Here is a 57,671-nt window from a genome sequence, read left to right as displayed (position 1 = left end):
AAAAGATTGAGGATCGCACTGAGACAGGACCAAAGGAACTTAAAATAAACGGCGCGGACGCAATTCAATACGAAGTAAGCGGGACGACGAAAAACGTCAAGGTGAGATTCTTGGACACGTATATTGAAACTACCACACGCTGGAACCAAGTTAATACGTGGACAACACCGTCGCATTGGGACGAGACCCAAGACGATTTCCGCGCGATTTATCAGAGTTTGACAGAGCAGCCGAAGTCACCCTGAGTCCTATTCCCCGGCATTGGCATTGACCCGCGCCGTCAGATCAGCCGGCATTTTTTGCGCAAGACCCATTCCACGAATAGGCAGAGCAGGACGAAGCCGAATAGGAGCGGGGCGTTGAAGATCGGTTGGCGGTCTTCGAGCACTCGGGCGATCCGTTTGATTTTGAATGCGTCGGGGATTTGGTCGATCTCGGAAAGGTCGAAGACCGCGCCGCCGGTTGCTTTGGCCAGGCCTTGCAGCACCGGCAGGTTCAGCGTCGGCTGGTCGTATTCGAGGTTTGGCAGCTCGACGGGGAATTCGAGCGTCGCGGCGCGGATCATTTGTTTCGCGTCGGGGTCGCCAGCCCAGACTTTGACGAAATGCGGTCCCGCCTTGCTCACTGGAAACGTGGCCTCGAAGGCGGTCGAATCGTTCTTGCGCGGCGAGAGCGTGATGGAGAGCGGCGGGGCGTCGGGCAATTCGACTTCGCCGTGCATCTGATCCAGCCCGGCGTCCTTGTCGTTCGGGTTCTCGAACCGCGCGGTCAGTGTTACCTGCGAGCCGGGGCGATAGCCGGCCCGATCGGTCGAGAGCGAATACGGATAGCGGCCACCGAGCTGCTTCGAGCGGCCGGCGCGATCGATCATCCGGGCCCAGAAGCCGTCGAACGTCTGCTCGTCGAGATAGCGCCAGCGATAGGTCGAATCGAAGCCGACGAAGAAGCTCCGCCCCGGCCCGACCAATTGCGTGGCCAAGAGCACGTGATTGCCGTATTCGTTCCGCATCCGCGGATCGGCGTGGCGGGCGAGCACGGTCGCTCCCGCTTTGGCCCTCGTCACCGGATAATGCCAGAACATGCCGGGCAAGGCCGAGAGGATGCGATCGTTTTCCTCCGGCTTTTCGGCGAATTGAAAGACCGGATCGGCATGACCTTCGGGACTGATCTCGAGCTTCCAGGCGTTCTTCGCGCTCAGCTTGGCGGTAACATCAGTGCGGAATAGTCCCGGCTCGGAGACCACCGGCAAGAGCGGCAGCCAAACGGAATTGGGATCGTCGGGCCGATCGAAGAAATCCTTGGTGAACCGCTCGCCGGCCACATAGATCAAGCCGCCTCCCGCCTTGCCGACGAAATCGACCAGCATCTGTGGGAACGCCTCCGGCCAGAGCGCCGGATCGGGATCGTAGAGGATCACGCAATCGAAGTCGTTTAACTCCTCGCTATTGATCGGCAGCCGCTTGATGCCGGGCGTGCCGGGCTGCGTGTAATCCTTCTCGGCCGTTTGCAGCCAGATGCCGGCGGAAAGGGCGTTGTCGCGGAGCAGCATGTTGCGGATGAACTCGAACTCCGGAAACGAATGCCCCGAGACGAACAGCACCTTGATCTTCTGCCGGATGACGCGGACCTCGGCAAGCTGGACGTTGTCGGCGGTGGTCAGCTCCGGACCGGCGTCTTGAATCGTCGCCCGCAGGACGAGCTTCGTCGGGCGGTCTTCCTTGAAATCGAAGGTGACGGTCTGCACCGTGCCCGATTCTTCGAGCACGACCGGCTTGCGGCCGATTTCTTCCCACGCGCCTCCCTCGGATTGCCGCTCGAACACGACATTGGCCGGCTGCCCGGCCATCCCGCGGGAATTAACGATCACATGGGCCTGATTCGTGTCGCGAACGAAGACGACCGGGCTGACGTCGATCTTCGTGATCGCGGCGTTGCGCGGCCCTTCGGGCGTGCCGACGGCGAGGGCCACTAGCGGAACGCCTTCGGCCGCGGCGGCTTCGGCGGCCTTGTTCACTGGCTCGCCCGTGTTCGATTGGCCGTCGGTGACGATCAGCATCCCGGCCAGCGGCTGACCGCGATAGGCGGCCAGCGCCTGCTTGACCGCGGTGCCGATGCCGGTGGTGCTGCGGTCGCGGGTGGACGCCGCCAAGGTTGATCTCGTTGACTCGGCGGCGGGTTGCGGATCGAAAAGCTGGCCGGAAAAATCGTGGCGCGTGACGACGCGATCGCCATTCTCCGCGAGCTTGGTCAGCAGTCCGCGCTCGAAGGCCCGCTCGGCGAGCTTGAGCCGGGTTTGCTCGCGCAGCGCGTCGACCGATTTGAGCTGGAGCGCATCGGCAATCCGCTTGGCTTGGCCGGCGTCGACGTAGGCATCCTTGAAATCCAGGCTCTCGGAGTCGTCCACCAGCACCAGAAGGCGCGAGGGGATCGTTTCGCGCTTGGTGAAGATGATCGCCGGCTCGAGCAGCATCGCGAGCACGCCGGCGAGCGTCAGGAATCGCAGGGCGGCGAGCGACAGCCGGGCAAATCGCGAGAGCATTCGGCCTTCGCGATGGTAGAGATAGAGAATCGCGGCCGCCGCGGCGACAATACCCAAGAGCAGCAACAGCGCGAAATCGTGCTGCGGCAGATTGAGCCAGCCCAGGCGCATCTCGCCCCCTTCGGTCCAAGGGGCCGGCTCGACATTCAGCAGATATCGCAACAAGCTTTCCGACATCGTTTTGTTTACCGCCAAGACGCCAAGAACGCCAAGAAGACAAAGCGACCGCAGATGGACGCCGACCCGCTGGCGCGGGTGCCCCGACACGGATTTGTTACTGATTCGACGGCGGCGCCGCCGCCGCGACATAACTTCAATCTGTGTTCATCTGCGTTCATCTGCGGTTCTCTTCGTTGAGTTCATCTGCGGTCGCCTATCGTTCTCTTCCCACCCAGACGGCGAAGACTGCTTCCAACCCTAGCAGCCCCAGCAGCATCGTGGCCAGCGGGCGCCAGATTTCGCGAGGCGGGGTGCTGAGGCTTGCGCCGCTCGTGTCGTAGCGCTGGATGGTCGGCTTGAGATTGCCGAGCAGCTCGGTCAGTTGAGGTTCCAAGAGCGGATCGAGATCGCTTTCGCTCGGCGGCGGATTGACGGCGAAGCGCAGCGAACGAGGGTTCGACCGCTCATCGCGCCACGAGAGCGTGTAAATCCCCGAGTGGTAAGTTTTGCCGTAGCGCAGCAAGCTCGAGTTCGGCGAGGGCTTCTCGATCTCGACCGAATCGGGCGCGGTCTTGCCCGGAATCGTCATCTTCGGATCGAGGGCCGCCTGGTTATTGTCGAGCGGCACGCGAATCGCCTCGCCGGCCGCGATCGCGCCGCCGGCTTCCTGGCTGCGGGCAATCGCCAGGGCCGCCGAGCGAACCGCGAGCAGATAGGTCGGATCGAGGGGCCAATCGGTCCATTTCTTGCCTGCCGTGCAGGTGAAGAGCAGCACGCGCCCCTTGCCGAACACCTTTTGCACCACGGCGGGCGGATTCTCGGAATTGTTCCAGCGTGCCAACACGCTCACGCCTTCCGGCGGCGGCGTACTGAATTGGACCGTCGTATACTGGTTGGCATGAATCCGGGCCAGCGACTCCGGAACCAGCTTGGCCAGCGGAGCCAAGGGAGACTGCGGATCCTTTTCGACGACGATCCCCGTGGCGGGCGTATCGACCGGTCGATCGAGCTTCGCCGGCAATGCGCCGCGGCCATCGCGATAGAGCCGTTGGTTGTACAGGTCCACGTCGACCAGATCGCCGCTGAAGATCATCAGTCCCATCCCGCGTTGCACGAGCCGCTCGACGGCCGCGGCCTGCTCGGCCGTCAACGATGCGACGTTCGCCAGCACCAACACGTCGGGCACATCGGCCGCGCCGGGAACCAACCGCCGCGGATCGAATTGGCTGATCCGCTCCACGCTCCACGGCCGAGCGCCAACCGAATAGGCCAGCGCCAAGAAATCGGTTTCCGACTCGAACTTTTGCGCCGACGGCGCACCGTCGATCAGCAGCACGGAGACGGTGGGGCGGACTTCGAGGCTCAGATACCGCACGTCGTCCTGCGGCAGTGCGTCTTTCCCCAACGCGAGCGAAATCGCGTGCGGTCCGGGCGAGTCGAGCGTCAGCGTGAGCGGCACATTCGTGCTCGCGCCCGAGGGCAGATCGGGGAGCAGCACTGGCCGGCTGTCGCGATCGACGCTGAGCGTGGCCTGCGCGCCGGCGATCGTGGCGGCCGTGTGGTTGCGGATTTCGGCCGCCAGATGGATCGGCTGATCGGGCAAGGGAATCGCATCTTCCAACTCGAACTTCATCAGCGCGACGTTATCCGTCCGGCGATCTCCGACGTCGAGAATCCGCAGCGGAATTCGCTCGGCTGCCAGGTCGTTGGCCACGCGGGTCACGTCTTTCGACCATCCGGAGCGCCGCAGGTCGGTGATTATCACGACCTCCTTATCGGAATAGATGGCGGTCGAGAGGGCCGCATTCACGCCGTCGAGCGTCACGGCCCAGTTGCTCGGCGTGTCGGTGAGCGAAAGCCCGGCGACAAGGTCGGAAAACTTCGCGGCATCTTGCAAGCTGCCGTCGCGCACAAGCGGCCGATCCGGCGCGGATGTTACCATGAGCGTCACGCTGTCCTGCGTACCGGCCAGTTTGAGCAAATCGGCGGCTGCATTTTGCGCGACCTGAAAGGCCGAGCGCCCGGCCGTCGTGTAGCCCATCGAGAGCGAATCGTCGATCACGATCAAGTGGCTCGTTCGACTGCGGCCGGGAAAGAGTGCGGCCAGCCCGTTTTGCGGGATCACTGGCCGGGCGATCGCCAGAATCAATAGGATCACCGCCAGGGTGCGCATGGCCAGCAGGATCATCTGCTCGATGCGGATGCGGCGGCGGTTCCGCTTGAGCGTGAGCTTGAGATATTTCATCGGCGGCCAATCGATGATCTGGAACCGTCGCCGATTCAGGATGTGGATGATGATCGGCACGGAGGCCAGCACCAGCCCGCCGAGCAGCGATCCGGCCATAAAAGTCATGCCTCGCCTCCGTGCGGCGGGGGGGCGGCATATTCGTGAGACGAGGACGTGATTTTGCCGATCCGCCGGCCTGCCATGCTCTGCCGCTGGTGCAGATAGCGGGCCATCCCTTGCCCCAAATCATCGGACGTCGTCAAGAGCGTGTAGTCGATCCCGGCCGCGCGGCAGCGGTTGCCGACGTCGTCGATGAAATCCTCCATTGCCCGCTTATATTCCTGGCGAAAGGCCCACGGCTCGGCGAAGATCTCCTCGCTCCCTTCGATATCGCGAAACAGCACCGAGTCGTTGAACGGCAATTCGATCTCTTCCTCGTCCAACACGTGAAAGATGAGAACGTCATGACCTTGATGCTGCACTCGGCCGAGACCTTGATATAGCGCGTCGAGGTCGCAAAGCAGATCGGAGATCACGATCACCAGCCCGCGGGCATTGATCTGAGCGGCCACTTTGTTGAGCACGAGTCCGAGATCGGTCGTGCGGTCGGGGCGGGCCGATTCGAGCGCATCGAGAATCTTGATCATCTGCGACTGGGCCGCCGAGGGGCGCAGCCACGAGCGCTCGGCGTTGTCGAACAGCGCGAGTCCAACTGCATCGCGCTGCTTGACGCAGAGCATGGCCAGCGAGGCGGCGAGCGTGGCGGCGTAGTCGAATTTGGTGAAGCCCCCTTCGCCCCGCGCGGCGGCCCGGCCATAACGCATCGACGCGGAGGCATCCAGCAACAGGGTCGCCCGGAAGTTCGTCTCTTCCTCGTACCGCTTTATATAATAGCGGTTCGAGCGAGCGTAGGCTCTCCAATCGAGGCGCTTGAGATCGTCGCCGGGCGTGTATTCGCGGTAGTCGGCGAACTCGACGCTCATCCCGTGCAGCGGCGAGCGGTGCAGCCCCGACATCGTCCCTTCGACGACGCGCTGCGCTCGCAACCCGAGCGGCACGATCCGGGCAAGGATTTCAGGCTTTAAGTACGTGACCGATTCGCTCATGGGCTTGCTCCGCGGCGCGGTCGAGCGGAATCGCATCGACGAGTTTTTGAATGACCGTTTCCGCCGTTTGCCCCTGGGCCTCGGCGTTGTAGTTGAGCACGATCCGATGCCGCAGCACCGCGGCGACCATCGCCTGAATATCGCTCACGTCCACCTCGGGGCGGCCATCGAGCGCGGCTCGAGCCTGCGCCGCCGCGATCAGCGATTGCCCGCCGCGCGGCCCGACTCCCCAAAGCACCCAGTCCTTGATGAACCGCGGGGCCTTGGGATCGCCGGCCCGAGTCGAGCGAACCAGATTCGCCACATAGTTGACGCAATAATCGCTCACCGGCACCTTGTGTACGATCCGTTGCAGCGCGAGCATCTCCTCGCCGCTGAGCACCTGTGTCGGCGCGACCGGATTGCCAGTCGAAGTGAGCCGATAGATGCTCCGCTCTTCGTGTTCGCTCGGATAGCGGACGAGCACCTTCATCAGGAACCGATCTAACTGGGCCTCGGGCAGCGGGTAGGTCCCTTCCTGCTCGATCGGATTCTGCGTGGCGAGCACGAAGAATGGATCGGGCAAATGATGCCGCTCGCCGCCGACGGAAACCTGCCGCTCGGCCATTCCTTCCAGGAGCGCGGCTTGCGTTTTCGGCGGCGTGCGGTTGATTTCGTCGGCCAAAAGCACGTTCGCGAAGATCGGTCCGCGGATGAATTTGAAAGTTCGGTCCCCCGAGCCGCGGTCCTCGTACATCACGTCCGTTCCCGTGATGTCGGAAGGCATCAGGTCGGGCGTGAATTGGATGCGATTGAAATCCAACGACATGCACTGAGCGAGCGTGCGGATCATCAACGTCTTGGCCAGCCCAGGCACCCCTTCGAGGATGCAGTGGCCGCGGGCGAAGAGGCAAACGAGCAATTGCTCGACCACATCTTCCTGACCGACGATGGTGCCGGCCATCTGCTGGCGAATCGAATCGCGTGCCGAGCGGAGCCGCTCGAGTCCGGCGAGGTCTTCTTCAGTTTCGATCTCGGTGGTCACGGAAACTCCTCTAGCGCTGATAAATGGGCAGATACTTGTAAGGAAGCTGCAAGATAATCAAGGCGATGCTCGTGCCGTAGGTCTGGCCGATGAAGTCGCCGGGCCAGGAACCGTCGCCGGACTGCAGTTTAATCAGTTGATCGCGGGCGCCGGGGAAGTAGCCGTCCCAGTATTTGTCGCCGGCCTGGTAGAAGCCCTGGGCGGCGTAGAGATGGGTGTAGTAGTTGTGCCCGCCCCCTTTGTCGAACGTGCCTTTGTGGACTTCGAACTGTTGGCTGACATACGCCAGACACGAGTCGGCCAGCTTCGAATCGTATTCACCGGCGTTGTACAGCGTGGCAATCGCGGCGGCGGAAATCGGCAGGCGCGGTCCACTGTTGAAGCCAAGCTGGTAGCAGATGCCTCCCTCCGGCGTCTTGCACATTTCCAAATAGTGAACGCCTCCTTCGATGGCCCCCTTGGGGACCGTGAAACCGGCGTTGCTCGCCGCGCGGAGGCCTTGGATCTGCGTCACGGTCACCGAGCCTTCGTCCCCGGTGCCGGGAGTATAAGACCAACCGCCGTTCGACGAGGAGCTGGCCGTCAAGTGAATGGCTTTGTTGATGACCTTTTTCATCCGGTCGCGCATCCGGTCGTTGGTCTCCATGCCGTAACAGGAAGCTAGAAATAGCAGCGCGAAGCCATGCCCGTGCATCGAGATGCCTTGCTCCTGTGAAGCACTGCTGATCAGTCCGCTCGGCTGGCCGTTGTTCGTCAGATATTCGACGATCTTGGCGACGTGGTCGGAGTAAGGACCGCGCGACGGGGTGTTGCCGTTGGCCAAGAAGGCCATGCCGGCGAGCGCCGTCATGGCCACGGGATAGGCCTGGCCGCCTGGGTCGCCGGAGAACGAGCCGTCTTCGCTGTGGGTTTTGGCCAGGAAATCGAGGCCCTTCTTGATGGCGGTTTGCGCTTGCGGCGTGATGTGTTTGGGAAGGATGTCTTGAGCCAGCGCGGACGATGCGCCGATATACAGGACGGAGATGGCCAGCAGAGTTCCGCAGATGGATTTCATGTTTACTCCTTTACTCTCCACAAAACTCATTTCGCGATCTCGAATTGCACGGTCAGATTGACCCGCAGCGTGACCTCTGCGGAGGAAACGCTCGTAAGCGCATTGTCGTCGCCGCCGGCTTGATTCATCGCCGAGTTGTAGTAAACAACCCTCTGCATGTTGCCTCCCGGTCCCTCTACCACGGATAAGATGCGCCCCAACTTGGTCGAAGATAGGTCGGCCAATTCTTGGGCCTTGGCTTTCGCATCCTCGATGGCGGCCTTGTACGCCTTCTTGCGCAAAATAGTGCTATCGGGGAGCTTGAACAAAAAAACCACCTGCCCCTCTTGCGCCCGGGCTTGCATCTCGTAATAGTCGTTCGTTGGCGGCAAGGTGAACTGGAAACCAGCGTCCTTGGCGACATCGAGAATCTTCAGCAGGCTCGCCAGCAATTCTTCCGGTTCGAGTTGGTCGGCATGGGCCAGCACAATGCGATTGGTCTCTGCGATCCGCACCTTCTGGTTCGTCGTTCCGGCCGAGATGCCGCGCATCGCCAACATCTGCTGGGAATTCGCATCGAGGCTAGCGGCGACGGTAACGCCGCCGGGAGTCACCGACAGATCGGAGTTTTTCAACGCGGCTAACGCCGCGAGGGCGCGTTTCTTGGCGTCGTGGAATTTGACGGCCGCGTCAGCGGCCAGTTCCGCATCGGCGGCAAGTTTCGCCGACATCTCGACCTGAGTCGGGCGGGCGGAGGCAGAGCCGGTACTTTGCACGACGATCCCTTCCACGCCCTGCGCGGCGCGAGCCTCCGACGCGACAGAAAGCGCCAAGAGCGTATTTGCGAGCAAGTACACGGCGCAATTGCGGGCGAGATTTCGAGAGCGCTTACTCATCTGCCCGTCCCTTCTTATTCAAGCATCAATTTGAATCTACTTTGCCATTTCGAATTGCACGGTCAAATTGACGTGCAGCGTAAGATCGCCGGAGGTCGAGTTGGAGAGCGACTTGTCCTCCGCCGCACCTTTGTTCCCCAGGGCGCCGTAAAAATACATGATCATCGGCGCCACGTCGGAATCGGATTTGCCCGATCCCTCCTCATGCACCGACAAGATCCGCCCCAGCTTGGCACGCGACAATTCGGCCAGCTTCTGGGCCTTGGTTCGCGAGTCGTCGATGGCCGCTTCGTAAGCCTTCTCGCGCAGGGCCGTGCTATCGGGCAGCTTGAACGACACCGTGGCGCCTCCCTCGCCCCCTTCCTGGGCGCGGAGCTGCATCTCTAAATAATTTGTCGCGGGAGCGGGACCGATTTGAAAGCCCGCGTCCTTGGCCACGTCGAGAATCTTGAGCAGTTTGTCGAGCAACTCATCCGGTTCGAGTTTATCGGCGTGGGCGAGGACGATGCGACTGGTTTCGGTGAGCCGAACTTTCTGGGTCGTGTTCGGCACCGCCATGCCGCGCATAATCATCATTTGGGTGTTGGCATCGGCGCCGCTACCCACCGAGACGCCTCCCGGAACGATCGAGAGGTCGGGATTCTTCAGGCCGGCGATCGCGGCCAGAGCCCGCTTCTTGGCATCGCGAAATTTCACGCTCGCATCGGCGGCCAACTCGGCCTCGGCGCTGAGCGTTGCCGACATCTCGATTTGCGTCGGCCGGCCCGTCGCCGAGCCGCTGCCGCGGACGACGATCCCCTCGTCGGCCAGCGCCGCGGAGACGATCGCTAGCGTCGTCACTGCGGCAATCGGCCTTGCCAGCCAGCGAGCGATTCGAGTGAGTTGCAGAATCTGTAGCTGCTTGTTCATAGGTCGCTCCTGGATCGCCAACACGATGACTCTATTTCGTCGCCTGCGAGTTCAGCTTGGTCGTCTTCTCGCGCCGGATCGGATAGGCCGTCACCGCCGTGTCGCTGATCCCGATCAGCTTGTCGCCGGCCAGCAATAACCGGCAGAGGCCCGACTCGCGATCCGCGCCGCGGAACACGCGGCGGATATCGCCATTGGCAGGATCGATATCGAAGATTCCGCGGGCCGTCGGCACGAAGACGTGCTCGGGGCATGCCAGCGGCTTGAGTGCGACGTTCTCGCCGGGAATCTTGGTGCTCCAAAGCAGCTTTCGCGATTTCAGATCGAGCGCCGACAACTCATGCCCCAGAAGATAGGCCGTTTGTCCATCGATCGCGGCAACCGATTCGTCGGCGGAAATCGGCCGTTTCCACTTAACGCTCGGTGCCGTAGGATCGAGCGCGTAGAGCAAACTCGCCGAGCCGTCCTTCAGATAAAACACTCCGTTGTCGTCGAGCAGCGTGCCCGGGGCTTCCACCGGAGTCACCATCATGCCGTTGAACCAGAATCGCTGGTTGTCCGTGGGAGGCTTAGTATCGTGCTTAAGCGCCCATTCCACCTGATGGCTGGCCAGGTCGATGGCCAGAAACGCGCCGTTGTTCGTCGCCACGTACAGCATTCCACCGACGGCGAGCATGCTCGGGCCGCCGAAGGTCAAGCCACCGCGCCAATTTCTGGTGTTTTGCGGAGTCCCGAGCTGCACCTGCCACTGCAATTGCCCCGTAGTCATGCTGATCGCAACCAAGTTCATGGTCGAATTGTTGGCCGCAATGGCGGCAGCATACGCGACGCCATCCACGACGTAAGGGACGGAGACAATCGTTTGCCCCAGTCCGCGAATGCTCCAAACCGTCTTGCCCGAAGCGGCATCCAAACATTCGAGGTGCAGATTGTTGTCTTGCCCCGATTGGCCGCCGAGCAGCTCACCGAGCAGGTTCTTCGATCCCTGACGCATGGCGAGCAGCTTGCTGCCGGCGGAAACCAAGTAGAAACTATCGAGCGACACTCCCTGCTGAAGATAATTGGTCACCTGTTGGGTCGCGTCGGTGAATTTGCCCGTGCGCCACAGCATCTTTCCCGTTTCCAAGTCGGCCGCGTAGATCGTTCCCAGCCAATTTCCGTAAAACCGCTTGTCGTCCACGGCACTGCCGGGAACGGTGCGAAGGTTCGACGAACTCATCGGCATTCCCGTTTGAGGATCGGTTATCCCAGTCAGGTTGGGGCCGACGACGCGAACCTGCCAGACGGGCTCGTCGGCGGCAGGCAACTGGATCACCTTGGCATCGGCAGACGGCTTCGCCTGGCTTTGCGATCCGCCGGAGAGAAGCGACTCGGCGAATTCCGCGGCGGCAACTTCCTGCCCGCCGATCGTCACCTTCTGATCGGCATACTGCTCACGCACCTGGGCCGCGACTGCGGTCAGCGCATCGCGGCGGCCGAGCTGCGAAAGAGCGGCGCAGCGCTTGACCTGCAGCTTGGCAATCGGCAATTGGCTATCGGGATAGGTTTCGACGACGAGCCGCCACATCTGTTCCGCGCCGGCGAAGTTGCCTTGCTCGAATAGCGCGTCCCCCAGCCGATCGGCCGCCAAGTCACCGACCCTCGTCAGGAAATAGACTTCAACGAGCTTGCGCAGCTTCTCCAGCTCGTCGGACGGCATCCGGACGCGAGTGTCTTGCACGCGGTCCCAAAGCTGCTTGGCGGCGGAGTCGTTGAACAGCCGATACGCTTCGCGCCCCTCGGGCGGAAGTAGGAGCAGACATTGTTTCACTCGGGCTCGGACGGGCACCAGAAAGCCGTCGCCGGCCGGGACCATGCCCCGGTTGTTGGCCTCGTCGATCGAGTTCAGGGCGCGAAAGGCAAGTTCCCACGATTTCTTACCGGCGTAGCGATTGAAGTCTTCAATCAATTCGACGATTTTGCTGTCGGCCCTGAGAACCGCAAACCCCTTGGATGCGTTGGCCTGATCGTCCGGCGTCGCCTCGGCGGTCGCCATGATGGCGACTTGGGCGTGCGCATGAATCGCCAGCCAGCAAACGATCGCGACGACGGCAACGATGGCGGCGGCGCGAAGCGATGCGCGGGCTGAGCGTTGGCACATCGTGCCCTGCTTTAGGTCCATAGCCGCCTCCGAATCAGAAGCTCGCCCGCGTGACCCGCCCGGCCCAACTCCTAAACTCCGACGAAGGACTTCGCCCCGCAATGCCGTTGAAGTCTCGCCGAGCGTAAGGCAGCGAACCCGCCGAGCGACCCGAGACTCAAGCGTCCCCGGCGCAAAGCGGCCTGAACGGCCGCCGGCAAGTCCTCAATCTCCGTTCGCGTCGTGACGGTTCTTCCGATGAACGCGCGCCATTCTAGTTGCCCGCGCGCAAGGTCGTCAACCAAATTCGGGGGCTGGGGGAAAAAGTGGGCCCCGACCTTGCAGGAGATCGCCGTTCTCTAAAAGTATTCTGTCCATTTCGAGGTGCTTGGCGCGCGAAACGTTCTGCATGGCGCGCGCGTATCTCGGCGTCGATCGGTCGTCAATCCACGGATAGTCCCAGTTCGTCGTGGTCCGCACAAACTCGGCAGCAAAGGCGGCACCCACCTCCAGGCATCCGGCCAACACCACATCGACATAGGATTGTGCGATGGGGCTATCCTTCGAGGGCCATCCAGGCTCGTTGGGAAGATAAATCCAAATCGGGTCTTCCACGACTTCCTGTCCGTTCCAGCCAACGACACGCGCGCGTTCCAATCTCGTCCGCGTATATCCTCGCTCTCGTCGATCGAACAGCGGCAAGTCGGCCGAGCGAACCGCTACGAGTGTCCCGTTCGTCACCGATTCGTCGCGACGCACGACGCCCAGCGCCGTCATTCCGGACTCTCGATCGACGAAGTTCCAAGCCCGTTGGACTCCCGTGACTCGGGCCGGAATCGCCACGCCCGACCCACCGGTTCTAGCTCGGCTCTCGGAGTTGATCAGGCTGCCATAAGCGAACACATAATGGATGGCCATTTACCTTCTTACCTCACGACCGGGCATTCTCGAGCTGCCACGCAAAGATGATCGCCGCGGATTGCCGCGCGGTCCGCGCACACCTACAATACCGCAATCGGCGATCACCACCAAGGCAACCGGCGATCTTGGAGGCGGCAATTTCGGTGGTCGCGACCTTCCGCGACTCGTTATATTATTGCCTTGAATCCTGGGCGGCATTGGATCGGGAGTCCATGCTCATCCGAGTCGGTTGCGAAGTTGCATTTACCTTTCCGCGTCCGGCGGCCGTCGTGCTGATGCTATACCTGCATCCGTCGCGCTCGCCGACCATTAGAAAGCCCGAGCGGCTTGAGTCAGAACCGTGGCTGCCGGTCACGGACTACACCGATTGTTACGGGAACCGGTGTGGCCGCGTCGTTGCCCCGGCCGGGCGAGTGCTGTTTCGCAACGATGCGATCGTCGACGACTGCGGCCTGCCCGACTTGCAAGTCCCGAATGCACCGCAGCAAGAAGTGCAAGATTTGCCACATGAAACGTTGCAGTTCCTGCTGGCCAGCCGTTATTGCGAGGTCGACAGCGAACTCAAGGACCTCAGTTGGAATCTGTTCGGCCGGTATCAACCCGGCTGGCAGCGCGTGCAAGCGATCTGCAGCTTCGTCCATCAGCACATTCGCTTCGATTACCAACAAGCGCGAGTCGATCGGACCGGGCTGGATGCATACCGCGAGCGCATCGGAGTTTGCCGCGACTACATGCACCTGGCGATCACATTTTGCCGGACGCTGAACATTCCCGCGCGGTACTGCACCGGCTATCTCGGTGACATTGGAGTGCCCGCCGCGCCTTATCCGATGGACATCAGCGCTTGGTTCGAGGCCTACTTGGGCGGACAGTGGTACGCCTTCGATGCGCGAAACAATACGCCGCGCATTGGCCGGGTGTTGATGGCGCGGGGCCGCGACGCCGCAGACGTCGCCCTCACGACAATCTTCGGCGCGAATCAGCTCCAGACTTTCAAGGTCTGGACCGACGAAGTCCCGCCTGGCACACTCACCGGATAAAAACTGTCGCCGAGGGTGCGCAGGTTTTGCGCGGGTCTCCTGACCCCGCACAGACCCCGACCGAAGGTCTCCCAATTCCCATATCCGAGATGCGGTCGCAGATGCGTCACGGTCGGGAGACCGCGCCGCAACAATGGTGGCCCGGATGCCAATCGACGTTCGCTCTTGGCTGGCAGGAGGATACAATGTGACGATGGCGTCAATAAGAGCCAGGCGCCGTTCCGCACGCCGACTTGAATCGTGGGAGCCTTGAACTATGGCAACGTCCGCACACTACCCGCATCTGACCCTGGGCGCCGATGGTACGGCTCGCATTGGCAAAACGCGGTACAAGGTGAGCCATTTGGCCGCCGAGCATTACCACCACGGCTGGACGGCGGAGGAGTTGCTGCGACAGCATCCCGACCTGCGGCCCGAGGAGGTCTACGCTGTGTTGACGTATTTCTACGACCATTACGAATCGATGGTCGCCGAGACGAAGGCGTCCGCCGCAGCCAACGACTCGACCCGACCCGCACAACCCGTTTCCAGGGAGGAATTACTGCGCCGTCGCACCGAGAAGGGAATCTGAGATGCCGTTCGGGCTGTACATGGACGTGCACGTGCCGCGGGCGATCACGGAAGGACTTCGCCGCCGCGCGGTTGATGTCGTGACCTCGCAAGAGGATGGAACCGGAGAGCATGACGACGACACTCTGTTGGCGCGAACCATGCAACTCGATCGGCTGCTGTTTACGCAAGACGAAGATCTTTTGGCAATCGCGGCCAAGTGGCATGCCGCTTAGCGCGATTTCATTGCAGTCATTTATTGCCACCAATTGGGCCCGGGCGTCGGTGAGGTCATCGAAGATTTGGAACTGATATCGTTTTGTGCGAGGCCCGACGAGGCGCGCAACAGCGTTTTCTATCTTCCGCTTCGATAGGGCATCCGAAAAAGCCGGCGCAAGCCGTCCGCAACGTCATCGATTCGATACTGAGTCACTCAACGAATCCGATCTCTATTGATTTGCTTCCGGATTGTCCCGCCGGTCACGCGTCCGTGCCTTAGAGCCTATCCGAGAACCGCCTGGGCAAAGGGGACAGTCCTAGGCGGTTCTCGGATAGGCTCTTAGCTCCGCCGCAAGTCGAGCGTCAGCGGGAATTCGCGGCTGTACTCTTCGCGCGGCGGGGGCATGGGGCCTGGGGTGTGGCCCATTTTGAAGAAGCGGGCGGCGCGGCGGCTTTCGGCTTCGTTGGCGTTGACGGGGAAATGCTCGTAATGCCGTCCGCCGGGATGCGATACATGCCAGGTGCAGCCGCCGAGCGAGCGATTGGACCAAGAATCGAAGATGTCGAACACCAGCGGCGTGTGAACGGGAATTCGCGGATGGAGGCAATTCGGCGGCTGCCAGGCCCGGTAGCGCACTCCGGCCACGAACTGTCCCGCCGTCCCCGTCGGGTGCAGCGGCACGCGGCGGCCGTTGCAAGTGACTAAGTGCCGCGAGTCGGTCATTCCGCTCACCTTCACTTGCAGCCGCTCGACCGACGAATCGACGTAGCGCGCCGTGGCGCCCCCCGCCGGTTCTTCTCCCAACACGTTCCACGGCTCGATCGCCGCGCGAAGCTCCAAGTTAAGCCCGGCGCAGGCAATCTGCCCATAAAGCGGGAGGCGGAATTCCAGATGCGGGGCGAACCATTCCGGCTCGAGCGGATAGCCGGCCTGCCGCAACTCGGCGATCACGTCGGCGAAATCCTCGGCGACGAAGTGCGGCAGCATGAACCGATCGTGCAGGATCGTCCCCCAGCGCACCAGTCGCCGACGATACGGCTCGCGCCAGAACCGGGCCACGAGCGCTCTCAGTAGCAACTGTTGCGTGAGGCTCATGCGGGAATGCGGCGGCATTTCGAATGCGCGGAATTCGACTAGCCCCAGCCGGCCCGACGACGAATCGGGCGAAAACAGCTTGTCGATGCAGAACTCGGCGCGATGCGTGTTGCCCGTTAGATCGGTGAGCAAGTTGCGGAAGACGCGATCGATCAGCCAGGGCGGAGAGGGCTGCCCTTCGGGAACTTGCTGAAAGGCGGTTTCGAGTTCATAGAGGCTATCGTGCCGAGCTTCGTCGATTCGCGGCGATTGGCTCGTTGGGCCGATGAATATGCCCGAGAAGAGATACGATAGCGACGGGTGATTGTTCCAATATGCCAAGAGCGAGCGGAGCAGGTCGGGCCGGCGGAGGAAAGGGCTGTCGGCCGCCGTCGGGCCACCGAGCACCACGTGATTGCCGCCACCCGTGCCGGTATGCCGCCCATCGAGCATGAATTTTTCGGTGCCGAGCCGCGACTGGCGTGCGTCGTGGTATAGACCGGTCGTGATCTTCACCAGCTCGTCCCAGTTGTGGCCCGGCTGAACGTTCACCTCGATCACGCCCGGATCGGGGGTCACCTTGAGGTTATTGATGCGATGGTCGTGCGGCGGCAGATAACCTTCGATCACCACCGGGAGCGACAGTTCGGCCGCCGTTTCCTCGATCGCCGCGGCGAGCGCCAGATAGTCCTCGAGATCGATCAGCGGCGGCATGAACACGTGCAGCCGTCCCTCGCGCGGCTCGACGCACAGTGCAGTGCGGACGACGTTGGGCGCCGATTCGCCGGTCGCTGGCAATGACGACGAGCGCGATTCGTGCATCGTCGCGGCCGAAGGGAACTGCCCGTTGTCTTCCGGATGGCCGTTCGTCTCCTGCGAGCCAGTCCCTTCGTCACCGACGGCTGCCTCTTGAAAAACATCGGCTTGGAGCGCGACGGTCTCGCCACTCGACGACAGTCGAACTGCCCGCGCCGGCTGCCGCTGGCGATGCGCGCTCGTCAATAGGAGAGTGCTTTGAACATGAGCCAGCTCGGGCCGCGGATACGCGTGAGGCCGCGCCGCCGCATCGCGCAGTTGCCGAGAAAGCTCGCTCGCCTTGGGCAATGGCCCGCGCGGAGCCAGCGGATCGAGGGCTTCAGCAAACTGCCGGTCCGCGGGCGCAGACCAAGGGAGCGAATCCAGCGGCAGACGGAATCCCATCGCCGAATCCCCGGGAATCAAGAACATGTGCTCGCGGCGGAGGAACCACGGGCCGCTCGTCCATCGCGGGCCCTCCGCAGTCGGGTCGCGGCGCAGCGGCAAGGCATAGCCCACGACGTGATCCAATCCCTGCTGAAAAATCTTGGCCAGCCGCGCTCGCTCGCCTGGATCGTCGAGCTTCGATTCCAGCGGATCGACATTGGTCGGCAGCCGCCGCTCCTTCCAAAGATAATGCCAGACATCTTCGTAAGCCGGGATCGCAAGATCGGCCGAAACGCCGAGCCGGGCAGCTAGCGCATCGACGAACACCTTCGCCTCGCCCTGGCCGTATCCGTAGTTGATCCGTTCGTCGGCAATCAAATCCGGATTCGACCAGATCGGCTCGCCGTCGCGCCGCCAATAGCAACTAAAGGCCCATCGCGGCAATGATTCGCCCGGATACCATTTTCCTTGTCCATAATGCAGCAGCCCGCCCGGGGCAAATCGCCGCCGCAAGCGCTTGATGAGGTCGCCGGCCAGCTTTCGCTTGTTCGGGCCGACGGCCGCGGTGTTCCATTCCGCGCCGTCCATGTCGTCGATCGAGACGAAGGTCGGCTCGCCACCCATCGTCAGTCGCACCGCCCCGGCCTCGAACTCCGCGTCGATGCGATGCCCGAGCGATTCGATCTCCTGCCATTGCGATTCGGTATAGGGCTTGGTCACCCGCGGGTCTTCGTGAATCCGCGCGACCGACATCGTGAAATGGAACTTGGACTCGCAGGCCTCCAAGCCGCCGCTCACAGGGGCGGCGCTCGCCGGTTCCGGAGTGCATGCCAGCGGAATGTGCCCTTCACCGGCAAATAGACCGGACGTGGGATCTAGTCCAATCCAACCCGCGCCAGGCAAATACACTTCCGTCCAAGCATGCAGATCGGTGAAGTCCTGTGCCGGCCCGACGGGGCCGTCCAGCGATTTCACGTCGGCGGTGAGCTGGATCAAATAGCCCGAGACGAAACGCGCCGCGAGCCCCAGATTTCGCAGAATCTGGACTAATAGCCAGGCCGAATCGCGGCACGACCCACTGCCGAGCGTGAGCGTCTCCTCCGGCTTCTGCACCCCCGGATCCATGCGGATCACATACTTGATCCGCTCGTGCAATTCTCGATTGAGCCGCACCAGAAAATCGACCGAGCGAACCTTCGCTCGATTCACGTCGGCCAAATAGTCGCTCAGCCTTGGCCCGACCGGCAGCGTCGTCAAGAACGGCTTCAATTCCTCCGCTAGCCACGATTCGTAGGTAAATGGAAACTCCTCGGCCGACGGCTCGAGGAAGAAGTCGAACGGATTGATGACCGTCATCTCGGCCACCAGATCGACTTCGACGGAATACTCGCGGGCCTTCTCGAGAAATACAAACCGCGCCAGAAAGTTGCCGTGCGGGTCCTGCTGCCAATTCACGAAATGGTTCTTCGGCAGGACCTTCAGCGAGTAGCTCAGGATCGGCGTGCGGCAATGCGGCGCGGGCCGCAGCCGGACGATCTGCGGAAACAGCGCGATCGAGCGATCGTACTCATAGTGCGTCTTGTGATTCAGCGCGACTCGGATCGACATAGTTGATTTCGCATTAACTTTGTGTTTGTATCTGCGCGCCGTTCGACCGCGATCTTCCGCGGCTGTCTCGCGCCGCGGGCACGGGGTGCATCCCGAAAAACGTCTCCGAAATCGCTTCGCCCGCCTGGTTCAGCCGCGTTTGGAAGCGGTCGATGAATTCATGAAGTCCGTCGCGGATGATATCGTCAATGTGGGCGTAGTCGAGTTCCGATCGCAAGCGGCCAAGCTGCTGCTCGGCAGTCGTGCGAAACGTGCCGCGCAAGCTGCCCGTAATCGCTAACAACGATTCCTCCGCCCTCAACAGGCAGAAGTGCATCGCCCGCGGAAACTCGCGGTCGAGCATCAGGAACTCGGCCACGTTGGTCGGCGTAATCCGGCCGTACCGCTTGCGATACATCTCGAGGGCGCTTGCCGACTCCAACAGGGCCGACCACTGGATCGTGTCGAGCGGCGTGCCAACCTCGGTGACGCTGGGCAGGAGCACAAAATACTTTACATCAAGAATTCGCGATGTCTTATCGGCTCGCTCCACGAGCCGTCCCATTCGGCCAAAATGCCACGGCTCGCCGTGCGACATGGTCGCGTCGGTGACGCCTTCCAGCAGATGGCTGGACAATTTAATCTGATTGAAGAAGTCATACGGTGCGTCCGTGGCCAGTCGTCCTGCCGCTTCCGAGCGAACCATCAAATAAAACTTGTTCAACTCCTCCCACATGGGCGAGGAGATCATTTCGCGCACCGTGCGGGCGTTTTCGCGGGCGATGCGCAGGCACGACAGAATCGAATTGGGATTCCGCTCGTCGAACGAAAGAAACTGAATGACGTTCTGCTGAGTCGGCTTGCCGAATCGCTCTTCGAAGCTGGCGTGATCTCCCGTGGTGAACACCAGCGGCGCCCATTGTTCGCCGCCATCCGCGCCGAGGTCGAGCGTGAGATTCAGATTCACATCGACAAACCGCGCGACGTTTTCCGCTCGCTCGATATAGCGGCTCATCCAGAAGATCGAATCGGCGACGCGACTAAGCACGAGAAAGGGACTGGGGGCTAGGGACTGGAGACAGGGAAACGAGGGACCGGCGTCCCTTGACGATTGACTCGCTTTCAACTGCTCGCGAATAATGCCGCCGGCTGAGATGAATAATGCTTATCGGCGCCGTTGCCATTCTTTAGAACCCAGGTGTCTTTACTGCCGCCTCCTTGCGAGGAGTTCACGACGAGTGAGCCTTTCTTGAGCGCGACGCGGGTCAGCCCCCCGGGCAGCACGTAAATCTCTTCGCCGTACAAGATATACGGCCGCAGATCGACGTGGCGCCCTTCCAGATGATCGTCGACGATCGTCGGCACGCGCGAGAGCGAGAGCATCGGCTGAGCGATATAGTTCCGCGGGTTCGCGCGAATCAAGTCGCGGTAGCGGTCCAATTCTTCCTGCGCCGCCCGTGGACCGAGCAAAATCCCGTACCCGCCGGATTCGTTGGCCGGCTTGATCACCAGCTTGTCGATGTTCAGCAGCACGTGCTGGCATTGATCCGCGTCACCGCAAACGAACGATGGAACGTTCGGCAGGATTTCATCCTCGTTCAGATAATACTTGATGATCTGAGGCACGAAGGCGTAGACGGCCTTGTCGTCGGCGATCCCCGTGCCCGGCGCATTTGCCAGCGCCACGCGCCCCTCGCGGTAGACGTCGATCAAACCCGGCACGCCAAGCACGGAATCCGGCCGAAACGCCAGCGGATCGATGAACTCGTCGTTCACTCGCCGATAAATCACGTCGACCCTCTCCAACCCCTGCGTCGTTCGCATCCACACGAAGCCATCCGCCACCGTGAGGTCGGCGCTCTGCACCAGCTCGATCCCCATTTGCTGGGCGAGGAAGCAATGCTCGAAATAGGCCGAGTTATAAATGCCGGGCGTCAATAGAACGACATTCGGCTCGCGCGGGCCACTCGGGGTGATGTATTGCAGCATCTCCAGAAGCCGTTCCGTGTAGTCTTCGACCGGCAGGATCGACTGCCCCTCGAAAAGCTGCGGGAAAGTGCGTTTCATCACCTCACGGTTTTCCAATACGTAGGAAACGCCAGAAGGGCAGCGGAGATTGTCTTCGAGCACGTAGATCTGACCGTCGCCGTTGCGGACCAGATCGGTCCCCGTGATGTGGCACCAGATGCCGCGCGGCGGTTTCAGCCCGGCGCACGGCTTGAGGAAGGCCATGCCCGAGCCGATGAGCCAATCGGGAATCCGCTTGTCGCGAATGATCTTCTGATCGTTGTAGAGATCGTCGATGAACAGATTCAGCGCGTGGATTCGCTGCTTCAGGCCGCGCTCGACGTAAGTCCATTCGTCGGCTTCAATGATCCGGGGAACGATGTCGAAGGGCCAGATTTTTTCCGTTCCCGCCTCGTGACCGTAGACGTTGAACGTGATTCCCATGTTGAGTAGCGCGAGGTCCGCCGCCTTCTGGCGGCGCTCGAGTTCGCCGGTTGAAAGCGAACGGAGCCGGCTAGCCAACTGCTCGCCACGCGGCCGAGGCTGGCCGCCGGCATCGTACATCTCGTCGTAAAAACCATCGGTGTCGTACCGATCAAAATCCATAACTATCCTCCGCCTTCCGCCCTATTCACTGCCTCCTGCCATCCGTCGGCAATCCGTAGTTGGACCACGGCCAGGCGCATCTGTAAAGCCACCAGCGCGCTCGGTTGAGGCACCATCGCAACGTATGCCCGGCAATTGGGCACCGCGCGGCGAGATCGTGGGCAGAAAGAGCAGCATTTCCGCCGTGTTTGACAATCCGGCGTTTTAGACGCAAACGCCGTGCCCCCTTTGGGACGGACGGCAATTGACGGTTCCCCTTTATTCGCCCGAATCGCGATCGAGCCGCCTCGCAAGTAGTCCCAGACCAATGAAACGGGTTCGAATCGCTTCAGACGGGATGCGCATGGCCGCCTATCGACATTGCGAACATTCCATTCCCTTGACGAGCGCGGCGCGGCATTTGCTAAACGAGTTTCGACTCCTGCCATCGCTACCGAGTCATCGATCCTCGGATTCATGAATCACGACTTATCGCACGCATTGGGCTTCGCTAGCGGCGCGGCGCTTGCCGATTTTGCCGAGCGGAAGAAGCGGCTTCGGCAATACATCAATTTGCAATTGATCGCGAGCGGATTGCCGGCGGCGGCTCTCGGCGACGTGTCGGAAATCTCTGCCGACGCGGAGAAGCTGCTGGCCAGCTATTGCGAGCGGCTGAAACTGGTCGAGGATGCGCGCTGCCCTGCCGACCGTCGGATCGAAGCGTTTCTGCGAGAGCACTTTGCGGACGTGGCCCCAGCCGGCGGACTCAGATTGCCGGAGCGAGCGCTGATGCTCGATCGGCATGGTGTCGCTCGCGAACTCTCGTTGCCGATCGACAGCGACACGTTCGGCAATGATCTGGTGCAATCTTATCGCGTCAAGAATGGGGTGTTGCACAATCCGCACAACGACCGCCGGACGACCGTGGGAACATTTCATGTCGTCGAAGGGGGACTTCCGATTCCGGCGGATAAGAAGGCGGTCCCCAAATGTGTCTTTGCCCTGTTGTTCCAGCACGCTTTTCATCCGCCGGACGATTTGCTCATCCTGCCGTTCACCGCGAACCAGCGCCAGCCGGCACGCACTTTCGTCTCCTTGCTGCTGCGGCCGATCGTTTGTCCGGTCGTTCCGGGAGTGGTGTCCGAAAAGCGAATGGAGATTCGTTTTTTCGCGCCGGGCGGCCTCGTCAGCAACCTCGATTTCGTCGAGTCGATTTTCGGCAACGCGGGGGATGCTTTTCTGCCGGAGAACGACGCGGGATTGGACGTCGAGCATTGGACGGGCCACACCGGCGCCGTCATCCTCGCGCCCCATTTGACGGCCGCGACAAAACGGGAACTCGGTTTGCCGCACGTTTCCGAAGCCACCGACCGGCAAAAGCGGGATGGCATGTGCTGGGAAGATGAGGCCGAGCGTTACAACGACGGGGTGCCGTTCAAGTTGACCTGCCGCACGGACGCGGGAGTGATCGTCACGCTCATCGCCGACAACTATTTCGGCTATTGCAAGAAGGAAGTGAAGACCCAAATCAGCTACGCGGCCAACCTCTATGGCAACGTCGAGGAAGAACATGCCGGCGGGGCGGTGGCCTTTCCCAGCTACAATTTGGGGGACGAATTCGAAGCGGACAGCCTCCGCTACAACGGCCGGACATTTGCCGATGTCGCCCGCGACTACGCCTCGTTCATCCGCGTCCGCGCCGAAGGATATGGGATCGACCGCAACCATCCGGACCTGATCTACATTCCGGAAGAAGCGCGGGCCAGCCTGCACGAGCAGCAGGTGACTTGGACGAAAGACGGCCGTCAGCATTCCATCCCGCTACTGCCCGGCAAAGTCTATATGACGCCGTCGGGCTATAAACTGCGCATGGAAAAACATCCCGAAACGCCGACCTGGCGACTGATCGGGACCGTCGGCGAGGGGACCTTCTGCCACAAGCCCTGCACGGTCAGCGGCGGCGGCAAAAGCGAGATCAGCAAGTCGTTGGTCGACTATATGTTGTACGGCCCGATTTTCGTCGCCAACCTGGAGCACGACCTGGAAGTGGTCGAAGAGATATTCGATAAGGACTATTCCACCCGCCATCATCCGGACCTGCCGCAGCGCCCCGCATACGCCGCACGGCCTAGCCGCAAAGTTCTCGATCCCAATCGCACCTTGGGGAGCGTCATCAAGCTGCTGACTCCCTCGCCGGATTACAACGAGGAATACAACGCCTGGTTGCACTCGATCCCCAGCTACATCTATGCCCTGGTGTTCATCATCAAACGGTTTCAGAAGCCCGAATGGAGCGACGATTGGCGCCGCCATTTCAGCGTCGACATCGTCAACGGCTCGCCGGGAAACGAGTTGAAATATCGCGACCGCAAGCTGGCGGGCACGTATCTCCGCGTGGGGCTCGACGCCTCGCTCGCCTGGCGCACTTTCAAGCTGCGGCAAGACTTCGCCGCCGCCGAGAAGATTCAAACCGAAGATGACATCTCGGCCTCGGTGGTGGTGCCGGCGCACGCATTGGCCCATCTCAATCCGCTCTATCAAGCCGTGAGTTACAAGTTTGTCGCGAATTGCGAATATCGGCTGTTTCAGCGGCCGGACGAGGCCGTCCATCGCGGATTGGATCGACAAACCGAAGCCGATCTGGCCCGGCCGGATAACTTCATCTCCAATTTCGAACCGATCTCCTGCGAACAGGTCGACGAAATGGCCCAATACGTCGTCGATTTGGAGAAGTTCACCGAGCCGATGAAACGGCTGCTGCGATCGGTGATTGACGATGGCAGCGGCTATGTGGCCTGCTCTTCAGCGCCGCGGTTGGTCGATGGAAAGCCGTCGCAGAATCCCCGCTATCTGCAAGACCGGCCCGACATGGTGAGGCCGATCAACCGTTACGTGGCCGAAATGGGGACTCGGCTGTTCCGAGCGATTCCGGCCGACAAGGCGGTCTTGCAGCCGGTCAACGCGGTTCTTCTCGGACGACGCAACAATCCGCCGGACCGAACCCGCGGCATCCGCAGCCTGGCCGTCTATAATCCGATCCACTACCAGGAGCTGCCCGAACTCTTCATGGATTTCATCTGCTCGCTGACCGGCAAGAGCCCCTCGACCACCGCCGCCGGCAGCGAAGGCGCATTGACCAAAGGCCCCTTCAACGCGCTCTTGCCGATCATCGATCTCAACAACGCCTTGGTCAGTATGATCCTTACGGGGCTGGCCGGGTTCTCGACGGCCGCCGGGCATATCGGCTCGCAGGTGCGCGTCGATCACGATCTGAGCCTGCTTGTCCCGGAAATCTGGTGCCGCCTGACTCCTTCCGAACGCGATCCAGCGCAACTGATTCGCGAGGGATTGCTCGAACCCCTCTCGGATTTCGACCACGGCGGGGAACGAGTGCTAGTCAGCCGGTTGGGATACCGGATCACGCAGCGCTTCGTGCACTTGTATTTCGGCCGCGTGTTCGACAATCCGGCGAAGGTGTTCGACGATGCGATCTTGCGGCCCGAAACGCAAGACCTCGACGCCTTTGCCGACGGAGTGAAGTACATCACGGAAGCCCACGAGCGCGTCGCCAAGCGATACTTCGACGACGGCTCGTTTGAAATGGCCTGTCCGCCTCTTCAGGCCTTGCTGAAAATCATGGCCGCCGGCGACGGCTCGGCGGGCGACATTCACGACGCGTCGTTACGGCGGATGTTCACCCGCGACTATCTGCTCCAGAGCGCCTGGTATCGCGAACGTCTGAAGACCAAGCAAGATCGCGACATCGCTCTGTGGAAACGGCACATCGACTATCTGGACCAATTCATCGCACAACATGGTTCTAGCCGGGTCTCCGGTTCGCTCGACTTGGCGCAGCGGCGGCAGCGGGCCGACGCCGAGCTGTCGCGAGTTCGCTCGTCTCGCTATTTGGACGAATTGCTTGGCGCGCTAGGCGCCGATCCCATGCAACTCTCGCCCGACGATGTGCCTCTAGCGACGCCAACTCGCCAATCGATCGCCACCGCCCGTCCGGCCATGTCCTCGCTCGACGCCGAACGAGTAACTGCCGGCCGCATTTAACTCAAGCGCGCTTTTTCGGGTGCGGGACGCGGGAACGTCCTTTGCGGCCCTTGGAGTCCTTGCCGTCGCCGCGCTGGCTGCGCCAATCGACTTCGCCGACCGTCTTTCCGATCGAATCACGAAGCTTGCTGATCTGATCGCGAATCGCCGCGGCGCGCTCGAAGTCGAGGTTCTCCGAAGCTTCATACATCTCGGCCTCTAGCTCGGAAAGATATTCTTCGGTGATGTACTGGGCGTCATCGGTCCGGCCGACGGCGGCATTGGCTCGGGCATGGGCCGCCGCTTCCGCTTCGATGCCGGCTCGAATGCTCTTGCGGATGGAGGTCGGCGTGATGCCATGCTTCTGATTGTATTCCTCTTGCAACGCGCGGCGGCGGCCCGTTTCCTCGATCGCCCGCTGCATGGATACGGTCACCGTGTCGGCATAAAGGACGACCTTGGCATTGATGTGCCGTGCTGCTCGGCCGATCGTTTGCATCAGCGAGGTCTCGCTCCTCAGAAAGCCCTCCTTGTCGGCATCGAGAATCGCCACCAGCGACACCTCGGGCAGGTCGAGACCCTCGCGCAAGAGATTCACTCCCACCAGCGCATCGAATCGCCCGGAACGCAAATCGCGGAGCAATTCGACGCGCTCGAAGGCATCCAAATCGCTGTGCAGCCACTTACACCGAATCCGCTGCTCGCCGAGGTAGAACGACAAATCTTCGGCCAGCCGCTTCGTCAGCGTGGTGACGAGCACCCGCTCGCCGGCTGCCGCCCGCTCTTTGATCTGCTCGAGCAAATGCGGGACCTGCCCGCGCGCCGGGCGAACTTCGATGACCGGATCGAGCAGCCCGGTCGGGCGGATCACCTGTTCGACGAATTCCCCGCCGGTCCGCTCCAGTTCATAAGGGCCCGGCGTGGCCGAGACGAAAACCACCTGGTTGATCTTCTGCTCCCATTCCTCGAACTTGAGCGGTCGATTGTCGAGCGCGCTCGGCAGCCGGAAGCCATGCTCGACGAGCGTCACCTTGCGATTGTGGTCGCCGTTGAACATCCCGCGGACCTGCGGACAGGTGACGTGCGATTCGTCCACGAAAAACAAGAAGTCCTCGGGGAAAAAGCTGTACAGCGTGTCGGGGCACGAACCAGGCGGGCGGCCGCTGAGCGGACGGCTGTAGTTTTCGATCCCTGGGCAATAGCCCACTTCCTGCATCATTTCGATGTCGAACCGCGTGCGGGCGCTGAGCCGTTGGGCTTCGAGCAGCTTGTTCTGATCGCGGAGTTGATTGAGCCGTTCGTCGAGTTCTTGCTTGATCGAGTCGATCGCGGCGGCGACGCGTTCCTCCGGCAGCACGAAGTGTTTGGCCGGATAAATAAACAGTTGCTCTTGCTTCTCGATCGTCTCGCCGCTCGTAGGGTTGATGATCGAAAGCTGCTCGACCTCGTCTCCCCAGAACTCGATCCGCAGCGCGTATTCCTCGTAAGAGGGCCAGAGTTCGACGCAATCGCCGCGCACCCGGAATTTGCCGCGCTGAAAATCGATATCGTTCCGTTCATATTGCACATCGACCAGCTTGCGGAGCATTTCGTCGCGGTCAATCTGCTGCCCGCGGCGCAGCCCGACCATCATCGCCCGGTAGTCCTCGGGCGATCCCAAGCCGTAGATGCAGGAGACGCTGGCCACGATGATCACATCGCGGCGGCTGACCAGCGCGCTCGTGGCCGCCAGCCGCAGGCGATCGATCTCTTGATTGATCGAGGCGTCTTTTTCGATATAGATGTCGCGCTGCGGGATGTACGCTTCGGGCTGATAATAGTCGTAATAACTGACGAAATAGTGAACGGCATTGTGCGGGAAGAATTCCTTGAACTCGCTATAGAGCTGGGCGGCGAGCGTTTTGTTGTGCGACAGCACCAACGTCGGCCGCTGGAATTGCTGGATCACGTTGGCCATCGTGAACGTCTTGCCCGAGCCGGTCACGCCCATCAAGACCTGCGCGCGGCGGCCCTCGCGAATCCCGGCCGCTAGGGCCGCGATCGCCTCGGGCTGGTCCCCGGCGGGCTGGAACGGACTGACGAGTTGGAATTCCATCATTCAAGCATAGTGAATGGGGCAAGCCCCTGACTACCGGGCGCGAAATCGCGACTCACCGCCGCTCATCGGCAATCGAGCGATCGGCCGCTGGCGGAGTTGGTCCGAGTGGACGCAGGAAGGGCCGAATTGCCTCAAATTTCTTGGGGCCAATCCCCTTGATGCGGTGCAAATCGCTCACATCCTTGAACGGCCCGTGTGCTTCGCGCCAGGCGACGATCTGCCGCGCGAGCGTTTCGCCGATTTCCGGCAACTGGGCCAACTCGGGCCAGTCCGCGGAATTCACGTCCACTCGAAACATCGGATCGCGCGGCGCGGCTTTATCGAGGTCGATCACCCGATGTGAGAGTACCGCCTGATTGAGCCAGTACCCACTGATGGTAACGAGGGCGATTAGCGTCAAGACGGCGATTCCCAGTTGATCCGCCCGCCGCAATAATGTGCGTGGTGGACGATCCGGATTCGATTCGCTCGTGGGCGTCTGGGACATGTTTTCGGCAGTCTGGGGTATCAGCACCAGATAGTATACCAAACCGGCAAACGAACAATGGCTAGAGATTTCCAACAAGTCGAATGGGACGCCGCGGCGGAGGCGGAGTGCCGGCGGCTCGTCCAATGGGCCGTTCAAGAAGACCTCGAACGGCAACATGATTGGACCACCGTGGCGCTCGTGCCTTCGGAGTCGATGGGTCGGGCGGCGATGGTCGCCCGGCAGACGGGCGTCGTGGCCGGCCTGCCCGCCGCGCGATTGGCGCTGGCGGAAACCGACTCGCGGGTTGATTTGGCCAACGACCGCGCCGATGGAACCGCGGTTTCTGCCGGCGCCCGGCTGGCCCTGCTCGCCGGTCCCGCTCGAAATCTATTGACCTGCGAACGGCTGGTGCTAAACATTGTCGGTCGTCTCTCCGGCATCGCTTCACTTACGCGACGTTACGTCGATGCGGTTGCCGGAACGAAAGCAAGGATCTATGACACGCGAAAGACGATGCCCGGCTGGCGACGGTTGGAAAAGTACGCAGTTCGCTGCGGAGGTGGCCGCAATCATCGGCTCGGTTTGTTCGAGGCGGTGCTCATCAAAGACAACCACCTGATGTTCGGCGCGGAAGCCCGAGGCGGGGAGCGCTTCACGCCCGCTGAGGCGGTGCGCCGCGCGAAGCAGTTTCTCGCCACCGCATTTCCCGATCGACCCGAGCCGATGATTGTGGAAGTCGAAGTGGATACGCTCGATCAACTAACCGAGTTGCTTTCCGAGGAACCAGATATCGTGCTGCTCGATAATATGTCGCTCGACGATCTTCGCGCCGCCGTTCGCTTGCGCGATGCAGCCGCGCCGCGCGTCGAGCTGGAAGCCTCTGGAGGAATTCAGTTGGAAACGGTCGGCCAGATCGCACGCACAGGCGTCGATCGGATCAGCGTCGGCGCGCTGACACATTCGGCCGCGTGGTTCGACGTCGGACTCGATTGGCTCTAAGCCAAGTACGAAGTACCAAGTACGAAAGAAATCTCCAACTGGCGCTTCGTTCTAGTTCTCAGGCTCTGCCTGGGAACTCACCGACTGCGAGGCTCTGCCTCGCGATTCCACGCTTCGTGACGATTGCACGGCGTTTGACAGTCGCGCTGAGTGACGTAGGTTTTCGAGTCGCCCGAAGCCCTCGGAAGCAGCGCGCCGATGACGCCTCACGTTCCTTCTGCCCCAGTCCTGGCCTCTGGCCCCTGGCCACTGGCCTCTAGCGGCCGCCGGGACGGCTTTACGTTCGTCGAGTCGATGGTCGCGGTCTCGATCACCGCGATGGCCGGCGCCGCGATCCTGCTCGGCGTCAGCGCGTCGCTGCAATCGACGACCAGCGCGCTGGAGCAGACCGTCGCCTTGGGTCTGGCGCAGCAGTTGATGGACGAGATGGCGGGCAAGCGATACGCCAAGGTTGCCACAAATCCGTACGATTCGCCGCTCGCGCCGACAACGGGCGAATCGGCCGGGCCGGGACGAAGCGAGTTTACGAATTTAGCGGCCTATAACGGCCTCTCCTCAATGCCGGCCCTTGACCCGTGGGGGATTCAACTTGGCACCGACGACGGCGCGGGAGGCCAGCGGGATCCGAGCTTGCAAGCTGCCGCGTATTTCGCCAATTGGCAACAGAGCGTCGAGGTCTACTACGTCGATTCGGCGAATCTATCGAACCGGTTAACCGCCGGCCAAACGAGCAATTATCGGGCGGTGGAGGTCCATATTTCGATCCAAGATCAATCGGGCGCCTTGCGGCCGGTTTTGACGTTGCGCCGGGTATTTGCGTATGTCCCAAATTCCTAAACGCGCCGGTTTGACGCTCATCGAGCTGACATTCGCCACGATCATCATGGCGATCGTCATGGGAGCGCTAGCCGCGGCGGCGCATTCCGTGCAACTGGCCAACGAATACGGCCAAGGTTATGGCACGGCAACGGAGCATGCTCGAACCAGTTTCGACCGCATCGATCGAGCTGTGAACGAGGCCTATGGCACGCTCATTTACCCCGGCGTATGGGTCGTCCCGGATACGGATGGAAGCTCGACATTTCCCGACACGGTCGTCATTTGGCATCCGAACGGCGCCCCGGCCAATCCGGCCGGCCCGCCGCTTGTGCAGGAGTTGACCGTCTTCTGCCCCGATTCGGCGGCGTTGAATAACTTCGTTCAAATGACGGCCCCCGGCGACACCCGTCAGTTACCGGCGACCGATCCCGTGGCCCTCAAGAGTTTGATCGACGGTCTGAAGACGAGCACGGCGACCAATAAAGTCGTGCTCACCGATCTTGTCCGCGTCGCGCTCATGCCGAGCGGCAGCGTTGGGCAGCGGGCGGCGGCGCGATTCGTCGTCACATTGACTCCGTCGGCCGCTGATTGGTCGAGATACACGGCGGGCACGGTCACGTGGAATAATCTCCCCTGGCCGGTCGGCATCTATGGTTCCAGCAAGGGGATGCGGCAAGTTTGGCTCCGCGGCGAAATTCAATTGATGCCGGGCGCGAGCTGGGTGATCGGCAATTCGGCCGGCGAAACGGCGATTCCGTTTCTCGGCTCGGCCGTTTTCTGTTACGGGATACCATGATGAGCATTGGCCAAACATCGGGCTCGACAAGCGCTTCGCTCGGTGCCACTGCTGGCTTGTCCAGCAGTGTCGGAGGCATGCCGAGATCAGAGCTTCACTGCTGGCAAGCCAGCAGTGGCACCCCCTTGCGCGGGCGGCGCGAACGAGATCGCCGTGGGATGGCGATCGTCGTCGTGATGGCCGTGATTGCGATTGCGTTGGCCACTGCTTATTCGCTGCTGCGTTCGCAGGCCACCGTGATTCAGATTCAGGCTAACACCAATCAGCGCACTCAAGCCCGCCAGGCAGCCGTTACGGGATTGCTAGTCGCGATGCAAAAGATGAGCGTGACCGGCTGGAGTGGGGTCAATACTACGATGGCCGGCCCGTTGAGCAATCAGGACAGCTACTCGGTGAACTTCACGGCCGGCGATCCGACGCTCGCGGCCAATGATCCCAATCAACCCTACCGCGTGACGCTCGTCTCGACCGGTTACTCGGCCAATGCGCTGCAATCCGGCCAGCAGGCGAGCTATCGCGTGCGCGCCGTGATGCACCTCGTCGCCAAACAGCTCGGCCCGCAGCCGGCCAACTGGAATACGATGTTGCAATACGTGGTCTATCAAAATGGGAGCGGGAAGCTCATCGTGAATCCGCCCTGCCAAATGCAAGGACCGCTTCTGGCGCAGGGGGGCGTGCAGCTCGGCCAGGATTACCTCTGGAGCGCCTCGGCGGAGCAGCGCTATTTGGGCGATCTCAACGCCATGCGGTTGGCGCAACTGCCGGACAATCGGCCGCTGGTCGGCAACATCTCCTTGCCCACGAGCGCCACCGACGCTGCAACGCTGGCTCTGCTGACGTCTCAATTGGGAGTGACGACGACCGACATTCAAATTGCTTCGAGTGCTCCAATTCCGCTGCCGAACCAATTGACCACATATCAGATTTATCCGGGGGGGCCGGTTTACAACGTCGGACAAGTCTCTTCGACGATTTCCGGCGCGAATTTCGCCCCCGATCCGGTGACCAATCCGCTCGGAATCTTCTTCAGCGGTTCCGACGTGACGATCGGCAACAACGTTACGATCAGCGGCACGCTGATCAGCGGCGGCGCCGTGAACATTGGCGGCGCCGGCATCAACTTCGTTCCGTTCAATTTGCCGGCGCTGGCCGGAAGTTCGGCGCCCGTCCGGCTGCCGGCGATTGTCGCCAATGGCAATTTTCATTGCGCGTCGGGCGTCGGCGCCAGCATTGCGGGAATCATCATCGCCGGGGGCGCGGCAACAATCGATTCAGGCTCTCAGTCGAATGGCGTCGCGCTGAGCGGCCATCTGATTGCCGGCGGCGATATCGCGATCCACGGCCGAAGTGAATGGCAACTGAGCGCGAGTATGTGGAACACCCTATATACGGCGTTCCAAGCTCAGCTATTGCTACCGACCCGCGTCCTCTACTTCCCAACGTATCTGTCGGCGTTCGGCCTGAATTCAAATCCGCTCTTGACCGTAAAGCCAGACCCGACTTTACTGCTCAACCAATGGCAGGACCTTTCGGGGCCGGTCTACGTCCCAGCCAGCGGGGACGGCGGCCTGCGCTGGGAATTGCTCTCGTGGACCGACAATATCTGACACGATTTCGGGAGTCGTAACCATGAAAACCGTCACAAGAGTCCGGTTCGGAATCCTCGTCGCGATCAACGTCCTGGGACTTTGTATGCTAGGTTTCTATCGGCCCACCACCGCCGCGCCTCCCGAGGATTCGCAGCCGTTCGCCAATTCGGTCGAACAGCGGGCCGAGATGATCGCCCAACTCAAAGAGATCGTCGCCGAATTGAAGGACCAGAACGCGCTATTGCGTTCGGGCAACCTCAAGGTGCTGATCTCGCTGGACAAGAAGCAATAGACGCCATGCCGCACCGACCACGATCTTCCACCGGTTTCACACTCGTCGAAGTCCTGATCGTGGTGGTGCTGATGAGCATCTTGGCGCTGGCCTTGATGCCCAATGCCACACCCAGCGTGCACGACCAATTGACTTCGGCCGCGCAAATCGTGGCCGCCGATCTGGCGTACGGCCGCAGTCTGGCGATGGTGAACAACGACCGCTATCAATTCCAGTTCGATCCGCAAAACAATCGGTACACGCTATCGTACAGCGGCAACAACGCATCGCTGACGACGCTGCCTCCTTCGCCATTTCAATCGTCGCAGGATTCGGCCAGCCAATACGTGGTCCGGCTGGCGAATCTGCCGCACATCGGAATACCGGTCGCACTTTACGACGTGCAGACGCTCGCGCCTCAGCCGGTCGAAACCACGTCGGTCGAATTCGGGCCGGTCGGGGCGACAACCCAAACGCAGCCGGCCGTGATCTGGTTGGCGGCTGCCGAAGGAAACGCGGAGCGGTATATCTCCATCTCTGTCAATCCGGTCACGGGTATCGCGAGTATCGGCAGTTTTCAAGGCGCCGCGCCGCCGATCGCGTCGGCGCCCACGTCGACTGGAAGTGCCGCGACGACTAGCACGAACAGCGTTTCGAGCACGGGCGTCAACTCGAGTCTCGGATCGGCGCTGGTCGGCGGCTCTTCGCCCAGCGACATCGGTTCGTCGCTCGGCGGCAACTCGACTAGCACGATTACCGCGCAAACCAACATCGGCGAAGCCTTGTCCGGAACGGTCAAGGCACTCGTCAGTGGCACTTCGAGCAACGATGATGGCAGCCAAAGTGCCGGGAACAAAGTGGCCGCTCAAACCAGCACCAGTGCCGATTTGTTGGGAGCCGCCATTGCGCCGGTCGATGGAACTTCGAGCAACGGCATCGCCAACGGAAGCTCGGGAAGTACGGCATCGGCTGAAGATGGCCTCGAAATCGGCTTGACGGTCTCCGCCGATGCGAAGGTCGATGGGAATTCAACGAGCGGCGGTTCAAATGGGAACTCAAGCGGCGGGCTAACCGCTCAAATCTCCGCCGACGTGGGATTGTCAGGAAACTCGACGTCGAGTACCAGCGGAACATCAAACGGAAGCGGCGGCAGCGCTAACGGCGCCGCGGCCAACGCGCAAGCCAATCAAATCACGGCCGGCGTGGGCCTGTCCGCAACGGTCAATTCGCAAACGAGCGGGACTTCGAGCACCGGCAGCATCAGCACCAGCTCCGGAACCACGCCGACCACCACCCAAGCCACTGCCACCAACACCGCCTCGACTGGAACCGCCACCGTGCCGGTCAGCGAGACTTCGAGCACTGGCAGCATCAGCACCGGCTCCGGAACGACGGCAATCGCCACCGCGCCGGTCAGTGGGACTTCGAGCAGTGGCAACACCACCACAACCTCCGGGACCGCGCTGACCGCTCAAGTCAGTGCCAGCGCCGACTTGACCGGAACGGCTGCCGCGACAGTCAGCGGGACTTTGAGTACCGGCAGCACTAGCACGAACTCGGGAACCACGGCGACCACTCAAACCGCAGTCAACAGCACCTCGACTGGAACCGCCACCGCGCCGGTTAGCGGGACCTCGAGCGCTGGCACGACGAGCATAAGCTCGGGAACCACGGCGACCACTCAACCCACTGCCAACAGCACCTCGACTGAAACCGCAACCGCGCCGGTTAGTGGGACTTCGAGCACTGGTAGCCCCAGTACAACCTCCGGAACGACCGGGCCCACTAAGACCACTGTCAACAGCACCTCGACTGAAACCGCAACCGCGCCGGTTAGTGGGACTTCGAGCACTGGTAGCTCCGGTACAACCTCCGGAACGACCGCGACCACTCAGGCCACCGTCAACAGCACCTCGACTGGCACCGCCACTGCGCCGGTAGGCGGCACTTCGAGCACCAGCACCAGTACCGGAAGCACGAACTCAAAATCCGGCAGCAATGGACTCGGCAAGGTCATAACCAGTGTCTTGCACTCCATCGGATTGTGAGAGTTCGTCATGAATCCGCCCGCGACGGCACTTGTTATGCAATTCTCTCCGAACACGCGGAACCACGGATTCGTTGGCATGATCCGCCGCCTGAAATCACGCCGCCCTGGGCCGATCGGTCTCGATATCGGCAGCCATTGCGTGAAGTTGATCCAGTTCAGTACGGATCGGAGCCGCGTGGTGGATGCCGTGCGCTGGGATTTGCCGGCGGCTGAAGAGGTGACGCCGGCGGTCCGCTGGCGGCAGGTCGTCGCGGCGATTCGACAGGCTCGCGAAGGGAGACATTTTCGCGGCCGTGACGTGGTCATCGGTCTCGGGGCGCCGGAATTGTTCGTGCAAAACGTGCGGGTGGCGAAAGTGCCCGCCGATGAAATGGAAAAGATCGTCCGCCACGAGGCGGCTGGGCGCGTGCCGTTTGCCATCGACGATGCGGAGGTGCGTTTTATCGAGGCCGCCGACGTTCGCCAGGGAGAGGTGAGCAAGCGCGAGGTGATCCTGCTCGCCTGTCACCGCGCGAGGCTGGGCGATGCGCTCGCGGCCGTCGAAGAGGCCGGACTGCGCGTGGCAGCCGTCGATGTCGAGCCGGCGGCCTTGCTTCGTTGCTATGCGAAACAATATCGACGCGACGAGGATCAACAGCAACGCGTGCTGTTGGCGCACCTGGGCGCGGCAAACACGGTCGTAGTGATCGCAAAAGGCACCGACGTGCTGTTCATCAAGTATGTCGATGTCGGCGGACGTCATTTGGATGAGGCAGTCTCGCGGCATCTGGACATGCCGCTCTCCGAGGCTGCCGCGCTACGGCGCCACAACGGCGATCGGCGCGTGGATCAGCAAGACCCGGAGATCGCGCGCAGCGTCGCCGAAGCCACTCGCCCCGTCGTCGAACGGCTGTCCAGCGAATTGTCGCTCTGCGCCCGCTACCACAGCGTCACATTCCGAGGACAGCCTCTATCGCGGATCGTGATCAGCGGCGGAGAAGCGACGCCGACTCTGGTGGACCTGATCTCCGCTCGCATGGACTTGAAGTGCGAACTTGGCGATCCGCTGCGAAGCTATGAGATCGCGCTCCAAACCGGCCGCAAAGGCCAATGGGACGTCGCCACCGGGCTGGCGCTGCGCGACATCGCCGAGGACTAAGAGGAGAAAAAGCGCGAGCCATGCCAGACATCGACTTCCTTCCGAATTCCTATCGCGAGCAGACGGTCCATCGCAAGGCGAACGTCTGGCGGCTTCTGATCGGCGGCGGATTCGCCGCGGCGCTCGTTTGCAGCTTCCTTTATCAGCAGGTTCTGTATCGGCAAACGGCCCGGCAACTCGACGAATTGAAACCCGAATATGAGCAAGCCGAGGCGCTTTCACTCAAGATGGCGGCGATGCAGTCGGAATTGAAATCCGCGACCAAACAAGCCGAGCTATTCACTTATCTGCGGCATCCATGGCCCCGGACCCAGCTACTGACTGCCGCCCTTTCTCGCCTGCCCGATTGCGTGACGCTCCGTGAAATCCACATTTTGCGCCGTTCGAATTCCACGAGCGATTCGCCCGCGGCGCGCTTGGGAGGCAAGAAGCAGGACGACGCGGAAGCCAAGAAGCTCGAACCGGCCGAGCGCGATCTGCGGCAGCTCCGCGACGAAACCATCTCGCGCGAAACGATTCTCGTGCTGTCCGGCATCACGAGCGACACCGCGGCGTTGCAGCGCTATCTCGTAACGCTCGGCGAAGCGAAGCTGTTCGCAAAAGTCGAGCTGACTTCGCTGGAAGCGAATCAAGAAGAGCGACAAAGAACTTGGCGATTCTCGGCGCAGCTCGGCGTGCGCCCCGGCTACGGTCAACCCGGCGGTCCGGAACCGGTGTCGAAAAAGGGGATAAGTCCAATTAAGTCGACGGCAACGCTGCCGGCGAATTCGGCGCCCCTTCATTCGCCGACTTAGTTGGACTTATCTCCTTTTTCCGATCTTTTCTCTCTGATCTATGCGAAAGAAATCTCAACCACGATACGGCAGTTGGACGGTGACCATTTCACTCGCCGCTGCCACAGTTCTATATTTGCTGGTTTCGTTCTTTCCGACCGCTCGAGCGATCAAGTCGCTGCGCGACGAGATTCGCAACGATGAAAGCTACATCACGCATGCCACGTCGCTCACAATCGCCCTCGCTCAAAATCAGTCAGAACTCGAACGCACCAGGGAGTATACGACCAGCTCGCGACAGCGCCTGCCGACGCATGGTACGTTCTCGGCGCTTCTCGGTCGAATCACGAAACAGGCCGACGTCGCCGGCGCTGGGACGACGCGGATCGAGCCACAACCCGAAGTGGAACTCGATACATTGCGCGTCGTTCCGGTCGTGTTCGCCGCGAAGGGGAGTTTCGTCGAAATCTGTCGGTTGCTAGCTGGATTGGAAGGATTGCCCGAGCGGATGTGGCTTGACGATGTGCGTTTCGAGGCGTTGCGCGAAACTGGGCAAAAGATGAAATGTGAAATGAGATTGGTGGTTTTTGCTGGTAAATCGGAGAATTCCGATTAGGTAAGACCGGTGTTGGGCCGATATTAGAGGGGCCGGATTGGGCAATGCATTGCCTGCTTCGACCGGAAAGGCGCGATTCCGTGAGTTCCCGCTTTGTATACAAGGTGCGTCGCGAGGTCGCGACGAACCCGAAAAAGGCCATCGTTCTGGCCATAGGGTCGGTCGTCGCGTTGTGGTTTTGGGCGCCGCTGGCGGCAAAATGGTTTGGCAAACCGGAACTGAATCCGAAAACTGCCAAGGCCCCGGCGACGGCCGCAATTAAATCGTCAGCCGCGCCAGCATCGGGCAACCAGCCCGCGGTCACGGCCGGCACGACAGTGTCGATCGGCAATGGCCAAAACCCCACGCGACCATGGCGACAGTTAGTTACCTGGATGGAGCAGGATCCTCGAATGGCCCCGGCCACCGAATTGGGGATTGGACGAGACCCGTTCGCTTCATCGAGGAACGAGTTGATCCGAGCCAACCCGCCGCGGGCCACACCCGGAGATGCCGAATTGAGCCCAGCCGACGCCGGCATCGTGTTGATAAGCACGATCGTCGGACTGGGAAAGAGGATGGCCCTAATCGGAAAAGAGGTCTTCGAGGAAGGAGATCTTATCCCCGCTTTGCATGGCGCTGGGAGCTTTCGACTTGTTGAGATTCGACCTCGCGAGATCGTTTTGGAGCGCAAAGGGAAGCAATACCGACTGGCTCTGCCGGGCGACGAACTGGCCTCGAATGGCGATCGGAAACCGAGCAGAGACGTGCGACTAAACGACGACAAATCGCGACGCGGCGGGAATTAGCAATGAGGAAGGTTGTCACGGAAGACACATGAGTAGATTTCCGCGGTTGCTCCTGTTAGGGATTTTTGCTGCCGCCGGAGTCGGCGCGGCGATCTGCGTCGCGCTTTCAGATCCGGCGCCGGGTGGCGCCCCGAAATCGCACACGGCTGCCGGCGCGACCGGCGAAACCGCCGTGCCGCTTCCAGCCGGAGCGCGCGACGAGGTTTTCGCGGGCGAACCGGCTCCTAACGGCCGCTATCTCGTCGCCCAGCCGGCGCCGCTTGTCGAGGTGCATTCGTTGCAGCCTGCCGATCGGTCCGATCTTCAACCGCCCGAATCGGCGTCGGCCACCAATGCAGACGGTCCATCGCTGGCCATGACGGAAGAACCATCGCCTGCGATCGAGCAACAGGTTCCGGCGCCAGGAAGCCCGGAGGCGCGGCAAAAGGTGCGCGAAGGTCTTGACGAGCTGCGCGATCTGCTCGAGCAGAACAGCAAGGACTCGCCAAACGCCGAGCCCGTCGAAAAACCAGCGGCAAGCGGTCGAAACCAGGATGCACCGGCACTCCAAAACGGCCCGGGGGCGCGACCCCTGTCGCCGGCTGGTCCGTCCGCAAAGGCCAAACCGAGAATCACGAAATCCGGCGAAGGGGACGACCATCTTTCGCTCGATTTTCAGGACGCCGATATCCGCGACGTCCTGGAACTCATCAGTCGCGAAGGCAATCTCAACATCCTGCCGAGCAACACCGTCAAGGGAAAAGTCTCCGCCTCGTTGCACGACGTCGATATTCAAACGGCATTGGCCGCGATCCTCAAATCGACTGGCTACGTCACGCGCCGGCACGGCACCATGATCTACGTCGGCACGGCCAAGGATTTTCAGGACCTCGAACAGTCGCTCGATAAAATCGGCACGCGGGTATACCAAACCAACTACGTCCGCGCGACCGACTTGGAAGCGCTCATCACGCCCCTCTTGACGCGAGACATCGGCACGATCAGCAAGACGCCTCCGGCGGAAACGGGCATCGCGGTCGATAACACGAAGGCCGGCGGCGACACGTTTGCCGGCGGCGAATCGGTGCTCGTGCGCGATTATGAATCGGTGCTGGCGCAAGTAGACCAGGTCGTCGCGGAGGTCGACAAGCGCCCGATGCAAGTCGCCATCGAAGCGATGATTCTGAGCGTCAAGCTGGACGACCAGAACTCCTTCGGCATCAATTTCCAGGCGCTGCGCGACAACGCCCATATCAAGCTCACCAGCGGCAATCCGCCGTCGAGCCTGGCGAACGTCGACGTGAGCAACGGCGGCTTGAACTTCGCCTTTCTGGATTCGAGCCTGAGCCTGTTTCTGCAAGCGCTCGAAACCGTCGGCGACACGAACGTCATCGCCACGCCGCGACTCACCTGCGTCAACAAGCACAAGGCCGAGATTCTGATTGGCTCCCAGTTGGGCTATATCAGCAGCACGGTGACGGAGACGAGCACGGCGCAGAATGTCAATTTCCTGGAAGTCGGCGCGCAGCTCCGCCTCCGCCCGTTCATCTCCTCCGACGGCTTGATCCGGATGGAGGTTCATCCCGAACTCTCCACCGGCCAGGTGAAGATCGAAAGCGGTTTCACGTTGCCGGAAAAGGACGTCACTCAGGTGACGACCAACGTTATGGTCCGCGACGGAGCGACAGTCATCATCGGAGGGCTGATGCGCGAAGACTTGGCGAGCAACGTCACCCAGATTCCGCTATTGGGAAGCCTGCCGGGAGTCGGATTCCTGTTTCGCCAAAAAACCGATCATACGCAGAAGAGCGAGATTCTCGTGCTGATCACGCCGCACATCATCTACGACGCCGAGGCCTGTGCCGAAGGGTCCAAGGGCGCCGCCGACTTCCATCGCCGCCAGGCCATTTATGCCGATCAGATGAGCCCGATCGGCAAACGATACCTCGGGCGGCAACACTACCGACTGGCCCAGCAAGCCTGGGCGGCCGGCGATCAGGCGACTGCACTGCGGTTCATCGATTTGTCGATCCATTACGATCCGCTAAGTCGAGCCGCCATCGAGCTGCGCAGCGACATCCTGACCGGCAATCATTTCGACGAGCACACGGCGGTTAAGTTTCCCGTCCCTGTCGGCGATGCGCGAGCGCTCGACGGCCAAACCACTCCGCCTTGGATTCTGAACGATCTGCAGCATCCCGCTGCCGAGCAACTCATCTCGCCACTGCTGCCGCAGCATCCAATGGATCCGGGTGTTCCCGGCAGCAGCACGAGCATCGAACGGCCGCATTACTTCGAGTCCCCATGAGCCGTCGTCTCTGTTCTCGCATCGCTCATAGCCGCAGCCTGATTCTGTCAGCTTTTCTGACGGCGATCGCCGGTTGCGCGACGGTCGATGCGAGCAAGACCTCGCCGAACGACCCCGCAAACAAGCCGGCCAGTGAAACATCGTCTGCTAAACCGGCTTCGCCAAGCGTGGCCGAGCAGCGCGAGCAGCGCCGAAAGATGGTCGCCGCCGAATTCGACCAACAACGGGATCGAGCCCAATATCAGGCCGGATTGAGCCGCTGGCAACAAGGAGATGCAACCGGCTGCCGCGAGGCGCTCACGTCGCTCCTGGCCCGGAATCCCGACCATCGCGAGGCCCAGTTACTGGCGGCTCAATTAGACCTATTCGACGACAAGCCAAAGCAGGCGCTCGATCGGGCTCGGCATGTCTTAGTCGCGCACGCCAACGACGCGCAAGCCCATTACGAAGCGGCCCTGGCGCTCGACGCATTGGGAGGAATGGCCGACGCCTTGCCCCATTACGAGAAGGCAGCGCAATTAGCCCCTCGGGAAGAAGCCTATCAGGCGAGCTATCAGGCGGCACTCAAGGCCACGCTGCCGCCCCCTGACGGTCACGTTGGAAGCATCAACACTCCCGATCGCCTTGACCGCGCCGTTTCTGACGGGAAGTCGGACTGTGCGGGAGGGGACGGTGAATCCGCCGATTCCGACTCGGCGGTTCGCAACCGGCTGGCCGCATTTTATCAGTCGGCCAATGCTCATCCGGATGACTCGCAGATTCCGCTGGACGCGACGGTCTATGCGTTGCGCGAGGATCGACCGGAAGCGGCCATCGAGATCGCGACCGCCGCGCTTCGAAACTTCCCCGATTCGTCAGCGCTCTACCGCGTGCTGGGAATGGCGCAGTACCGGCATGGAGATTTTACTGCGGCGCGGGTTTCTTTGGGCCGGGCCCTCGTGTTGGACAAGTCCAATGCCCTGGCCTACTTTTTAATGGGCTCGACCCTAGCCCGGCTGGGCGAAGCGGACGCCGCTCGTCGACATTTTGACGAGGCGGCCCGGCTCGACCCGCGCTACGGTAACCGGCCCGATTGACGCGCACCGAGCGCCGATAGAGACTCGCGCCCACAGCTCGTGCTGCGGGGTCGGCCAGGGCAGTCGACTCGGCGGGAGCTTCGCGCTCGTTGGCGAGATGCTGCGTAACCGAATCGATGCCGTGTTTCCCGACGTGCGCCAATGACAGACCACTCTCCTGAATCTCACAATCACATTGCCCAGCGCCCCGACACCAAGGGCAAGGCCCTCCTGTCGTTGGCGACCGCGGTGGTTGTCGCCTGGTTTGCGCTCTGGTTCGGGTGCCTGATTCTGCCGGGACAATCGCAGCTATCGATCCGCGAACGCGCCTTTGGGTTGGGATTCGTCTTTGCGGCCGGCTCGGCCTTTCTTTGGGGTCGTCATGTGACGCGCGCCCAGCGGAAGGCCCTCCAATACGTTGACCAACTCAGCCGCATGGACGCGCGCGAGCTGTCCCAGGCCGCGATGTCGGTCGAAGCTGCCTTGCCGCCGACAAATCCCTGGTTTGCGGTGACGCGGAATTCGGCCGAGCGGTTCGGCGCCCTCGCCGAACGGTTGCGCGAATCCGAGCAAGCGCGGTCAGCGCTCGAGATTCGGCTGCGACGCAACGCGGCCCGCCAAAAGCAGCTCGAAACGATGCTCGTCGATTTGCCGCAGCCGCTGCTGGCGATCAACGCGTTTGACGAGCTGATTCTGGCCAACGCCAGCGCCGAGAAGCTATTTCTAATCGAGGGAAAACCCTCGACGGGAAAGCCGTTGGCAAGCTTGCTCCGCTGCGAACGACTTGTGGATCTGCTGACTGAGACGCGACGGAGGAAGGCCCCTTCCCAGCGAACCGGCGAGGTTGAGTTGCTGGACGACGCCGGGAATTCACGGTGGTTTGCCATCGTCGCGCGAAGTCTCGCACTCGATGATCGCGGCGGCGCGTTCAGCAAGCCGTCACCGGGGGCCTTCGCCGTGCTCCGCGACATCAGCGAACTCAAATCGGGCCAGAAGCGCTATGCGGAGTTTGTCTCGGCTGTGAGCCATGAAATGAAGTCGCCGCTGTCGGGGATCAAGGCGTATGTGGAATTGCTGGCCGATTGCGATCCGGCGGATTCGGCGATCCGCGAGGACTTCCTCAGTGTGATCGACGGCCAGGCCAATCGCTTGCAACGGCTGATCGACAATCTACTCAACATAGCCCGCATCGAAGCGGGCGTCATCGACGTCTCGAAGAAGAGCATTTCGTTGAATGAACTGCTCGGCGAGGCGCTCGATATTGTCCGACCTTCGGCCGTTGCGAAGCAGATCCAGCTCGCCGCCGAATTCAGCCCAATGTATCTCGCCGTGCTCGCCGACCGAGACATGCTCATGCAGGCCGCGATCAATTTGCTTTCCAATGCGATCAAGTACACTCCCACGGGAGGCGCGGTCACGTTGCGCAGCCGGACAGTCGACGACCAGGTCGCGTTCGAGGTGAACGACACGGGGGTTGGGCTGAGCGAAGACGACAAAGTGAAGGTGTTCGAGAAGTTTTACCGCGTCAAGAAGGATCGAGGCATGGCTCAGGGAACCGGCCTCGGGCTGCCGCTGGCGAAGCACATCGTCGAAGACGTGCATGGCGGCCGAATCGCGGTCGAAAGCACGCCGGGCGCCGGAAGCATGTTCACGGTTTCGCTCCCGGCCGCCGCCCAGCTTGTTTAAGCGACGGTGCGACACGGCCGAGGGCGCGATCGGTTGAAGGATAAGGTGTGAAATGACCAAGCAGATTTTGCTTTGCGACGATGAGATCGCGATCCTGCGGGCAGCGGAGTTCAAGCTCAAGGGAGCCGGACTCAAGGTGCGCTGCGCCAGCAATGGCGAAGACGCCTGGCGCGAGATCGAGCGCTGCCTGCCCGATCTGGTGGTCACCGACCTGCAAATGCCCTTGCTTGACGGCTTCGGACTTTGCCGGCGGATTCGCGGGAGCCCGCTCACGCGCCATTTGCCGATCATCATGCTGACGGCCAAAGGTTTCGAGCTATCACCGGCCGAGAGCACCGAGAAATACGGCCTTTTCAAGCTGATGGTCAAGCCCTTCAGTCCGCGGGAGCTGCTGCGCACCGTCGAACAGGGTTTACAGCAGACGGATTCGGACGCCGGCGGTCGCGGCCATGCTTCTCTCGCGCCCGTCAGCGAGCACCCATTGTCTGCCGAGGATGCGGCAAGCGCTCCGCCGAGGCGCCGCCGCTTATGAATCTTCCCACTGAAGTGTTCGGCAACGTGGCCGTGGTGCATGCCCCGGACGAAGTCGGCGAAGAGCAAGCGGCAGCCCTGATCGGCTTTTGTGCGGGGCTCGGCCAATCGCGGATCGTCCTCGACCTCGACGGCACCGAGTTGCTCGAGAGCGCGGGACTGACGGCGTTTCTCGACGCGCAAGACCAGCTTCGCACTAACGAGGGCGATTTGAAGATTGCTACGACTAACGGCGTCAATCGCAAGATTCTGGAAATCACGCGACTCGATCAGCAACTCGAAGTTTTCGAAAGCGTGATCGACGCGGTAAAAAGCTTCAGGGGCTAGGGACGGGGGATTCGGGTTCGGAGAGGCCGAACGGAATCGCTCCAGATCGATGTGGAACACCAAGACTTGTATGCGACTGCCTGCAGGGCAATAGGTTATTCGAATCCCGAATCCCGAGCCGCGATCCTCATGTCCATCGAAGCGCCACAACGCCTCGGCACGCTGCTGCTCGACAGAGGATATTTGTCGATCGATGCGCTCGAGCAAGCGCTTTCCCATCAGCAGGGGAGCAGCGAAGGGAAGTTGCTCGGTGAAATCCTCGTCGAATTGGACGTCTGCACCGAGGAGCAGATCGTCGAGTGTCTGGCGGCCGAATATGGCGTGCCCTATGCCAAGCTCGAGACGCGGCTGTACGATCCCAACGTCGTCGAGATTCTGCCGCGCGACTACATCGAAGCGAATCTCGTCTTGCCGCTGTTCCTGGTGCGCGACACGCTGACCGTCGCCGTCGCCGAACCGTCGAATCTATTCTTGATCGAGGAGTTGCGTAACGTCACGCGGCGGCAAATCCAGATCGTCGCCGCCACGCCCCGCGACATCCGCCGGATGCTCACGGGCCTGCCGAATTCGAAGGTGTTCGTCATCGACGACATCATCGAAGACTCCGAGGCGGCCGACGTCCATTTGATCGAGGAGGCGATCGAAGATATCGGCGACGTCGAGGAGATCGCCGGCCAATCGCCGGTGATCCGCCTCGTGAATTTCATCATCTACTCGGCCGCCAAGGAGGGCGCGAGCGATATTCAGATCGAGCCGGCGGAGCGCTGCCTGCGCGTGCGCAACCGGGTGGATGGGCGGCTGTACAAAACTCTCGAGGTCCCTCTGCACTTGCTCGGGGCCGTGACCAGCCGTATCAAGATCATGGCTTCGATGGATATCAGCGAGCGCCGGTTGCCACAAGATGGCCGCGTTCACGTGATGCTCGACAGCCGCAAGATCGACCTCCGCGTCAGCACGTTCCCCACGACGCGCGGGGAAAAGACGGTCATCCGAATTCTCGACACCAAGAGCGTCTCGCTCAATCTGCAGGACCTCGGGTTTCTCGAGGACGTGTTGACGGACTTTCAGGAATCGATCCGCGCTCCAAACGGGATTATTCTCGTCACCGGCCCGACCGGCAGCGGCAAATCGACCACGCTTTACGCCGCGCTCAACTCGATCAGCTCGATGGACAACAACATTTGCACGGTCGAGGACCCGATTGAATACCATCTGCCGTTGATCAACCAATTCCAGGTGCAGGAGAAGGTCGGGCTGACGTTTTCCAAGGCCCTGCGAACGCTTTTGCGGCAAGATCCCGATGTGATTATGGTCGGCGAAATCCGCGACGAGGAAACCGCTCGAACCGCGATTCAAGCGGCGCTCACCGGCCATCTGGTTTTCAGCACCTTGCACACGAATAGTGCCTGCTCGGCCGTCACTCGGCTGGTCAACATGGGTGTCGAGCCGTATTTGATCGCCGCCGCGCTGAACGCCGTGTTGGCGCAGCGGCTCGTGCGGCGAACCTGCTCGAAATGCCGGCAGAGCTACGAGCCGCCGCGGACAGTTCGCAAGGCGCTGGAACGGATGGGCTGCGAGATTCCCGAGTTCTTCCGCGGAGTTGGTTGCCGGCATTGCCGCAACACGGGCTTTAGCGGGCGGATCGGCATCCACGAATTGCTGCTGCTCAATGAAGAGCTGCGCGACGCGATCGCCTCGAGGGCGCCGCTCCAGACGCTCGAAGAATTGGCCCGCCGGCGCGGAATGGTCACGCTCCGCCAAGATGGCTTCCGCAAAGTCCGCGAGGGGATCACGACGGTCGAGGAAGTGTTCCACGTGGCCGGAGAAACGCGCGAGGCCGCGGCCGAAAGTGCAATGTAAAGTAGCAGGCAAACTCCGCGTGCCGTCCGCTCCGCGCTGCCGCGAAACACGCCGCCAGTGCACGAAAGAGAAGAGGTCCTAAGTCTGCCATGACCATGACCTTCCAATACCGCATCCGCGATACGCTGGGAAACGTCGTCGACGGCCAGCTCGAGGCCGCCGGTGTCGATGAGGCCACGCTGCAACTCCGCCGCAACGGCTTTCTCATCTTGAAGCTCGACGAACTGGACGACGGCGGGCTGTTTCCGCGCCGCGTGACGAAGAACGAAATCATCTACGTCACCAGCCAGTTGGCCGTGATGGTCGACACGGGCATTACGCTCTCGGCCGCACTCGGCGGAATTCTTGGCCAGGAGCAGAATCCGAGCCTCCGCCGAGTGCTCGCGGATCTCAAATCGGTCGTCGAATCGGGAGATGATTTCTCCACCGCGCTGGCCAAGTATCCGAAGCTGTTCGATAAGACCTACGTCTCGCTCGTTCGCGCCAGCGAAGCAACCGGCACGCTCGGCCAAATGCTCGACCGGATTGCCGGCTACCTTCGCAAGGAATTGGACACGCGACTCAAGGTCCGCGCCGCGCTGGCCTACCCGACCGTGATGTTGGTCGTCGCCGTGGCCGTGACGATCTTCCTGTTGACGTATGTGCTGCCGAAATTCACTCCGCTCTTCAACCGCCGCGGGATTCAGTTGCCCAGCTCGACCGTGTTCATGATGGGCCTATCCAACGTGCTGATCGATTACTGGCCGTTCTGGCTTGCCGGTTGTGTAGCGCTCGCGGCGGGGTTCTTGTTCGGGAAACGAACCGAGCGGGGAAAGCAAATCTGGGACGGATTCAAGATTCACGCTCCGCTCAGCGGGGCCATGCTGCGCAAAGTGATTATCAGCCGCAGCATTCGCACGCTGGGCACCATGGTGGCGAGCGGCGTTCCCGTGCTCGATGCGATTCGCCTCTGCGCCGACGTGGCGGGGAATTTCTACTATGAACGGCTGTGGCTGCAGGTGCTCGACCAGGTCACGTGCGGCAAACAGATCTGTGAGGCACTGGCCGGCAACCCGCTCTTCCCCCCGATGCTGGTCCAGATGATCTCGACCGGCGAAGAGACCGGTAAGTTGGATATTGTGTTGGAGCGAGTGAGCACGTATTACGATCATGAGGTCGAATCGTCGCTCAGAACCGTGACCAGCATGATCGAACCGATCATGATCACGGTCATGGGAGTGGTGGTTGGCGGAATTGCCATGTCGTTATTGCTGCCCATTTTCTCGCTCAGCCGGACGCCGGGGTGAATAGTCCAAATGCCGGTGGTCTGCCGTAAGTCATTATCGTAAAGTGGTATATGCCAATTCTAAACGGGAGATGTTGGGCGAATCAAATCCGGCGAACAGAATCCGTTTCCCACCTGTCTCTGCACCGAAAGAATCTTCCAAAATCTTTCGGCGTTGGCGTCAAAATGCTTGACGCCCTTTGAGGGAGAGTTTAGTATAGGCCTTAGCTTAAGCCCACCGAAACGAGGCACTGCGGAGTAGCAGGTCCAGGCCGGGTGAAGCGTTCGGCAATAGAACAGGTAAAGTCTCATGAATTTCCAAGTCCGCGCCGCGGGAACGCAGAGCGCGACTCGCCAGGATCTCTTTCCTGTGACTTGGTGTTGTCGGACTTGAGCCAACTCGATTCGATCCGGTTGGCCGGTTTAGCGCTGTGTTTTTTTCGCGGTTGCTCCGCGTCCATTGGCTTTGGCGGCTTGACTGCGCAGTCATCGTTCGGGGTTTCCGTTCGACTGGAAATCCAATGTTGAACGAGGTCCGTACGGCAGGCACCCGAGGGCAATCAACGTCCTATCGTGCCGCCCCGAATCAGCTCACTTGCTTCGGTCGGCTTTGAGAACCAACGCTGATTTGCCCGCGTCGCTGAAGCCTCGGCGATCGGGCATCTAATGCGCATCCGTGCAATGGCGCGGTGTCGCGGTCAGGCCGATCGGCATTCTTAGGGCGCGGAAGGCGGCACTTGCCGTTTCCATTCTGATGTTCCCTGTCTGCCACGTCGCGCAGATGTCGGCCGCCGAACGCAAAAACACCACACCAGCCTCACGTTGAAGGAATCAATTTATGAAGCACATAGACGATTACGCAAAACAAGACACAAAAAGCCCTGTCCGTTCCAGATCGGTCGGTTCGCCGGCGTTCATTGCGCTCGCGGCGATTTGCGCCGCGGTCGTCCCATCGGCGACGCATGCCGGAACGATCTCATACAGCGTAACCATGAGTTCCGACTATTCATTGCTGTTGAATCCCAACAATGCGTCGGTCGACAAACAAGTGTCGCAAAAATCCTCGACGGTCGTGGCCACTGCCAACAACAATCCGGTCCTGGACATCACCAATACGTCCTCAACGGCTGTAATCACCGATGTCAAGATGACGCTCACGGACCCGGATAGTGTTTTCGATGCGTTGAAGGTCCTGCAAAGTCCGCCAGGCGCCATGCCCCAATCCCCGTTTACGACGAACATTTGGGGTGGCTCGACTCAATCGATCGATATCAAGCTGCCGACGGCGCTCGCGCCCAATCAATCGCTCATCTTCGCGGTGAATCTGGCGCCGATGGGGGGCTTTCCCAATCACTCTTGGGATCCCGGCTTCGAAAACATCTTTTTTCAAGATCCGCCGACCATTAACACGAACGCCAATCTGATGATCAGCTACAACGATCCAACGCAGGCGGGCGACCCCGCGGGAACCTTGACGAACGCTTTGCCCGCTTTGTCCAGTATGACTCCTCTGGTTACTGTAACCTCGCTATGTTGCAGCACGCCCTCGACATCCGTGCTATCGACTTCGTTCAGCACCACACCGGTTCCCGAACCGGGGAGCGTCGTGCTGATGTTGCTCGGGTCGCTGCCGCTGGGATTGCCGGTTTGGCGAAAGTGCCGTTGGGCCGCCGCCGGGCAACGTTGAAATTCGAGGAAAGCTGATTTGAAACGCCAGGAAAGCTCAGGTTCATCCGTTTCAGATTGGACACTTCATTTACGCATCCCCCGGATTGATTAGACCTTACCGATTTTCATTCCTTCAGGTTTGCCCACCTGTTCTTCCCGCTTCGGTTCGCCCCAGCCGGCCAAACGCCACCGCAATTGCGAGCTTTGCGCGAATCTATGCTGGCTCCGGCATTCTTGCCGCCTGTGCGGAATCTTCCATCTATGCCGAAAAAATCGAAAAATCGGCAAGAGCCGGTCGTAACGGTGCCGATACGTTGGTAAGCCGGGGTGTTTGTTCACTCCGGCCGGGGAGTCCGACGCACAGTCTATGCCGGCTCCTCCAGGCAATTTGGCGCGGGCGGTCGTTTCGCGCCAACCGACGTCGCTCGACGAACAAGGGGGGATTCCATGACCAGGATGGTGCGTCAACTCTATACCGCGGCTCTCGTCGCCGGTTTCGGTTTGCCAGCCGTTATCGCCCGGGCCGCCGATCCGCAAACCTATTGGCCCGATGATTCGACCTCGCGCGTCCAGTTGGTATCCGCGACCGAAGAGACGCCGCAGCGGGCTGATGAGTCCGCCGTCCGTCTGGCCGATCCGCGCGATGCGGACGCAAATCCCGCCGATTCCAATCCTAGCCGCTCGGCCACGTACCCGCCCAAAAAGCCGGCTAAGAAACCGGCGGCCAAACCGGCCCAAAAGACTTTCACGGGCACTCCCGATCTCCAGAGCGATCAGTCAACAATAACGGGACAGCAACCCGCTGCCAGCGTTCGCCGCAAACCGCAAACCGCGCAATCTCAGCCGCGCTCGGGAAGCGTCGCTCGCCGCGATTCTCAACTGACGGCGCATTACGCCGCCGAGGGCGAGAGCCCCGAAACGCTGAGAAAGCCCGTGGCGCCGCCGGCCGCTCCTCCCGAGTCCGGCGTGGAAACGAGTCCGGGCGAAAGCTGCGGGGCATGCGAGTCCTGCTGCGATTGCCCTGTCTGGTGCGGCGGCCTTGACTATCTCTATTTGCGGCCGCATTTCGGCAACGATCTGGCCATGCACCAATTGACCGCCACGACCACCACCGGCGTCAACGGCGCCGTGACGACGGATGATCGGGCAATCGACTTCAACTACGATTACGACAGCGACATGCGATTCTTCGTGGGCCGGCACGTCGGCTGCGGTGAATTGCGATTTGCCTACACTCACATCCAAGGAGATGCGAACGTGTCGGGCACTGCCGACGGCGGCTTCGCCAGCGGCAGCGGCGTCGCGTTCACGGGTCTCGGGGGAACGCAAATCAGCGACGCCGGCGAATCGGTCGTCGCCACGAGCCATCTGCTGCTCAATCTCTACGACATCGATTATCTGCAACACCTCGATCTACCGGGTTGTTGCGGCGCCGGATGGGATGTGCAATGGGGATTTGGCGTCAGGATTGCCGACATCGGGCGCACGATCGACGAATTCGATCCGGTTGAAACCGTCAATCTCAGCTCGACGTTCGTGGGCGCCGGGCCGCGGGTCGATTTTCAAGCCCTGCGGAATCTGTGGGGGAGCAATTTTGGTCTGTTCTTCAATGCCGACGCGGGCTTGCTCGTCGGCCATTACCGCAGCGCGTTCCGGGAGACGACTCCCGGCATCTTGCAGAACACCGTCACGACGCAGGAGAACGACCTGACCCGCGCCGTGCCGAATGCAGAATTGTCGCTCGGCATCAGTTGGCGGCCCACCTGCCGCACGACAATCACCAGCGGCTGGATGGTCGAAGCATTCACCGACGCGGTCGGCAGCACCGCCAACACGGGCGGCTGCACCACGTGCAGTATGATCAATCCGCTAGCCGGCTCGGGGAACATCCTGTCGTTCGACGGCGCCTTCATCCGGATGGAGCACTGCTTCTAACGAGTTGCACTCAATATCCGGCCGTTGGAGACGCGGCCGGAATCGCTACTCCGCGGAGCGATTCGGGCACCGGGCCGTAGCCGCGGGCGATGGCTTCGCGGAGGATCGATTCGGTGGCGCTCGCGCCGATTCGAGTGGCCCCCGCGGCGCGGCAGCGAAGCAATTCGTCCAGAGTGCGAATGCCGCCCGCCGCTTTGATTTGCACGGATTTGGCCGAGTGCTCGCGCATCAGCCGCAGATGGTGCTCCGTCGCGCCTTTGTAGTTGTATGAGCCGTCCGGCTGCTTGACGAAGCCGTAGCCGGTCGAGGTTTTCACGAAGGCGACCTGGTGCTCGGAGCAAATTTCGCAGAGCCGAATGATGTGCGAGTCAAGCAAGTAATCGTTCTCGAAGATCACTTTCAGACGCACCCCGCGGTCGACGCAGGCCTCGTTGATCGCTTTGAGTTCAGCCGACACCTCATTCCACTGTCCACCGAGCACCTTGCCGATATTGACAACAATGTCGATCTCGGCCGCCCCTTCGATGATCGCCCACTCGGCTTCGGCGAGCTTGAGATCGGTGTGGCTGTTTCCATGTGGGAAGCCGGCCACCGCGCAGACCAGCACCTCCGTGCCGGCGAGCAGTTCGGCGGCCTGAGGCACGCTATACGGTTTGACGCACGCGCTCGCCACGTCGAACTCTCGGGCCAGCAGGCAGCCGGCCTTGATTTGCTCGTCGGTCATCGTGGGATGCAGCAGCGAGTGGTCGATCATCTTCGCCAGGTCGCGAAAGGTTGGATTCATCGGGTTCGTTCCTGTCAAATGCCTTAAAATCGGGTGGCGGCCTAAATCGGGGTAGGTCCCGCCTGCCGGGCGGGACCGGTCCGGCTCGGCAAGCCGGACTTACTTGGACCATCGCTATCGCAAGAAATTCCGCAGATACGTTGCAGTTTGCCGTAGCGCGGCGACGCGGCGCTCGGGCGTTTGCTCGTAGGCCCTATCCTCGACTTCAACGCAAACCGGGCCATTATAGCCGGAGTCGCCGAGCACGGAGAAGAATCGGCCCCAGTCGATATCGCCCAGGCCGGGGAGCTTCGGCCGATGATATTCGTGCGGAGTGGCGAGAATTCCGACGTCGTCGATTCGCTCGCGATCCACCCGAACGTCTTTGGCATGCACGTGGACCAGGCGGTCGGCAAACTCACGAATCGGCTTGAGGTAATCCATCTGCTGCCAGACCATGTGCGATGGGTCGTAGTTCAAGCCGAAACTGGCGCTCGGGATCGCTGCAAACATCCGCCGCCAAATCGCCGGCGAGACCGCCAGGTTCTTTCCCGATGGCCATTCGTCGCCCGTGAAATACATCGGGCAATTCTCGATCCCGATCCGCACGCCGCGCTCTTCGGCCAATCGCACCAGCGGCGGCCAGACCTCCAAAAACCGCGGCCAGTTTTCGTCGACAGACTTCCGCGGATCGCGGCCCACGAACGTGTTCACGACGCCGACTTCCAACAGCGCCGCCGCGGCAATCACCTTCCGCAAATGCTCGACCGCTCGCTCCGATTCAGCCCGATCGGCAGAGAGCGGATTAGGATAATAGCCCAGCCCGCTGATCGCGACGCCCCGCTGGACCATTACGTTGCGAACGCGCGCGGCATCGACCGGCGCGAATTCGCTCACATCGACATGCGTCACCCCGGCGTATCTCCGTTCGGCCTTACCCGTCGGCCAGCACATCAACTCGACGCAATCATACCGTTGCGCCACCGCCAAATCAGCGACCTGCTCAAGCGACAGATCAGGCACAATCGCACTAACGAATCCGAGTTGCATAGTTCGCTCGCGAAACGCCGTTCAGAAGTCGCCAATCGTCGGCCACCAAACTCGGCCACGGTTAATGTACCGTCCCGGCATCGCTCGCAACAGACTGGTGACTGCCTTGTTTGGAGCGACGACGGAGAAACCAGCGGGAAGCCCTGCAACTTGGCCCCGAGAGGACGCGAGGCCGGCCCGTAGCGGATCGCGTCGTGCAATCCGCCGATTCGCGTGTGCTGGGCGGCAGCGGCCTTGCTCATCAGCGGAGATTGAGCAAGCGATGGTCGACTGCTCGGAGAATACTTTTCTGCGGCTCTCTAAACTTCGGCCGTCCAATCGTCGCCCGTCTCCTTGTGAACGAGACCGCTGAGGACAACCCGGCGTTTCGTGCCTGCCAGATTCGGCTTGGCGGCGTCGCGCTCGAGCAGGCCCTTGTTCGCGATGATCCCGAGCGCGCGGGCAAACACCTTTCGATGGACTTCAAGCGGTAAGCGATAGATCGCGCTCGTGGGATTCGTGCCCTCGCGCGCGGGCAGCATGTTCGACACGCCCAGCAATTCAATCGGTGAACTCTGCGCTTGTGCTCTCGATCCGGGGCCGCCCGGATAACCGTTTTCTTTCAAGTAGGCGATCAGGATCAGACGGAAAAACAGGCCGATGGAAAGCGACGACGGACCCACGGCGTCCGCGTAGTATGGTCGGCAGACGTCGTCCAGCCAGGCATCGAAACCGGCTTCTTCGAGCGCCTGGTTGATCCGTTGGCAAAACGCTCGATCGTCGCCAAAGCGAATTCCGCTGATCGGAACTGCGGGCCTAGTTTGCGTCGGGGCGTAGTCTTGGGCAACCATATTGGATTTCTCTCCTTAGCGCGAGACCGTCAAGAGATGGGGAGTCGAATCGGCTCGGCTCGCGGCGGGGGATGGTTTTGTTGTCCGCGAACCACGGTCCCGGCGCTACTAAGCTCTATGCAACGAGTGCGCCATTCGCGCGACCGCGACGGAACACCCACCGGCGTGGTGCTTTAGAGCGAATCCCCGTGATCAGTCGGCCGTCCGCGCTGTTGCACTTCACAAGGATGCGATTGCAGAACGCACATTCCCGATGTGCTTAGAAACTCGGGACTCGATTGAGTGGCCGCAGCGTCGCCGCATTTGCCGAGTTCGTGCGCCGAACCTTGATTCCGGTCTCTCGGATTGCAAGCCGCAAAGCGGCCCTTGCAGATTGCACGCTTCTCGCGGATCGCCTGCGTGGCGATTTTCTTGAGTAACGCTCGTGCGCCTCGCGACTTAGACGAAAGGCGAATTCGCGGCACGCGCGTTGCGTTAATTCGGTGTTCGTTTCGATCACTTCGATCCCGCTGCGCTCCAAGGAGTTTACCAATGGACCTTGCGATTTGGCTCCCAGCCATGTTTGCGTTGGGGGTCGTGATGATGGGAGTGTGTCTGCTCTTTCTGAAAGCTTGCGAACACATTTAAGGCGACGAACCATGCTCATTTATGTCACGGCCGGAATTGCCCTGTTTCTGTTCATTTACTTGTGGGTGGCGATGATCCGCCCCGAGTGGTTCTGATTTCCAGGCGGATTTCCCCCAACCAACAGGAGTTCGGACGATGTGGACCCTTCCCATTTCGATTCTGATCGCGACCACGATTCTCGCGGTCCCGCTGAGCCGCTACCTGGCGTGGATCATGAACGGGAAGTACCGCGCGCCGGGAGTTCTTCGCTGGTTCGAATCCCGGCTGAACAGCGGCCCGCAGAATTGGATTCAATACACCGCGTCGATGCTGATCTTCAACACGGTGCTGTTTCTCTTCGGCTTCGCGGTCTTGTCGCTCCAGCCGTTCATGCCGCTTAACACCTTGAATCGTGGCATGCTCGAGCCCACGACAATCTTTCACAGCGTCGTCTCGTTCATGACGAATACGGATCTCCAGCACTATTCCGGGGATCAACATTTTTCCAACTTTAGCCAGATCTTTTTTTGCCTCGCAAATTTTTTCCTGTCCGCATCGATCGGTTTTTGCGGTCTGACGGCCATCATTCGAGCTTTCCGCAGCGATCCGCACGTCGGCAATTTCTTCGTCGATATGTGGCGGGTCGTCATGTATATGTTTTTGCCTGTTTCGCTGCTCCTCGGCGTCGTGTTTCTGCAACAAGGCAGCCCGATGACCTACGATTGCGCCAAGACCGTCTCGACGCTTGAGCCAGGCGCCATGGGCACGACCGACAAGGGAGAAGCCAAACCGCAAACGATTGTGGTAGGTCCGCTAGCGGCCTTCGTTCCCATGAAGCAACTCGGGACAAACGGCGGCGGGTTCTTCGGAATGAATTCTGCCCATCCGTTTGAAAACCCTACCGCGGTGACGAATTGGCTCTCCTGCATCGCCATGATGCTCTTTCCTTTCGCGCTGGTGCTGATGTACGGACGAATGCTGGGACGCTTGCGCCACGGCTGGGTGATTTTCTCGGTGATGATGACGCTGATGATCGCGACCATCGCCTGGTCGGTCTATTTCGACACGCTCAAGCCGAACCCCGCGTTCACCGGCAATAAAACCGCGCAGAACTATGAAATCTCCGACCCGAAAGCAGACGGCGGGAAACGGACTCTGACGGTGCCCATGGTTCCCGCCCTGCCCGTCGAGCAGCATTTAGGAAACCTGGAAGGCAAAGAGATGCGGTTCGGCACGTCGGCCGGCGCGACCTTCGCCGCGCTGACGGTGGACGTGACCGACGGCGCCGTGAACTGCGAGCACGATAGTCTCAATCCCGTAGCGGCGCTGTCACCGATGGTGGGGATGTGGCTCAACTGCATCTTCGGCGGCAAGGGGGTCGGCATGATCAACATGCTGCTCTACATCATCGTCGGCATTTTCGTCGCCGGCCAGATGGTCGGACGAACGCCCGAATACTTGGGCAAGAAGATCGACCGCCGCGAGGTAGCGCTGGCCCTGATTGCCCTGCTGGTCCATCCGATCATGATCCTCGGACCGACAGGCCTGTTCGCCGCGACAAGCTGGGGTCAGAAGGCCACGAGCAATCCGGGGCCGCACGGATTCTCGCAGATCATGTATCAGTTCTCGTCCGCATCCGCCAACAACGGTTCGGCATTCGACGGACTCGGCGTTACCTACGGGGCGAACGACAACACGAATCCGTCGCCCACTGCGGTCCAGTTCGATATCGCAACGGGGCTAGTGATCATCATCAGCCGATTCCTGCCGATCATCGCGCCGATTGCGATGGCGGCTTACCTCGGGTCGAAAAAGTCGGCCCCCTTTGGCCTCGGAACTTTGCGCGACGACACGCCAACTTTCGGTTTCATGTTGTGTGGCGTGATCCTAATCGTCGGCGCGCTGCTGTTCCTGCCGATCGCAGCGCTCGGGCCGCTGGCCGAACACTTGGGACCGATTCCCTTCGGCGGCTGATCGCCGAGGTTTGAAGACGAGTCATGCAAATCCATTCTTCATTGCGTTCGACGCTCTAAGGAGTGCTCTCCATGGCGAAAGCTATGCCTACCGGATCGATGGCGACTGCCCCTTCGTTTCAACAAGACCCGGGCCTGCCGCGCCGCGCTCGGCGGCGTCCGCTGCTCACCGCCGAAACGGGCTGGGCCGCGCTGAAGCAATCGTTCGTCATGCTCCGCCCGGACATCCAGTGGAAGAACCCAGTGATGTTCGTGGTCGAGGTCGGGGCGTTTCTGACGCTCGCGTTTCTCATTGAAAAGTGGGTGGAACAGGGAATCACGGCTGCGATGTATTTCATCGTGCTTGACATCTGGCTCTTTCTGACGGTGCTGTTCGCCAACTTCGCCACCGCATTGGCCGAGGCGCGCGGAAGGGCGCAGGCCGAGTCGTTGCGCCGAACCCGCCGCGATACGACGGCCTATCGTCTTCGCGCAGGCGAAGGCATCGAAGAGGTTTCGTCGATGGAACTGCGGACCGGCGACCGGGTCGTCATTGAAGCCGGGCAGGTTATTCCCGGCGACGGCGAGATCATCGAAGGAATCGCGTCGATCGACGAATCCGCGATCACCGGCGAATCGGCCCCCGTCATTCGTGAATCGGGCGGCGACCGCTCGGGTGTCACAGGTGGCACGACGGTCATCTCCGACCGGATCATTGTTCGCATCACCAGCGGCGCCGGCGAATCGTTTCTGGATCGGATGATCGCGTTAGTGGAAGGGGCCATTCGGCAACGCAGTCCAAACGAGATCGCGCTCACTTTGGCACTCTCCGCCTTGACGCTAATTTTCCTGATCGTGGTCATCCCGCTATGGCCGATGGCGCTGCAAGCCGAGCAATACATGACGAGCTACCTCGGGCTTTCGGATGCATTGCACAGTCTTGGAACCGATGTGCCGACGTTGGTCGCCCTGCTGGTCTGCCTCATTCCCACGACCATCGGTGCGCTCCTGGCCGCGATCGGCATCGCCGGCATGGAGCGGGCGTTGCAAGCGAATATCATCGCCAAGAGCGGCAAGGCGGTCGAGTTGGCCGGCGACGTGGATATCGTGCTTCTGGACAAGACCGGAACGATCACGGTCGGCAATCGCCATGCAACGCAGTTCTTGGCGATCGGCAATCACTCGAGCGAAGAACTGGGCCGGTTGGCGGCGCTGGCTTCGGCCGCCGACGAGACGCCCGAGGGAAAGAGCATCGTCAAGCTCTACGAGGGGCAATCCAAAGGTCACGCCGACACGCCTTCCAGCGCCAAGTTCGTCGCGTTTTCCGCGCAAACGCGGATGAGCGGCGTCGATTTCGACGACGGTCGGCGGATTCGCAAAGGAGCGCCCGACGCGATCGCGAAGTTTGTCCAAGCGGAGCGCGGCATGGTGCCGACGGAAATGACGAAAGTGGTTGAGCGCATTGCATCCGAAGGCGCCACTCCGCTGGCCGTCTGCGAGGGAAATCAGATCAAGGGCATCGTCGTGCTCGAAGACATATTGAAGCCGGCCATGGAACAGCGGTTTGAGCGGCTGCGGAAGATGGGGCTACGGACTGTCATGATCACCGGCGACAATCCGCTCACCGCGGCCACGATCGCCAAGCGAGCGGGAGTTGACGATTTCGTTGCCCAAGCGACTCCGGAAACGAAGCTCGAATACCTGCGCAAACAGCAGGCTGAGGGAAAGCTCGTCGCCATGATGGGGGACGGCACGAACGACGCTCCGGCGCTCGCTCAGGCCGACGTCGCCCTGGCCATGAATGCCGGCACGCAGGCGGCGAAAGAAGCGGCCAACATGGTCGATCTCGACAGCGACCCGACGAAGCTGATCGAGGTGGTGGAAATCGGCAAGCAACTTCTGATGACTCGCGGCGCGCTGACGACCTTCTCGATCGCCAACGACGTGGCAAAGTATTTCGCCATTATCCCGGCGCTGTTCGCCGGCACGCTGCCGTGGCTGAAGAAGATCGACATCATGTATCTGCATACGCCGACCTCGGCCATCCTGTCGGCAGTGATCTTTAACGCCTTGATCATCCCGGCCTTGATTCCGGTGGCGCTGCGAGGGGTCAAGTATCAACCGCTGGGGGCCGATGCGCTGCTGCGAAAGAACCTGCTGATTTGGGGTCTCGGCGGCGTGATCCTGCCCTTTATCGGCATCAAATTAATCGACGTCGTGATTTACCCGATGATGG

The 57,671-nt window shown here is 61.2% G+C and carries 43 protein-coding genes (1 of these 43 running past the window's edge); 26 read left to right on the top strand and 17 right to left on the bottom strand.

Translation table 11 applies throughout. The features are described from left to right. Window positions 1-245 carry the final stretch of a hypothetical protein gene (locus VGY55_19685; protein ID HEV2972205.1) on the top strand. The gene continues 271 nt to the left of window position 1, outside the view, so the window shows 245 of its 516 coding nt (coding positions 272-516); its start codon lies off the left edge, out of view; the stop codon is at window positions 243-245. Between the two features lie 35 nt (window positions 246-280). Here the strand turns inward: VGY55_19685 and VGY55_19680 are convergent, their stop codons facing one another. The 9 genes from VGY55_19680 to VGY55_19640 form a co-directional block, all read right to left on the bottom strand. Continuing rightward, window positions 281-2,716, bottom strand: coding sequence for a hypothetical protein (locus tag VGY55_19680; protein HEV2972204.1), 2,436 nt, complete (start codon window positions 2,714-2,716; stop codon window positions 281-283). Between the two features lie 196 nt (window positions 2,717-2,912). Further along, on the bottom strand, window positions 2,913-5,051 hold the full coding sequence (locus VGY55_19675) for a BatA domain-containing protein (GenBank protein HEV2972203.1): 2,139 nt from the start codon (window positions 5,049-5,051) through the stop codon (window positions 2,913-2,915). Further along, entirely contained in the window at window positions 5,048-6,031 is a 984-nt protein-coding gene (locus VGY55_19670; GenBank protein HEV2972202.1) for a DUF58 domain-containing protein, read from the bottom strand. Before VGY55_19670 ends, VGY55_19675 begins: the two co-directional genes overlap by 4 nt. Beyond that, window positions 6,000-6,974 (bottom strand): AAA family ATPase, encoded by a 975-nt coding sequence (locus VGY55_19665; protein HEV2972201.1) that lies wholly within the window; start codon window positions 6,972-6,974, stop codon window positions 6,000-6,002. The genes VGY55_19670 and VGY55_19665 overlap by 32 nt, the downstream gene beginning before the upstream one ends. A 91-nt stretch (window positions 6,975-7,065) precedes the next feature. Continuing rightward, window positions 7,066-8,109, bottom strand: coding sequence for a prenyltransferase/squalene oxidase repeat-containing protein (locus tag VGY55_19660; GenBank protein ID HEV2972200.1), 1,044 nt, complete (start codon window positions 8,107-8,109; stop codon window positions 7,066-7,068). Window positions 8,110-8,135: 26 nt separating this feature from the next. Next, the gene (locus VGY55_19655; GenBank protein ID HEV2972199.1) at window positions 8,136-8,984 is read right to left on the bottom strand and encodes an SIMPL domain-containing protein; all 849 of its coding nucleotides are present in this window, start codon (window positions 8,982-8,984) and stop codon (window positions 8,136-8,138) included. A gap of 36 nt (window positions 8,985-9,020) precedes the next feature. After that, window positions 9,021-9,893: an SIMPL domain-containing protein gene (locus tag VGY55_19650; GenBank protein HEV2972198.1), complete on the bottom strand. Its 873-nt coding sequence runs from the start codon at window positions 9,891-9,893 to the stop codon at window positions 9,021-9,023. A gap of 31 nt (window positions 9,894-9,924) precedes the next feature. Next, a complete protein-coding gene (locus VGY55_19645; protein ID HEV2972197.1) occupies window positions 9,925-12,054 on the bottom strand; it encodes a PQQ-binding-like beta-propeller repeat protein in 2,130 nt (709 codons plus the stop codon). A gap of 255 nt (window positions 12,055-12,309) precedes the next feature. Beyond that, window positions 12,310-12,930, bottom strand: coding sequence for a gamma-glutamylcyclotransferase family protein (locus tag VGY55_19640; protein ID HEV2972196.1), 621 nt, complete (start codon window positions 12,928-12,930; stop codon window positions 12,310-12,312). Window positions 12,931-13,145: 215 nt separating this feature from the next. Here VGY55_19640 and VGY55_19635 point away from each other — a divergent pair, with 215 nt between their 5' ends. The 3 genes from VGY55_19635 (at window position 13,146) to VGY55_19625 (ending at window position 14,758) form a co-directional block, all read left to right on the top strand. Further along, window positions 13,146-13,973: a transglutaminase family protein gene (locus tag VGY55_19635; protein ID HEV2972195.1), complete on the top strand. Its 828-nt coding sequence runs from the start codon at window positions 13,146-13,148 to the stop codon at window positions 13,971-13,973. Window positions 13,974-14,229: 256 nt separating this feature from the next. Next, a complete protein-coding gene (locus tag VGY55_19630; protein ID HEV2972194.1) occupies window positions 14,230-14,544 on the top strand; it encodes a DUF433 domain-containing protein in 315 nt (104 codons plus the stop codon). 1 nt (window position 14,545) lies between these two features. After that, the gene (locus VGY55_19625) at window positions 14,546-14,758 is read left to right on the top strand and encodes a DUF5615 family PIN-like protein (GenBank protein ID HEV2972193.1); all 213 of its coding nucleotides are present in this window, start codon (window positions 14,546-14,548) and stop codon (window positions 14,756-14,758) included. 323 nt (window positions 14,759-15,081) lie between these two features. Here the strand turns inward: VGY55_19625 and VGY55_19620 are convergent, their stop codons facing one another. From VGY55_19620 to VGY55_19610, 3 genes are all read right to left on the bottom strand, one after another. Continuing rightward, window positions 15,082-18,606, bottom strand: a complete 3,525-nt coding sequence (locus VGY55_19620) for a transglutaminase family protein (GenBank protein ID HEV2972192.1) — start codon at window positions 18,604-18,606, stop codon at window positions 15,082-15,084. A 13-nt stretch (window positions 18,607-18,619) separates the two neighbouring features. After that, complete coding sequence (locus tag VGY55_19615; GenBank protein ID HEV2972191.1) at window positions 18,620-19,633, bottom strand: alpha-E domain-containing protein; 1,014 nt, start codon at window positions 19,631-19,633, stop codon at window positions 18,620-18,622. A 74-nt stretch (window positions 19,634-19,707) separates the two neighbouring features. Continuing rightward, window positions 19,708-21,198, bottom strand: a complete 1,491-nt coding sequence (locus tag VGY55_19610) for a circularly permuted type 2 ATP-grasp protein (GenBank protein ID HEV2972190.1) — start codon at window positions 21,196-21,198, stop codon at window positions 19,708-19,710. 456 nt (window positions 21,199-21,654) lie between these two features. Between VGY55_19610 and VGY55_19605 the strand changes: the two genes are divergently transcribed. Then, window positions 21,655-25,236, top strand: a complete 3,582-nt coding sequence (locus VGY55_19605; GenBank protein ID HEV2972189.1) for a hypothetical protein — start codon at window positions 21,655-21,657, stop codon at window positions 25,234-25,236. Window position 25,237: 1 nt separating this feature from the next. Here VGY55_19605 and uvrB read toward each other — a convergent pair whose 3' ends face one another. Beyond that, the gene (gene uvrB, locus VGY55_19600) at window positions 25,238-27,310 is read right to left on the bottom strand and encodes an excinuclease ABC subunit UvrB (GenBank protein HEV2972188.1); all 2,073 of its coding nucleotides are present in this window, start codon (window positions 27,308-27,310) and stop codon (window positions 25,238-25,240) included. Between the two features lie 55 nt (window positions 27,311-27,365). Beyond that, window positions 27,366-27,713 carry a helix-hairpin-helix domain-containing protein gene (locus tag VGY55_19595; GenBank protein HEV2972187.1) on the bottom strand — a complete coding sequence of 116 codons (348 nt, stop codon included), beginning with the start codon at window positions 27,711-27,713 and terminating at the stop codon, window positions 27,366-27,368. Window positions 27,714-27,857: 144 nt separating this feature from the next. On the opposite strand from VGY55_19595, the gene nadC reads away from it, so the two are divergent. From nadC to VGY55_19500, 19 genes are all read left to right on the top strand, one after another. Next, window positions 27,858-28,781, top strand: a complete 924-nt coding sequence (gene nadC / locus VGY55_19590; GenBank protein ID HEV2972186.1) for a carboxylating nicotinate-nucleotide diphosphorylase — start codon at window positions 27,858-27,860, stop codon at window positions 28,779-28,781. Window positions 28,782-28,979: 198 nt separating this feature from the next. Next, window positions 28,980-29,618 (top strand): type II secretion system protein, encoded by a 639-nt coding sequence (locus tag VGY55_19585; GenBank protein HEV2972185.1) that lies wholly within the window; start codon window positions 28,980-28,982, stop codon window positions 29,616-29,618. Then, window positions 29,602-30,396: a prepilin-type N-terminal cleavage/methylation domain-containing protein gene (locus VGY55_19580; GenBank protein ID HEV2972184.1), complete on the top strand. Its 795-nt coding sequence runs from the start codon at window positions 29,602-29,604 to the stop codon at window positions 30,394-30,396. Before VGY55_19585 ends, VGY55_19580 begins: the two co-directional genes overlap by 17 nt. A 158-nt stretch (window positions 30,397-30,554) precedes the next feature. Further along, window positions 30,555-32,003: a hypothetical protein gene (locus tag VGY55_19575; GenBank protein HEV2972183.1), complete on the top strand. Its 1,449-nt coding sequence runs from the start codon at window positions 30,555-30,557 to the stop codon at window positions 32,001-32,003. Window positions 32,004-32,025: 22 nt separating this feature from the next. Further along, on the top strand, window positions 32,026-32,277 hold the full coding sequence (locus VGY55_19570) for a hypothetical protein (protein HEV2972182.1): 252 nt from the start codon (window positions 32,026-32,028) through the stop codon (window positions 32,275-32,277). A gap of 5 nt (window positions 32,278-32,282) precedes the next feature. Next, window positions 32,283-34,304: a prepilin-type N-terminal cleavage/methylation domain-containing protein gene (locus VGY55_19565; protein ID HEV2972181.1), complete on the top strand. Its 2,022-nt coding sequence runs from the start codon at window positions 32,283-32,285 to the stop codon at window positions 34,302-34,304. Window positions 34,305-34,382: 78 nt separating this feature from the next. Further along, entirely contained in the window at window positions 34,383-35,444 is a 1,062-nt protein-coding gene (pilM, locus tag VGY55_19560; protein HEV2972180.1) for a pilus assembly protein PilM, read from the top strand. A 20-nt stretch (window positions 35,445-35,464) separates the two neighbouring features. After that, window positions 35,465-36,238, top strand: a complete 774-nt coding sequence (locus tag VGY55_19555) for a PilN domain-containing protein (GenBank protein HEV2972179.1) — start codon at window positions 35,465-35,467, stop codon at window positions 36,236-36,238. A 40-nt stretch (window positions 36,239-36,278) separates the two neighbouring features. Further along, window positions 36,279-36,833: a type 4a pilus biogenesis protein PilO gene (gene pilO / locus VGY55_19550; GenBank protein ID HEV2972178.1), complete on the top strand. Its 555-nt coding sequence runs from the start codon at window positions 36,279-36,281 to the stop codon at window positions 36,831-36,833. Window positions 36,834-36,913: 80 nt separating this feature from the next. Next, window positions 36,914-37,621 carry a hypothetical protein gene (locus tag VGY55_19545; protein ID HEV2972177.1) on the top strand — a complete coding sequence of 236 codons (708 nt, stop codon included), beginning with the start codon at window positions 36,914-36,916 and terminating at the stop codon, window positions 37,619-37,621. Window positions 37,622-37,649: 28 nt separating this feature from the next. After that, window positions 37,650-39,908 (top strand): hypothetical protein, encoded by a 2,259-nt coding sequence (locus tag VGY55_19540; GenBank protein HEV2972176.1) that lies wholly within the window; start codon window positions 37,650-37,652, stop codon window positions 39,906-39,908. Next, window positions 39,905-40,984, top strand: coding sequence for a tetratricopeptide repeat protein (locus tag VGY55_19535; protein HEV2972175.1), 1,080 nt, complete (start codon window positions 39,905-39,907; stop codon window positions 40,982-40,984). Before VGY55_19540 ends, VGY55_19535 begins: the two co-directional genes overlap by 4 nt. 141 nt (window positions 40,985-41,125) lie before the next feature. Further along, window positions 41,126-42,649 carry a PAS domain-containing sensor histidine kinase gene (locus tag VGY55_19530; GenBank protein HEV2972174.1) on the top strand — a complete coding sequence of 508 codons (1,524 nt, stop codon included), beginning with the start codon at window positions 41,126-41,128 and terminating at the stop codon, window positions 42,647-42,649. 52 nt (window positions 42,650-42,701) lie between these two features. Continuing rightward, entirely contained in the window at window positions 42,702-43,181 is a 480-nt protein-coding gene (locus tag VGY55_19525; GenBank protein ID HEV2972173.1) for a response regulator, read from the top strand. Further along, window positions 43,178-43,507, top strand: a complete 330-nt coding sequence (locus VGY55_19520; protein ID HEV2972172.1) for an STAS domain-containing protein — start codon at window positions 43,178-43,180, stop codon at window positions 43,505-43,507. The genes VGY55_19525 and VGY55_19520 overlap by 4 nt, the downstream gene beginning before the upstream one ends. Before the next feature lie 129 nt (window positions 43,508-43,636). After that, on the top strand, window positions 43,637-45,367 hold the full coding sequence (locus VGY55_19515) for an ATPase, T2SS/T4P/T4SS family (protein ID HEV2972171.1): 1,731 nt from the start codon (window positions 43,637-43,639) through the stop codon (window positions 45,365-45,367). An 89-nt stretch (window positions 45,368-45,456) separates the two neighbouring features. Beyond that, entirely contained in the window at window positions 45,457-46,653 is a 1,197-nt protein-coding gene (locus VGY55_19510) for a type II secretion system F family protein (protein ID HEV2972170.1), read from the top strand. Window positions 46,654-47,469: 816 nt separating this feature from the next. Then, window positions 47,470-48,318 (top strand): hypothetical protein, encoded by an 849-nt coding sequence (locus VGY55_19505; GenBank protein HEV2972169.1) that lies wholly within the window; start codon window positions 47,470-47,472, stop codon window positions 48,316-48,318. A 428-nt stretch (window positions 48,319-48,746) separates the two neighbouring features. Next, window positions 48,747-50,234 (top strand): Lpg1974 family pore-forming outer membrane protein, encoded by a 1,488-nt coding sequence (locus tag VGY55_19500; protein ID HEV2972168.1) that lies wholly within the window; start codon window positions 48,747-48,749, stop codon window positions 50,232-50,234. 10 nt (window positions 50,235-50,244) lie between these two features. On the opposite strand, the gene deoC is transcribed toward VGY55_19500, so the two are convergent. The 3 genes from deoC to VGY55_19485 form a co-directional block, all read right to left on the bottom strand. Beyond that, window positions 50,245-51,018 (bottom strand): deoxyribose-phosphate aldolase, encoded by a 774-nt coding sequence (deoC, locus tag VGY55_19495; GenBank protein ID HEV2972167.1) that lies wholly within the window; start codon window positions 51,016-51,018, stop codon window positions 50,245-50,247. A 114-nt stretch (window positions 51,019-51,132) separates the two neighbouring features. Further along, on the bottom strand, window positions 51,133-52,047 hold the full coding sequence (locus tag VGY55_19490) for a sugar phosphate isomerase/epimerase (GenBank protein HEV2972166.1): 915 nt from the start codon (window positions 52,045-52,047) through the stop codon (window positions 51,133-51,135). A gap of 299 nt (window positions 52,048-52,346) precedes the next feature. Beyond that, the gene (locus tag VGY55_19485) at window positions 52,347-52,877 is read right to left on the bottom strand and encodes a hypothetical protein (protein ID HEV2972165.1); all 531 of its coding nucleotides are present in this window, start codon (window positions 52,875-52,877) and stop codon (window positions 52,347-52,349) included. A gap of 762 nt (window positions 52,878-53,639) precedes the next feature. On the opposite strand from VGY55_19485, the gene kdpA reads away from it, so the two are divergent. Both kdpA and kdpB read left to right on the top strand, forming a co-directional pair. Then, complete coding sequence (gene kdpA / locus VGY55_19480) at window positions 53,640-55,457, top strand: potassium-transporting ATPase subunit KdpA (protein ID HEV2972164.1); 1,818 nt, start codon at window positions 53,640-53,642, stop codon at window positions 55,455-55,457. A 71-nt stretch (window positions 55,458-55,528) separates the two neighbouring features. Beyond that, on the top strand, window positions 55,529-57,671 hold a 2,143-nt coding region (kdpB, locus tag VGY55_19475), incomplete at its 3' end, for a potassium-transporting ATPase subunit KdpB (GenBank protein HEV2972163.1).

The organism is Pirellulales bacterium, assembly GCA_035939775.1.
GTDB lineage: Bacteria > Planctomycetota > Planctomycetia > Pirellulales > DATAWG01 > DASZFO01.
This window is presented reverse-complemented; position numbering and strand designations above follow the sequence as displayed.

What these genes read in the sequence shown, in the direction of transcription:
- uvrB (HEV2972188.1), bottom strand. Translation starts at nt 27,310, where the DNA reads ATGGAATTCCAACTCGTCAGTCCGTTCCAGCCCGCCGGGGACCAGCCC.
- VGY55_19660 (HEV2972200.1), bottom strand. Translation starts at nt 8,109, where the DNA reads ATGAAATCCATCTGCGGAACTCTGCTGGCCATCTCCGTCCTGTATATC.
- VGY55_19680 (HEV2972204.1), bottom strand. Translation starts at nt 2,716, where the DNA reads ATGTCGGAAAGCTTGTTGCGATATCTGCTGAATGTCGAGCCGGCCCCT.
- VGY55_19675 (HEV2972203.1), bottom strand. Translation starts at nt 5,051, where the DNA reads ATGACTTTTATGGCCGGATCGCTGCTCGGCGGGCTGGTGCTGGCCTCC.
- pilM (HEV2972180.1), top strand. Translation starts at nt 34,383, where the DNA reads ATGATCCGCCGCCTGAAATCACGCCGCCCTGGGCCGATCGGTCTCGAT.
- VGY55_19520 (HEV2972172.1), top strand. Translation starts at nt 43,178, where the DNA reads ATGAATCTTCCCACTGAAGTGTTCGGCAACGTGGCCGTGGTGCATGCC.
- VGY55_19500 (HEV2972168.1), top strand. Translation starts at nt 48,747, where the DNA reads ATGACCAGGATGGTGCGTCAACTCTATACCGCGGCTCTCGTCGCCGGT.
- VGY55_19655 (HEV2972199.1), bottom strand. Translation starts at nt 8,984, where the DNA reads ATGAGTAAGCGCTCTCGAAATCTCGCCCGCAATTGCGCCGTGTACTTG.
- VGY55_19605 (HEV2972189.1), top strand. Translation starts at nt 21,655, where the DNA reads ATGAATCACGACTTATCGCACGCATTGGGCTTCGCTAGCGGCGCGGCG.
- VGY55_19530 (HEV2972174.1), top strand. Translation starts at nt 41,126, where the DNA reads ATGACAGACCACTCTCCTGAATCTCACAATCACATTGCCCAGCGCCCC.
- VGY55_19620 (HEV2972192.1), bottom strand. Translation starts at nt 18,606, where the DNA reads ATGTCGATCCGAGTCGCGCTGAATCACAAGACGCACTATGAGTACGAT.
- VGY55_19650 (HEV2972198.1), bottom strand. Translation starts at nt 9,893, where the DNA reads ATGAACAAGCAGCTACAGATTCTGCAACTCACTCGAATCGCTCGCTGG.
- VGY55_19525 (HEV2972173.1), top strand. Translation starts at nt 42,702, where the DNA reads ATGACCAAGCAGATTTTGCTTTGCGACGATGAGATCGCGATCCTGCGG.
- VGY55_19565 (HEV2972181.1), top strand. Translation starts at nt 32,283, where the DNA reads ATGCCGCACCGACCACGATCTTCCACCGGTTTCACACTCGTCGAAGTC.
- VGY55_19610 (HEV2972190.1), bottom strand. Translation starts at nt 21,198, where the DNA reads ATGGATTTTGATCGGTACGACACCGATGGTTTTTACGACGAGATGTAC.
- VGY55_19665 (HEV2972201.1), bottom strand. Translation starts at nt 6,974, where the DNA reads ATGGCCGGCACCATCGTCGGTCAGGAAGATGTGGTCGAGCAATTGCTC.
- nadC (HEV2972186.1), top strand. Translation starts at nt 27,858, where the DNA reads ATGGCTAGAGATTTCCAACAAGTCGAATGGGACGCCGCGGCGGAGGCG.
- VGY55_19625 (HEV2972193.1), top strand. Translation starts at nt 14,546, where the DNA reads ATGCCGTTCGGGCTGTACATGGACGTGCACGTGCCGCGGGCGATCACG.
- VGY55_19575 (HEV2972183.1), top strand. Translation starts at nt 30,555, where the DNA reads ATGGCGATCGTCGTCGTGATGGCCGTGATTGCGATTGCGTTGGCCACT.
- VGY55_19645 (HEV2972197.1), bottom strand. Translation starts at nt 12,054, where the DNA reads ATGGACCTAAAGCAGGGCACGATGTGCCAACGCTCAGCCCGCGCATCG.
- VGY55_19510 (HEV2972170.1), top strand. Translation starts at nt 45,457, where the DNA reads ATGACCATGACCTTCCAATACCGCATCCGCGATACGCTGGGAAACGTC.
- VGY55_19555 (HEV2972179.1), top strand. Translation starts at nt 35,465, where the DNA reads ATGCCAGACATCGACTTCCTTCCGAATTCCTATCGCGAGCAGACGGTC.
- pilO (HEV2972178.1), top strand. Translation starts at nt 36,279, where the DNA reads ATGCGAAAGAAATCTCAACCACGATACGGCAGTTGGACGGTGACCATT.
- VGY55_19670 (HEV2972202.1), bottom strand. Translation starts at nt 6,031, where the DNA reads ATGAGCGAATCGGTCACGTACTTAAAGCCTGAAATCCTTGCCCGGATC.
- VGY55_19535 (HEV2972175.1), top strand. Translation starts at nt 39,905, where the DNA reads ATGAGCCGTCGTCTCTGTTCTCGCATCGCTCATAGCCGCAGCCTGATT.
- VGY55_19640 (HEV2972196.1), bottom strand. Translation starts at nt 12,930, where the DNA reads ATGGCCATCCATTATGTGTTCGCTTATGGCAGCCTGATCAACTCCGAG.
- VGY55_19635 (HEV2972195.1), top strand. Translation starts at nt 13,146, where the DNA reads ATGCTCATCCGAGTCGGTTGCGAAGTTGCATTTACCTTTCCGCGTCCG.
- VGY55_19585 (HEV2972185.1), top strand. Translation starts at nt 28,980, where the DNA reads ATGACGCCTCACGTTCCTTCTGCCCCAGTCCTGGCCTCTGGCCCCTGG.
- VGY55_19540 (HEV2972176.1), top strand. Translation starts at nt 37,650, where the DNA reads ATGAGTAGATTTCCGCGGTTGCTCCTGTTAGGGATTTTTGCTGCCGCC.
- deoC (HEV2972167.1), bottom strand. Translation starts at nt 51,018, where the DNA reads ATGAATCCAACCTTTCGCGACCTGGCGAAGATGATCGACCACTCGCTG.
- VGY55_19570 (HEV2972182.1), top strand. Translation starts at nt 32,026, where the DNA reads ATGAAAACCGTCACAAGAGTCCGGTTCGGAATCCTCGTCGCGATCAAC.
- VGY55_19490 (HEV2972166.1), bottom strand. Translation starts at nt 52,047, where the DNA reads ATGCAACTCGGATTCGTTAGTGCGATTGTGCCTGATCTGTCGCTTGAG.
- VGY55_19580 (HEV2972184.1), top strand. Translation starts at nt 29,602, where the DNA reads ATGTCCCAAATTCCTAAACGCGCCGGTTTGACGCTCATCGAGCTGACA.
- kdpA (HEV2972164.1), top strand. Translation starts at nt 53,640, where the DNA reads ATGTGGACCCTTCCCATTTCGATTCTGATCGCGACCACGATTCTCGCG.
- VGY55_19630 (HEV2972194.1), top strand. Translation starts at nt 14,230, where the DNA reads ATGGCAACGTCCGCACACTACCCGCATCTGACCCTGGGCGCCGATGGT.
- VGY55_19485 (HEV2972165.1), bottom strand. Translation starts at nt 52,877, where the DNA reads ATGGTTGCCCAAGACTACGCCCCGACGCAAACTAGGCCCGCAGTTCCG.
- VGY55_19515 (HEV2972171.1), top strand. Translation starts at nt 43,637, where the DNA reads ATGTCCATCGAAGCGCCACAACGCCTCGGCACGCTGCTGCTCGACAGA.
- VGY55_19505 (HEV2972169.1), top strand. Translation starts at nt 47,470, where the DNA reads ATGAAGCACATAGACGATTACGCAAAACAAGACACAAAAAGCCCTGTC.